Source organism: Vibrio aestuarianus (assembly GCF_012395185.1).
In the GTDB taxonomy this organism is placed as follows: Bacteria; Pseudomonadota; Gammaproteobacteria; order Enterobacterales; family Vibrionaceae; genus Vibrio; species Vibrio aestuarianus.
The window spans coordinates 1-46,888 of the sequence record NZ_JAAZTU010000031.1 but is presented as its reverse complement, the minus strand read 5'-3'; the positions used below and the strand labels follow the sequence as shown (position 1 = coordinate 46,888).

The window sequence follows — 46,888 nt, the reverse complement described above, 5'->3', positions numbered from 1 at the left end:
ATTCAATTCTATCTACCATTAATTTATTTGAGTTAAGTATCAAATAGGAGAGAAGTATGTCTGATAAAGTACAACATGACACTCAAAATCATCAGTATTTAGTGCATTTGGAAGGGGATTTTTTTGCCACTGTGCAATACCAACAGCAAGGTGAGGTTCTATTTATTACCTCAACCCGAGTACCTGATGAGCTGCAAGGTAAAGGGTATGGCAAAATTATGATGGAAAGTGTGTTACCACAAATAGAGGAAAGTGGTTATAAAGTAAAGCCTATTTGCAGTTACGTTGTTCATTACATAAATCGCCATGAACAATGGCAGCATTTATTGCATGACGAAGGTTAAAAAATAGCTCACCGATAAGGTGAGCTAAATAGTATCGTTAGCACTTGATGCGAGCCATATATAGAGTATTAATAAATTTTCCATCGCGAAAAGAGGCACATTTAGCTTCGCCTTCCACTTCAAAACCAAATTTTTTGTAACAACTAATCGCCTGCTGATTGTCAGCATTAACCTCAATCTGGACTCGTTTAACATTGAGCCAGTTGTCGGCCAGATCCAAGACCGTTTCAATCAATTTACTGCCAACACCAACGCTGTGAAAATCATCATGAACTCCAATGCCAAAAGTTGCACAATGCGCAGTGCGAGGACGTTGAGAATGCTCCATACCAATATTACCAACGACACGCCCATCAATCTCAGCTACAAAGCTATAAACACCAATTGGCATGTTTTCAAGGCGCTTTTGCCACATAGTGACGGATGGTTTTGGTAATTGTAGTGTTTCTCGTTGAGCTTTGGGTTGTGAGTAAATATCACACAAAGCGTGAGCGTCTCGTATTTCTGTTGGTCTGACAATAATTTCCATTCATTTATTCTCCATCTCTAGTTGCATCACCTAGAATCTATCTATAAATTCTGCAAATGAATAGTGTTTTATTATATAAGTTTTTGATTATATAAACGAATCGCTCAAAGATGATGATAATAAAGGAAGAATCATGCCCTTGCGAAAATACTCATTAAGCTCGCTATCTCTTGCATTACTGTTTACTCAACCCAGTTCGGTTATGGCTGAAATATCGGCCGCTCTTTCTCCTGAGATCCCCGTTTCTCACACATGGATGAGAGACGTCGCGATATCACCCGATGGACAGCAAATTGCCTTTACTTACGCCGGACAGATCTGGTTAGTATCGTCGCAAGGCGGTGATGCGTTTGCTTTAACCAACAGCGATACCTACAGTCAGACGCCAATTTGGTCTCCAGATAGTCAATCCATTGCTTTTACTTCTGATCGTTATGGCAAAGGTGACGTCTTCATCGTGCCTAGCATGGGTGGTAAAGCGTTGCGTTTAACTTACCACGCTAGTCTGGATGTGCCTTATGCTTTTTCAGCCGATGGTAAGCAAGTGTATTTTCGCTCAGCACGCTTAGGAGATAGCCAAGCTAATCTGATGGCAGGATATGGAGGAAATCAAGCGGATCAGCTTTATGCGGTATCGGCTCTAGGTGGGCGAGAGAAGCTCGTGTTACCTATTCCCGTCAGTTCACTCTCGGTCAGCAGTGATGGCCAACAGTTTTTATATACCGATTGGCCTTCTTATGAGCAAGAATGGCGTAAGCGTACAACGTCTGATGCGGCGCGAGATATTTGGCAATTTGATCTTACTACCGGCAAGCATACGCAATTAACTCACTTTGAAGGGGAGGACCGAAATGCGGTGTGGGCTGATACGCAGTCGATGTACTACCTATCTGAGCGATCTGGTTCTTTTAACGTTTGGAAAAAGGACCTACTCGATGGTGAGCCTGTTCAAATAACATATCACACAGATTTACCAACACGGTTTTTATCGGTGAGTAAACAAGGTGATTTAGCCTATGGTTTTAATGGTAAGGTTTGGGTGAAATCAGCACAGGAAACAGCACCATATCAAATAGACATTGCGATTCGGCGAGCCGATTTTTCTGATGGGCGACATTTTGTGAATTTGAATTCAGAGGCGACAGAAATAGCGGTGTCTCCAGTATCACCAGAAGTGGCGATTGTTGCACGTGGGGATATTTATGTGGTGTCAGCGCTATCTGGAACGACCAAACGGATTACTGATACGCCTGCCACAGAGCGCAATATTTCGTTTTCAGATGATGGTTATCGCATTATTTATTCCTCTGAACGAAATGGCAATTGGGATATTTTCCAAAGTTATGTGAATGACACTGGCAAAAGTTTCTCTACCTCATTAGATATCCAAGAGGAGATCTTATTTGATGGGGAAGAGGATGAGTTTCAACCGCTTTTGTCTCCGAATGAAAAGCGGATGCTGTACCGTGAAGGGCGAAATAACCTGAAAGTCTATGATATCGAGCAAGATCAAACCTACACATTGCTCGATAGCCAACAGTTTTATTCCTATTTCGATGGAGACATCAGTTATTCGTGGTCGCCAGATAGTGAATATATTGTCACGCGCAACCGTACTATCGCCAATAGTGATGTTCTATTAGTTAAGGTCGATGGTAGTGAAGAGCCGATTAATTTAAGCAACAGTGGTTTTTCTGATATACAACCTAAATTTAGCGATGACGGTCAAATTGTCTATTGGTTGAGCGATATCAACAGCTTGCGCCAAATTGATAATATGCCCGTACAGTATGATGTTTACGCACTGTTTTTAAATCAGAAATCTCAATTTAATGCTTTTAAGAATGAAGATCAAAAATGGATGGATGAAGAGGTTGCGGCGACTTTAGGAAGCGATGTTCAGCATGCACCTGTTGATCCCACTATCGTTGAAATAAACGGCTTAAAGCATCGCAAATTTCGTATAACACCTCATTCGCTATCGCCACTTTATTTTCATTTATCACCAGATAATAAATACTTGGTTGTTGCGCACTGGTCTGGTGAAGGTGTTGAGTTCAGTGAATTCAATGTTGAAACGGGTGAGGAGGTGTCACTGTTTACTCGTAGTGCTGATGATGTTAATGCCATTGATATGACTAAAGATGGCGAAAATATCCTTATCATTGGTTCTCAAGGTATTGAGCGTTTGAATGTCGTAAATAGCGAGACCAAAGTATTTGATTACAATGCCGATGCTAACTACGACTTTAGAGCTGAAATGAACTATATGTTTGATCATGTTGTTCGTTTAACACAAAGTAAATTTTATGATGCCAATTTGCATGGTATTAACTGGCAGCGGTATGCTCAAGAATATAAGAAGCAACTAGTAGGCATCACTAATTACCAAGATTTCGCCGAACTTCTGAGTGAATTAGTTGGTGAGCTGAATGCGTCACATACCGGTGCCTTTTTCTTTGCTGAACGATCTGGGTGGGAAATTCCTGCTTCTTTAGGTTTGTATTATGATGATCATTACCGTGGTAAGGGGATTCGTGTGAAAGCCGTGCTACCAGGTGGTCCTGCTGATACATACCAAACCTTGCTTAAATCTGGATCCATTATTTATGCGGTTGATGGCAAAGAAATCTTGCCTGAGCAGGACATTTATTCGCAACTCAATTTCAAACAAGGAAAGCTGACACGCCTAACGGTTTTATCTCCAGGTGAAAAAACCGCAAAAAGCATGAATATTGTGCCAATCAGTTTGCAGCAAGAAGGTCGATTAGCGTATGAGCTTTGGGTTGAACAACGTCGTCAGATGGTTGAAAGCTTGTCAAATGGCCGCTTAGGCTACGTACATATGGCGGCGATGGATGCGCAAAGCTTTGAGAAAATGCAAAACGATATGTTTGGTGTTGATAATAACAAAGAAGCACTCGTGGTTGATGTGCGTTTTAACCAGGGGGGATTTCTGGCCGATCAAATGATGATGATCTTGTCTGGTCAGCGCCATACGGTAGAGGAAACTCGTGACGGATACCAAGTTGCTTCTTACCCAACTAGACGTTGGGCTAAGCCTAGTATCATGTTAGCGGATGCAAACAGCTATTCGGAAGGATCTGTTGTGCCTCATTTTTATAAAAGTGAAGGGATAGGCCTGTTGGTCGGGGAAAGAGTTCCCGGAACAGGAACCGCTGTACTTTGGGCTCAGCAACAAGAGCCTAACTTGGTGTATGGCATTCCTCAATTAGGTTTAAAAGACGTTGATGGTCATTGGTTAGAAAATCAAGAGGTTGTGCCTGATGTTCTCGTCTATAAAGAGCCTGAATCGGTCACTAAAGGCGAGGATAAGCAGTTGAAAGTTGCAGTTGAAACCTTACTGAAACAGCTCGATGAGCAATCAACGGTTAATAATCCATAACAGTTAAGGCGAAATTCTAAGCTGTACATTAACCCCTTCCTACTTGAAGGTACAGCGGTGTTGGCTACATTCGTTTATCCCAATCGCACAGTTTATCTATGCTCATGGGATGAACTCACTGGCAACTTCAAGTGGTTTGGGTATAAACAACGTGTAATAGATCTGAAGCCCCTTTATTGGGGCTTCAATTTGTTTGGGTATGTGTTTTTAATGTCACGCTAACCAGTGCGTGATCGGTGCTGTAATGGTCTTGTTCAAAATTAGGGTTAATTAAATGTTGATCGATGACTTCGTAATGGCTGACGTAAGCTTTAGCACTGTGAACCGAGGGATTAAAATCGCTTGAAAGCAGGATATAGTCAAGTACCGAACCCATCTCCCCTGCATAATGAGTCGGCTTGCGGGGTAAGTCAGAGTGCTGGGCGTAGAGATTCCAACTGTCGTGAACTGTGAAAGCAGCCAACGCAGATTGGGTATCAGGCTGACGATATAGAGCATTTGATAGTAGACCGATAAATTCTTCGCTGGTTAGCGGTTTATTGAAATCTCCCATGATCACAAAAGGTCGAGTGTGCTGCCGCTTAGTTTCTACAACATATTGATGCAGCAAATTTGCTTCGTAACCACGTTGTACCGTGGATAACCACCGACCTAATGTCTCTTGTTGCCATCTATTAATCATACTTGGTGACTCAACCTCCCACTGAGTTGGACGCTGAGACTTAAAGTGTACGATATAGACATCAACAGCGCCGAGTTCAGGAAGTTCAATAGTAGCGTGCAGTGGGATGCGATTAAATGTAAAAGGCACAGTTTGGTTGGGTAATCTGCTTTCTACAGAGCAGACTTGTAGCAAAGGGTATTTTGAGGCGATGGCGACCACAGGGTGTGTGTAGATATAATCATCAACAATGTGCGGTGTGTCGATAGTGGCGAAATAAGGGTAGCCAATGGTGCTGACTTGGTTACGTAGCTCTTCGATGCTGAAAACCTCTTGGAACGCAATAACATCGGCATTGATGTGTTGAATTTTTTCACTAAACCATCGTTTTTTCTTTAGCCATTGTGCTTGGGTATAAATATTATCAAACTGATAAAAAGCATTTGGTGGCGTCAAATAGTTGAATAAATTAATAGTAGCGAAGCTAGTAGACATACCTATCCTTTATATTGCAGCTCAACATCAGTTTATAACGAAACGTAAACCTTGGGCAGTGCTAATCCCGTCATTGCCAAACTCGAATCAGCATGCGTATTATGTTGTTACATAAATGTAAGGAACCATCATGAATTCTAGTTCTTCTCAAGGGTGGCGTACGCCACAAAACTTCTTATTGATCATCTCGATAATTGTCCCAATAGCCTTCTCTAGCTGGATGGCATTGCTGAATAATTTTGTGGTGGAAAAAGCTAATTTTGATGGTTCCGATATTGGCCTATTACAAAGCGTACGAGAAATCCCCGGTTTTTTAGCTTTCACAGCGGTGTTTGTTTTACTCTTCATTCGAGAGCAACGTTTCATGTTGCTGTCATTGGCTATGCTAACTTTAGGCACGGCCATCACTGGTTTCTTTCCATCGTTGATAGGTTTGTTGATGACTACCTTATTAATGTCGACAGGTTTTCATTACTTTGAAACGCTTAAACAATCATTGTCGCTGCAATGGTTGAATAAGGATGAAGCACCTGAAATGCTTGGCAAGTTGATTTCGGTAGGAGCTTTGGCTTCACTCATTACTTATGGTGCGCTCTGGGTAATGCTAGAGATCTTCACACTTGATTTTAAATGGGTATATACCATCACTGGAGGCATTGCTTTTTGTCTGGTTGCCTTGATCGCGTTTGCCTTCCCAGAGTTTCAAGCGCAAGTGCCGCAAAATAAAAAATTGGTACTGCGTAAGCGCTATTGGCTCTACTACGCATTAACCTTTATGAGCGGTGCCCGTCGACAAATTTTCACCGTGTTCGCGGGTTTCTTAATGGTTGAAAAGTTTGGCTATTCAGCAGCCGATATTACGTTATTGTTTTTGATTAACTATTTGTTTAACTTTTTGTTTGCAAAGCGAATTGGAAAATTTATTGGCGTTGTCGGTGAACGCAAAGCATTACTGTTCGAATATGGCGGTTTAATCTGCGTCTTTATTGGTTATGGTTTAGTGCAAAATGCACATTGGGCTGCGGCACTGTACGTGATTGACCATCTTTTCTTTGCCTTAGCCCTCGCCATTAAAACTTATTTCCAAAAAATTGCTGATCCTGCCGATATGGCATCCACCGCAGGGGTTTCGTTTACTATTAACCATATTGCTGCCGTCGTTATTCCTGCAACATTTGGCCTTATATGGCTCGTTTCCCCTGCTAGTGTTTTTTATATTGGTGCGGCTATGGCAGCAGTTTCACTGATTTTATCACTCAATATCCCAATTAAGCCGGAAGAGGGCAATGAAGTTCGGATTTTACATTGGAGTGATAGATAGCCACAGTGCAGACAGAATAAAGTAAAAGGCAATAAAAAGGGTCGATATCGACCCTTTTTGATGTTTGCGAGGATGGTTAGTGATCCAGATACAAAAAGTTTTGCCAACTCTTCATTCGAATCAAAACCTTACGCATAATGGAAACGTGGGTGAAGCTGTCTGAATATACGGCAGCTTCGAAAGCAGTACCCAACGGTAGATTATATTCGCTTAGGTCATCGTTTATTTTTAGGGTGACGAGAACACGTCCATTAGTTCGTAGAGCATCTGTGCCTAGCAATGCGCCACGCGCCTGAATTTGGCTTTCGCCAATCGCAGGGAGTACGTCAACTACTTCGCCTTTGAATACTTTTCCTGGGAGTGCACGGAACAAAAACTCGGCTTCAAACCCTGGTTTTAGGCGTTGCAATGAATTTTGTCTAAATGCGGCGGTGTAGATTTTTTCCTCGCTGTGCACAAAGGTCATAACCGGTGCCAATGGTAGTGGTGTCGCCATTACACCGGGACGAAGCGCCAATTGAGTAACGTAACCGTTGGTTGGTGCACGTACAACGGTTTGTTCTAAGTCGAATTGTGCTTGTCGTAATTGAGCAATTAAGCGCGCTACGGCTGTATTCTCGCCACCAATTTCAGAGTCTAAGGCAATAGCAGCCTGTTCCACACGGGCTTGAGCAACATCGACAGCGGCTTCAGCGGCTTTATAGGCTTGGCGACGAGTGTCTAAATCTTGTTCGGTGAAAGCACCTTTGTCGTACCCTCGTTGATAGCGCGAGTATTCACGCTTGGCTTTGTCTCGATCAGCAATTGCTTGAGCTTTTGACGCTTCTGCTTCGATAACGTCTGATTCTAAACCGAGTGCACTTTGGCTTGCTTCTTTGATTTGAGCTTCAACTTTTGCTACTTCTGCTTCAAAAGGGATGGGATCAATTTTAAATAATACATCCCCTTTTAAGACGGGCGTGTTCGGTTGAACGGGAACTTCAATCACCTTGCCTCTCACACCTGAAACGACAGGCGTAGTCGAGAATACTTGGTTACCCATTTGTGTGAAGGGATGGTTGTAGTTCATGAGCAAAATAAGAGTACCAATCAGCACAACACCGCCAAGAACCGCTGTCGGTACCGTCCATTTATTCAATGGAATTTTGAAAACTTTAAAAATGGTGATACATAAAGCGGCGTAGGTCATTATCAGAAGTAAATCCATTATTTAGTCTCCTGATCTTGTGCTTGGTTTAGATTTTTCTGTGCTTTTAGCGTATTAACTTCTTCATTTAGCTTGCTGATTTGGTTTATTAATTCATCGACACGGTGATGTATGTCGTGTTGCTCTTCTTGCAGTTTAGCAAACCCCCAACCTCGGTCCTTACGCCATAAAGTGGCCCAAATCCAAAGAAATGGCCAAATGGTGTGTAAGGTAAATAAACTAACCCAGCCTGACACATGGATAGCGTCCTGATGTGGATGGTCGCGTTCTTTAGCGATTTCATAGGGGATATCATGAATCACTATAATTCCGTAAAAAATCACTAAGGCGACAAAGACGAGCAAACCGAGGGCAAAATAGTCTAAAAACATAAGATATCCTTGAATTTAAATAAGTTCATTCCATGAATGGTCAGATAAAACTTACTTTAGTATAAACAAATAATTGGACCTGTATGCATATGGTTATTCGGTACATACTTGATTGCGCCCATTGGCCTTGGCACGGTATAAGGCTTTGTCTGCACGGTAGAAAGTGCGCTGCGTATTTTCCCCTTCACGATGTAATGTAATACCAATACTAACAGTTAAGCCCCGTTCACCTAAAATATCATGCCAGCCAAATTGATATATCCGCTCTCGGTAATTTTCTGCGTGCATTTCGGCTTGATCGAGCGACGTATCCTCTAAAATGACAAGGAATTCCTCGCCACCAAAACGTACACAGGATGACCCTCTGAATTTGAAGTAACTTTTTAATTCATGTGACACACTGACAATCGCTTTATCACCCACTAAGTGACTCAGTTCATCATTGATTGATTTAAAGTGGTCAATATCAATTACAAGAAAAGCGAACGATTTTTCATGCAGTAACAGGTCTTTCAATTTTACGTCTAACCAGCGGCGGTTGTGCAAGCCAGTGAGAGGATCGGTAAAGACATCTTGCTGTAATTGCGCCACTGTATTTTTTTGGCTTTCTGTGGTTTCCTTTAATTCTCGGTTTTCAATCTCAGATAGAATCAGTTTCAGTTGAAGTTCAAAGCGCGATAAACGGCGCAACTGGTTAGCTCCGAGTTCACCGATAGGAATATTCTTCATAAGATCCGTTTCGATGCGAAAACTTTTTTTCTCATATGACAGGGCGGCTTGATATAGCTCTTGGTGTTCGCAAATTGCGCTAAATGCCTGATATAACTGTTTTGCTATCACCGGTGAGGTATGACGTTGTAGGCGTTTATCCGTGCTTGCTAGTAGCATCTCGGCAATATGAGATTTGCCAATTCTCGCCAAGCAGTTTGCTGTCTCAATTCGGATCATATTCGACAACCAAGTTGAATTGACATTGCCTGCGCTGTATTGCACGCTCGCCAGTGTCATCAAGGCCTTATCGACTTGATTTTGGTGAAGATACAATTTCGCTTGGTAAAGCAATATTTGGCCTGTGAGGATCTTATCGCTGACTAGAATGCTGAGCTCTTCACACTCTTTGATTAGATCGTTGGCGGCTGAAAGCCGGTTTAGGTTGATGTAACACGCCAACATATAGAGCTTATAGCGAAGCCTTAAGGAACGGCTAGAAATGGCGTGATCAATACTGTCGACTTTTTGATAGTAACGCAGTGCGCGGCTGTGTTCACCATAAGCATCACAAAGGTTGCCCATCCCTAGTATTGCCATTACGTATTCATCAATATAGCCGTTATCGACAGCAATATTTGATGATGATACATACTCACTGAGAGCAGCAGTATAGTCACCACTGTCCACTAAACGCTCACTTAAGCTGTTTTTAACCGATAAAATAATATGCGCATCTTTAGGTAGTTCAAGTAACTCAAGGGCTTTTTTTAGCTCTTCAATACTTGCCATGGGTTGGTGTAGTTCGGCGCGATAGTCGGCACTGATAATATAGCTTAAGGCTTTTTCTTTTGGCGTGGTGGCAACGTGTTGACGTACATGATTCCAGAAAATAATGGCCTCTTCTCCGGATACAGATGTTGCATCTAAGCCAGTATCTTGAATTTTATTGAGTAGTTCTTCCATGTGACCATTCCTGAGGTTGGCTTTCTTCGAGTTGTTCTAGTGTGAATGGGAAACTCAATATGTCTTGGAACATCACTTTAGGCAGTGGGCCGGTTAATCCTTTTCTCATCCAAGGATAAATTTCTATCATTTTGGCAAGTACATGAAAAACATTGAGTGCTGTGTCGCCTTTGTCGGCGAGTAATAGACCTAACCGTTCACTGCTCAAGCGTGACACCAAGTCTTTCTTGTTACACAGCGAATGAGCAATTTCAGTACAAACATCAAGATACAGTGGGTCATTATGCACTATCACGATAATGGAATGGTTGGAATGTTTCAGCTCAGTTTTAAATAACATCAACTGTTCCCACCAATATGTTTCTGAAACTACGTTTGATAGGTGTTTTTCGGGGTCGTATTCATGTTGACCGCGAATACGATTAATGAGTTTGCGCGCTCGCTGTTCGAGTTGCCGTTTGGAGGCTCTGGCTTTGTCTAAACCAACCCGTGAGGTTTGCTCGCGCAGCATGTCAATAGAGAAGTGGCGATACTTTTTAAACGCGGCCAGTGAGGCTTTAAAATCACCACGTTGTTCTGCAACTAAAGATTGTTGGTAGCATATTTGTGAAAGCAATTCACCGTGATCAAAAGAAGAGGCTGACACTTCGGCTTGGATAAGAAGTTCTGTGGCTTGCTCGGGGTTTTTCCTAAGCAGTTCAAGGCGTGCTCTGCTGATAAACGAGTGAGCTTTCATCCACACCAGATTATGTTGTACGGCCAGTTCGTGCGCCTTGTAGGTGGCGTTTTCAGCATCTTCAATTCGCTCAAGACCAAGCATCGCTAGTCCACGAAAATCCCAGACTTCTGCTTGCCATGTTTTGTTCGAATTCCCTTTTAGAACTTCTTCGGCGCCATCAAGCACCGTTAACATATCAACATATTGGTTGAGTAAGTAGAGATCCCAAGCCTATAAAATTCGCGCTTTACCCTCAAGCCAGCCAATGCGCGCATTGTTCGCCACTTTTACGGCTAATTCATGAGTTGAACAGGCAAGCTTATATTCATTGGTGATGCGCCAGACATTACCCAGCCCAATCAAGCACTCAATTTGGATCTCAATTTCATCCACTAACGCTGATTGTTCTAGAGCGTTAATCCAATATTGTTGAGCGGTGTAGTACTTAGCTTGCCCCCATAAATTGAGGGCGTGAAGGTGAAGAATTTCAGGCAGGTGGTCATCAGTATCAAGGCTATTCTGCCTAACCAGCGCTTCTTTGATGTACTTTAAACCATTGCGATAGTCCATGGCATTCCAAGCGCAACGTGACATCACGATAAGAGATTGGATAACGCCTTCGGGAAAAATGATCTGTTGAGCACGCAATAAACATTGCTCCGCAACAATCAATACCTTCTCAGGCTCAGCTTCAATGCGGGCTTTAAGCTGTTCTAATTCTATCTCGAGAAGATACTGACTCTTATCCAAACTGGCTGATCCTTAAGAGTAAAAAGCTTTAATCACAGTTTCATTATATGAAGCTGTCACCAAATCGCACTATTTACTTATCGCAAATCTGTTACTTTAGCTACCGGCTCAGCAATAATTGGTGCTACTTCACAGTCTGTGATGGACAAATTTATGATAGCAGCTCTTTTAATGTGAGTGGATGTTTAGTCAGCCCCAGATTCTGTGCGGCAGTAAATCCATGTTTATCTTGGTAGCACAGATTGTGCCAAGCTCGGAATATATCCAGCATGGGTTGTAAGCCTCCGGGGCGAAGTTTACGCCTAGGCTCATTGATAAAGGTTTCGAACAGCAATTGGAATCGTTGCTGATAAAATTCAGTTTGTTTAATGGAAGCCCTAGATAGCCAAGCTTCTGGCTCGGGGGTGTCTCCGGCCAAATAGCAGACGCCTTTGGAGGCTGATGATTGATTGGTTATTGCCCAGCGGTCTCGCCACCACCCCATATGCACAATATCGATTTTGCCAAAGGGTATCCCATTCTGCCATTGGTGATCTTCTTCAACATACATTAAGTCAATATTTTGACGCTTTATTCTCGACAGACAAACACTCAATGCCGCAGATCGCAACACAGGATCTTGAGGCATATAAATAGATACGCGTTTATCTATGGCACACATGTCTAAAATGTGCAGAAAATGAGCATATGAAGTGTAGGGAGGGCGGATCAGTGCTCCTTTGGATGGATAGTTAAACACTGTCAAGTTTCCCATAGGGTCTTCGACATTGCCGCGTGCTAAAATAGTTTGATATTTTTGATCAATACGTTCTCGCAATAGTGGAGAAGGTTGCGGCGTCGGCATGTTAGCTTCAGATGAGTGCTCTCGAGATACAAACCGAGCTGGGTATTCATAAGGGTTGTGATCAAGCGAGCCCTCGGGCTCTTCTTTCGCTGAATAATTGACATGTTGGCAAAGGATATAACCGGAGTTTGCCTCGCCAGTGGCAAACCATAGCACCCCATTATTGCTATTCGGTTGCAACGGGATGTAGTGAGATGCTAGCTCATAGTGGGTCGCATGGTTAACCCAGCGCGCATCGATCATCGCCAGTTTTCGACGACAACGGCTCGCAATGTGATCAACATGGTCGTAGAAGGTTTTGGGGTTAATAGCCAGCTTGCGGCAGATTTCACGAACCGAATAGCTCATGAAAAGTAAACCGAGTAGTGTCTCTTGGAAAGCCAGTTTTTTATTGGCTCCTGACCATTTATCGACGAAGGTTGAATGACACTCTTTGCAACGATAACGTTGGCGGTCACCACTGTAGCCAAAGGCATGGTAGAGATGTTTATGGGTATGAACTGATAGGCCTGTATTGACACAGTCAGGGTTACGGCAGGCAGGCAAACCATCGCTATGAAGTTGTCTTAAACGGTGTAACTCATTTAACACTTCACGATTGTTAAGTAAGGGGGGGAAAGCTCCACATTCACGACAAACCATCGTTGGACGTTTCGGGTTCACGTGTTGCAGGACATACCGTTCTGCTGCGCTCAAGCCAAAGTTGTCACACGCCAATGTTTTACAAAAGTTGAGTTGTAAACCATCTGCGTCCTTGGGTAGTTGGTCGTTAGACACGATCGCCCCCTCGGGGTAATTTAGGGCTGCCAAGTTGTCTTGGCAGCACAATACTGCAAATTAAATTAGATATTGATGGCGGTCTCTAGAGCGACTTTCATCATATCGTTGAATGAAGTTTGACGATCTTCTGAGCTTAATTTTTCACCACGAATGATATGGTCAGAAACCGTTAGAATGGTCAGTGCCTTTGCACCAAGATCAGCGGCTACGCCATAGATACCAGCTGCTTCCATATCAACGCCCAAAATGCCAAGTTTGTTCATTTTCTCGAACAAATCACCTTCAGGTGTGTAGAACAAATCAGCAGAGAATACGTTGCCAACTTTGACTGGAACCTTTTGCTCACGTGCTTGGTTTACTGCTGCTTCAAGAAGGCCATAGTCAGCAATCGCTGCAAAATCGTGGTTATTGAAACGGATACGGTTTACTTTTGAATCGGTAGAAGCACCCATGCCAATCACGATGTCCATCAGGTTGACGTCATCACGAACCGCGCCACAGCTACCAACACGAATAATGTTTTTTACACCATATTCAGAGATAAGCTCATGAACGTAAATAGAGCATGATGGAATACCCATACCATGGCCCATTACCGATACTTTTTTACCTTTATAAGTTCCTGTGTAACCAAACATATTACGTACATCACAGACTTGTTTAGCGTCATCTAGAAATGTTTCAGCGATGTATTTTGCACGTAGTGGATCGCCCGGCATTAGGACTGTTTCAGCGAAATCACCAGCTTGTGCATTAATGTGTGGGGTTGCCATAGTTATTACTCCAAGGTTTCTGAGTTAGTGCTCATCAGTGGTAATCAATGATATTACCAATTCTGTTGAATTTGTCATTTTTCGTTGAGGCAATACTAGCCTTACAAAATAAGGCTCCTTGAGAACTTGGTCACAAAATGGGTTCTTATCATCTTATCTAACTCCATTGATAACCAAAAATGTTGAAAGTGCTAAGGCAATCGATTTGAGTAAACGTTTTCTTTATTTGTACAATATTTTTTTTTGTATAGTTTAGTTTTGTTGTGCTATAAGTTATACAAGAAATGTTTTTGTATACCTATTATCTATGAGGGTGGCTATGAGTAATTCAGAAATTCGTATCGGTATCAGTGCTTGTGTACTTGGCGAGAATGTACGTTTTGATTCCGGTCACAAAGCAAGCGTATTTGTCACGCAAGAGCTGTCGAGTTATTTCTCTTTTGTACCAGTATGTCCAGAAGTGGGGATTGGCTTGAGTGTCCCGCGACCAACGATTCGTCTTGTCTCTAATGAAGAACGGGTTGCTTTGGTTGAAACCAAAGACGCGAGCAAAGACTATACCCAAAGTATGTATGAATTTTCAGAGCGAAAAGTTGATGAGCTTGAACCGATGAATTTATGTGGTTATATCGTCTGTGCAAAATCGCCGACTTGCGGTATGGAACGAGTAAAAGTGTACAAACATCAACGGGCTGACAAAGAAGGGGTTGGGCTATATACCGAGACTTTAATGCGCAAGATGCCGTGGTTACCCGTTGAAGAAGATGGACGCTTACATGACCCCGTGTTGAGAGAGAATTTCATCACTCGTGTTTATTGTTTGCATGACTTTTATCAATCGATGGGTGAACAGGCTACACCCGGCAAGGTTGTCGCATTTCATTCTCGCTACAAGCTCACTTTAATGGCGCATCACCCTGAGTCATACAAAGAGTTAGGTCGTTTAGTGGCCAATATTAAACAGTACCAACCTCAAGACTTTATTAATGAATACCGCTTGGGTTTGATGGAAGCGCTCAAAAACAGAGCCAGCCGCAAAAATAACACCAATGTTCTTATGCACCTTCAAGGTTATTTCAAACGCTCTTTAACTAAAGAACAAAAGGCGGAATTGGCACAAGTAATTGATGATTACCGCACGGGTCTGTTGCCGTTGTTAGCGCCGCTGACTTTACTCAAGCATTACCTGAAAATGTACCCAGATGGATATCTAGAGCAGCAGCATTACTTTGAACCTTATCCGCAACAATTAAGACTACGTTATGGACTGTAAACGATGACAGCAAAACTTTACGCAATTAGAGAAGTTGCCGATATTACAGGGGTTAAGCCCGTTACGTTACGAGCGTGGCAGCGGCGCTATCACCTCATTCAGCCGAAACGAACTGAAAAAGGGCATCGCCTTTATTCTGAGGAGAACATCGCGACCATCCGAGTTATTCAAGGTTGGCTTGCGAAAGGCGTTTCTATTGGCAAAGTCAGTGCACTGCTTGAAGGAAGTGAAAATCTTCACCAAGATCTGCCGAGCGAGCAAGTTGAGCTACAAGAACAAGAAACCCTTCTGCAGGCATTAGTAGAACTCAATAAAGGTAAAGCCGAATCGACTATTGCGACGGTATTAAAAGAGTACCCGCTGGATATTGTTGAACAGCAGTTTGTATTCCCAATGATCGATGCGCTTGAACGAGTAAAAGGCCCATTACGTACCTTACATAAAGGGTTGTTTCAATCACTAATGATCAGCAAATTAAGTTCAATTATTGAGTCAGAAAATAAAGCGGCGACTAAAGGTAAGTGCTTGTGTGTCAGTCTTGATCCTATGTCCAGTATTTTGGCTTGGTTGTGGTTTGTGAGTAAGTCTGAAGCGGGCTATAACGTGACGGTGTTAGACGGTGTTGAAGACATCACCGCTCTGGTTGGTCATGAGGCTTTACCTTCTTACCAACACATTGCAGTTTTTGCAAATCGCTCTTTGCCTGATCACCAAATCAACGCGTTAGAAAAATTACAGCAGCAGTTAGCTAATAAGCTATCTCTGTCTGAAGTGATCTGTCGTTTACACACTTCCCTTACGTAAAAGTTCAAGGATGTAGCATGAAACTAATATGGTTGCGGCGTGATTTGCGTGCCGTTGATAATACAGCGTTGAACTATGCCATCAATTCAGGTGAGCCTGTGATTGCAGTATTTGTCGCGACACCAACGCAGTGGCAAAAACATCATATGGCCCCTATGCAGGCAGATTTTATCTACCGCCGTTTATTTGAACTTCAACGCGAACTGGAAGTACTGAACATTCCGTTGCTTTATCGTGAAGTGGGCAACTATACGCAGGCGTCGCAAACTGTGGTTGATCTCGCACAGCAGCTAAACGTTGATGAGGTTGTGGTCAATCGAGATTACGAAATCAACGAATTGGCACGTGATTTAAGCGCGAGAACGTTATGCGGGCAAAGCGATATTAATTGGAGTGAATTTGATGATAAGTGCATTCTGGCTCCGCGTAGTGTTATTAATAAACAAGGCGAGCACTTCAAAGTATTTACTCCTTTTAAGCGTGCTTGGTTATCACAGGTGACAATTCCCCAAATTGTTTCAGCTAAGCCGGCTGCGCGTCATGCCAACCCAAAGCAATATGCCAAGGAGTTGTGGGGAGATCAGTGCGTATTTTCTTTTACGCGTATTAGCAGTGAGCACTGGGCTGTGGATTTTGATTCCATACGTGGGCAATTAAGACAATTTTGTCGTGATAGAGTCGAGAATTATCAGCAAGAGCGTGATTTCCCTGCTAGGGAGTCGACGAGTTCTCTTTCTCCCTACCTCGCGATTGGTGCTCTTTCTGCACGTCAATGTATGGCGAGATTATACGCTGAGTCGTACAGCGGCGTATTATCTGAAGGTGCTCAAACCTGGCTTAGTGAACTGGTATGGCGTGAATTTTATCAACATCTCATTGTGTTCAGACCGGATTTGTGTAAAAGCAAAGATTTCGTAGTGTGGGGATCCCAGCTTGAATGGTGGGATAATCCCGCAGCATTTGAACGTTGGAAGTTGGGGCAAACTGGATTTCCAATCGTTGACGCAGCGATGCGCCAACTAAACCAAACTGGCTGGATGCACAACCGATTAAGAATGGTTGTTGCAAGCTTTTTAACCAAGGATTTACACATTGATTGGCGACTGGGTGAGCGCTACTTTATGCAAATGCTTGTTGATGGCGATTATGCAGCAAACAATGGTGGCTGGCAGTGGTGTGCTTCAACGGGATGCGATGGCCAACCTTACTTTCGGATTTTTAATCCAACCAGTCAAGGTGAGCGATTTGATCCACAAGGAACGTTTATTCGTCACTGGGTGCCAGAACTTGCGTCGTTGAGCAATCAGCTTATTCATACTCCGTGGAAGTCACCTGCTGTCAACTCATTGTCATATCCAGCGCCAATGGTTGATCACAAAGTAGAAAGAGAGATAACCTTGAGACTTTATAAAGAAGCTAAGGATAACTGATCACCATGTTACGTAAGCTACTTATGTTTTGTTGCTGTTGGGGGTTAAACTCTGCGCTATTTGCTGCGTCTTACGACTTTCCTGCCGATGGCAGCAGTTTAGTTGGGCGCACTCAATACCATGTGGTTGAGAAAGGTGAAACGTTAGCTGAAATTGCCAAACAATACGATATTGGCTTTTTGTCTTTAATGGCTGCGAATAAAGGGGTTGATCCTTTCTTGCCACAGCAAGATTTTGTGTTAACCATTCCGTCACAAATTATTCTGCCACATGTCCCTTACGAAGGGATAGTGATCAACTTAGCTGAACTGCGTTTGTATTATTTTGAGCCTGACATTCGCAAGGTACACATTTTCCCTGTCGGTATTGGTCGAATTGGCCGTGATACGCCAGAGATGGAAACCTCTATTAGTCAAAAACGCCCAAACCCAACATGGACGCCACCTCAATCGATACGCAAAGAATATCAAGAAAAAGGTATAGAGCTTCCTGCTGTAGTACCAGCTGGTCCCGATAATCCCCTAGGTGAGTATGCACTACGTTTGGCATATGGTGCTGGTGACTACCTCATTCACGGCACCAATAAAGATTTTGGTATCGGTTTGCGGGTGAGTTCAGGGTGCATCCGTATGGATCCAAAGGATATTGAATGGCTTTTTAATCAAGTGCAACGTGGTGAAAAAGTTCGAGTGATTGACGAACCAATAAAGGTGGCGTTAGAGCCCGATCGCAGTGTTTTTCTTGAAGCTCATGAACCATTAACCCGTAGCAATGGCAGTAAAAAGGCGTTAGTTATCCCACAAGAACTCAGTTGGTGGTTAGAGGAGTTTGGTCAGTCCGATGCAAAGGCAAGAGCAGTAATACTGGCACAAAATGGCGTGCCGGTTGAGATTGTAGCGCCAGATTTCTTTGAGGTTATCTATTAAAATATAGCGGCGGTGTTGGCTACGTTCGCTCACTCCAACCACATAGTTTATCTCTGCTCATGGGGATGTACTCACTTGCTGTCTACCTGCAACTTTAAGTTGTTTGGGGTAGTAATAAGGCCTGCTTTGAAACAGGCCTTTTGATAACAATGTAATCACTTAGTCGACGTGATTATTTAGTGTATGACTGAGCAATGTTATCGATACGCTCATTAGCACGAGCCGCTTCTTCTTGCGCCGCTGCGGAAGCATCAGCAGCTTGGTTTACTTTAGAAGCGAGCATAGATTGTTCGCTCTGTAGTGCTGAGATTTGGTCACTTAGCTCACTAACTTTGTTAGTAAGTTCGTCCATTTTAGCCATTTCTTCTTCAGGGCCAGATGCACAACCAGCAAGTAGAAGTACAGAAGACGCTGCCGCTGCAATTAACATTTTGTTCATTATGAACTCCTTGTTTGTAAGATAATTACCTATAACGCCCTATACTTTTCTAAAACATCATATAGTGACGTATTCAATTGTAGACGCAATTTTAACGTTCACACACTAGATGAACGTCAAAATAATCCAAGAATTTCAATTTGGTGCTGGTTAATGAAAGCAATGTCTCATAATTAAGAGCGTTTTATCTATTTGATTGGCATTTAAATTATTGGAGCACCCTTGCAACGGTTGCTGATTGAGTATCGTTGCTACGTTATCGGATGCTGATTATTTTTATGTGATCTCTATCTATTTAAGCACCTTTCGCGCTATCATATTGCGTTTTCATTTTGACCTCTTGCCCACAATATTGCGGCAATCATACAATTTTTGGAGAATCCTTTGCAGTTTAAAGATTTAGGCTTAGATAATCGTTTGTTGAAGACACTTAAACATTATGACTTTAAGCAGGCGACAGGGATCCAACAAAAAGCGATACCAGTCGCTATTATGGGTAAAGACTTGTTGGCATCCTCTAAGACTGGTTCAGGCAAAACGTTAGCTTTCGTTTTACCTATGCTGCATAAATCTCTGAAGACCAAAGCACTGTCTGCCAAAGATCCTAGAGCGCTTATTCTTGCACCTACTCGTGAGTTAGCCAAACAAGTTTACGGTGAACTGCGTACCATGTTGAGTGGTTTAAGCTATGAAGCTGCGTTAATTGTTGGTGGTGAAAACTTCAATGATCAAGTTAAAGCTTTGCGCCGTTATCCACGCTTTATCGTTGCGACTCCAGGACGCTTAGCTGACCACCTAGAGCATCGTTCTTTGCGTTTGGATGGTTTGGATACGCTGATCTTAGATGAAGCTGACCGCATGCTTGATCTCGGTTTTTCACCTGAGTTACGACGCATTCACAATGCGGCCAACCACCGTCGTCGCCAGACATTAATGTTCTCTGCAACACTAGATCATGGCCAAGTTAATGATTTCGGTACTGAACTTCTCAAAGAGCCGAAGCGTATTTCAATTGGTGTTGCCAATGAAGAGCATAAAGATATCACCCAAAAGTTTTATCTGTGTGATCACTTAGATCATAAAGAAGCGTTGCTAGAGCGAGCGTTAGAAGAAGCGGAGTACCGTCAGGTGATTATCTTCACCGCGACGCGTGCTGACACCGATCGTCTAACTGAAAAACTGAACGAACAGAAACTGAAAGCCATCGCTTTAAGTGGTAACTTGAATCAAACGCAACGTAATACCATCATGAGCCAGTTTGAACGTGCTGTGTTCAAAATTTTGGTGACAACAGATGTGGCTTCGCGCGGGTTAGATATTGCTAACGTGACTCATGTTATCAACTTTGATATGCCAAAACACACAGAGGAATACGTGCACCGTGTTGGTCGTACGGGGCGTGCGGGCAATAAAGGTGATGCTATTTCATTAGTGGGTCCTAAAGATTGGGATAGCTTCAAACGTGTCGAAGCATTCTTACAACAAGATATTGAATTTTCAGTGTTTGAAGGACTTAAAGGTAAATTTACAGGTTTAAAACCGCGTAAACCTGCTTTCAAGAAAAATCATTCTGCGAAGAGTAAAACTGCGAAACCAAAAGCGAAGCAAACAGACAAGAAGCCGATTAAACGTGATAAAACATTTTATCAAAATGTGGCGGTCGGTGATGCGGTATTTGTACCGAAAAAGAAAGTGGCACCTAAAGTCGACGATGAGTAATTTGCCGTCAGCAATGTTTAAAAAACCGCCGTTGTGGCGGTTTTTTTGTATTTTATGAATATGTTAGGTATCTGCATCATTGATTATTTATCGCGGTGTTGTACTTGTTTTTTATGAGTTCTCTATCGTTGGTTTTGTTTTATCTTTTTGTTTTATCTTTTTGTTTTATAATAATTATTTTTTTCGTGGACTGATTGTAATCAGTCGAAACGCTCAATGTTATCCTTACCTTTAAGGAAATATTTCACTCTGTCATCTAGTTTTCAACTAAGTGAAACACAACTGTCATATTTAAGTCCTAAAGTGAGCTTCGTTCAAGACACAACGGCAATAAAGCCTCTTAAGGAAATTTGTGATGAAAAAGACAGTAATCGGTGCAATCGCTCTTCTAGGTGCATTAGCAGTTAACCCAGTTTTCGCAAAAGAAACAATTTCTGCAGTTGGTTCTAGTAGCGTTACTCCACTGATGGAAGTTTTCTCTGAAACATACATGAAGAAAAACTCGGACGTATTTATTGAAGTTCAAGGCCCTGGTTCTTCTGCAGGTATCAAAGCGGCAAAAAATGGCAGTGCTGACATCGGCATGTCTTCACGTAGCCTAAAAGAGTCAGAAAAAGATGCGTCACTGGTTGAAGAAGTTGTCGCTCGTGACGGTATCGCCGTCGTTGTTCACCCAAGCAACAAAGTGAAAGGCCTGACCGCAGAGCAAGTTTCTGAGATTTACAAAGGTGAAATCAGCAACTGGAAACAAGTTGGTGGTGAAGACAAGCCTATTGTCGCAATTACTCGTGATACGGCATCGGGTACTCGTGGTGCTTTCGAAGACATTATGTCACTGAAGAAAAAAATCTCAGGTAAAACTGTTTCGGCCATTTCTCAACGCGCACAAGTTGCCAATGGTAACGGTGGTTTGAAAACCATGGTGGCATCTAACCCTTACGCTATTGGCTACATCTCTTTAGGCACGGTAGATGGTTCCGTTCATGCGCTAGCGGTTGATGGAACACCGGCCTCTGTAGAAAATGTGAAGAACGGCTCTTATAAAGTCGCTCGTCCCTTCCTTGTGCTGTACAAAAAAGGCCAACCCTCTGCAGAAACACAAAAATTCTTAGATTGGATGCTTACAGCAGAAGCTCAGCAGTTGGTTGAAGGCCACCATTACATTTCAATCAACTAATTAAACTATATTTCTAAGTTTGCTCAGCCCGCTGATTAGGGCTGGGCCTTTTCTATCCACTTCGATTAGTCGAGTAGTGAGATTGATAATATGACCATCGCAACTAATAGTGAAAAGCTTATGAACAGAGTCTCTGCGCAAGCATCAAAACGCACATTACGTGCGAAAAAGCGTGTTGACTGGAAGGAACGAATCTTCCACGGCTTATTTTTAACCAGTGCCATTATCGGTATTGTTTCTCTTGCCATCATTGCTTATTTTATTTTCCGCGAAAGTATTCCAGCTTTCCAAGAAGTGGGTGTTACAGGCATTGTCCTCGGACAAGATTGGCTACCGCCAGCCCTCTATGGTGTAGCAACGATGATTGTTGCTTCAGTGGTATCAACGTTCGGCGCAGTTATTGTTGGTGTGCCGGTTGGTGTCCTGACCGCTATTTTTATCGCGGAGGTCGCTCCCAAGCGTCTTGCTGATATTATTCGTCCTGCGGTTGAATTATTAGCTGGTATTCCATCAGTGGTTTACGGCTTCTTTGGCCTTGTCATTATCGTTCCACTGATCCAAAACGTATTTCAAGTTCCTGCAGGTAATACTATTTTGGCCGGTATTATCGTACTCGGTGTGATGATTTTACCTACGGTGATTACGGTCTCTGAAACCTCTATTCGAGCGGTACCAAGAGCGTATAAAGAGGGGTCATTAGCCTTAGGTGCCTCAAGTATTTTTACTATATTTAAGTTACTCGTTCCGGCTGCTCGTTCAGGCATTATGACGGGTGTCATTTTAGGGATTGGTCGTGCTTTAGGTGAAACGATGGCGATTATTATGGTGATGGGTAACGCACCAGCGATGCCGGAAGGTATTTTAGATTCGGCTCGCACGCTAACTGCAAATATTGCGATTGAAATGTCATACGCCAGTGGTGTGCATGCCAATGCGTTATACGCAACGGGGGTAGTGTTACTGGTTTTCATCATGATGCTTAATGCAGCACTACTCTACTTAAACCGTGAGAAAGCGAGATAATGACGATGGATACAGTAAAACTAAAACGCGCTCGCCAGTTAAAAGACAACCTACTGCAATTTTGTATCTGGATGGCGGCTGCACTAACCGTCGGTTTTTTATTTTGGATCATTTGGTACATTCTTTCAAACGGGTTACAGCATGTAGACTGGAACTTTATATCGGATGATTACACGCGTACTGGTGAAGAACACGGTATTTTCCCGATGATCGTCTCAACCATATACATGGTTATTGCATCGATTTCCGTTGCCGCGCCACTGGGTATAATGACGGCAATTTATCTGACGGAATACGCTAAAGTTGGCAGCCGTCTTGTTAAAGTTATCCGCTTTTGTACCGAGTCTCTTGCGGGGATTCCATCTATTATCTTTGGTTTGTTCGGGATGACATTCTTTGTGGTTATCTTGGGTTTAGGGTTCTCAATTTTGTCGGGTGCGCTAACGCTGAGTATTTTGATCTTGCCAGTGATCATCCGTACCACCGAAGAAGCTCTAATGGCGGTACCGCAAACCTTTCGTGAAGGCTCATATGGGCTTGGAGCATCTAAGATTTACACCATCTGGCGTCTTATTTTGCCAAGTGCAATGCCAGGTATTCTAACTTCCGTCATCCTGAGTATTGGTCGTGTGATTGGTGAGTCTGCCCCTGTATTTCTAACCGCTGGTATGGTGGCTCGTGTTCCTGATTCATTGCTAGATTCAGGACGTACTTTAACGGTTCACCTTTATAAGCTGACGACTGAGCTATTCACCATAGAAGAATGGAACCAAGCCTACGGGACAGCAACAGTATTGATAGTGGTCGTGTTATTGATCAACACGGTAACGAAGCTGATCGCCAAGCGATTTAACACTGCTTCTTATTAAACAACGTGCTTAACACGATTAACCGAATTTAGAGACAGCATAATGAACAAATTTAATATTGAAAATTTAGATCTTTTTTACGGTGAAAACCAAGCACTGAAAGCGATTAATTTGCCAATCCCTACACGTCAAGTCACCGCTTTGATTGGTCCTTCAGGTTGTGGTAAATCAACACTATTGCGCTGTTTGAACCGCATGAACGACTTAATTGAAGGCGTCAAAATCACCGGTAAGTTGGCAATGGATGGTCAAGATATCTACGGTAATATTGATGTATCTGATCTGCGTATCAAAGTTGGTATGGTCTTCCAGAAGCCAAATCCATTCCCGATGAGTATCTATGAAAATGTTGCTTATGGCCTTCGTGCTCAAGGAATCAAAGATAAAAAGCATATTGATGATGTTGTTGAGCGTTCGCTGCGTGGCGCTGCATTATGGGATGAAGTGAAAGACCGATTAAAGTCTCACGCTTTTGGCCTCTCTGGTGGTCAACAGCAGCGTTTGTGTATAGCTCGTACGATTGCGATGGAACCAGATGTTATTTTAATGGATGAACCTACTTCAGCGCTGGATCCGATTGCGACGCATAAAATTGAAGAATTAATGGAAGAGTTAAAGAAAAATTACACGATTGTTATTGTCACTCACTCTATGCAGCAAGCGCGTCGTATTTCAGACCGCACCGCTTTTTTCCTCATGGGAGAATTAGTTGAACACAATGACACACAAGTAATTTTCAATAATCCACAAGATGATAGAACCATGGGTTACGTTAATGGTGACTTTGGTTAATCGTCTATTAAAGAACTCATTATAACTATAAAGCGATGGTAACTTTGCCCCTCATATTGAGGGGCTTTTTTGTAGAAACTTCATTGCATACATATTTTTGTCTGCAATATGTATTAACTGGTTAATATTGCTTGAATCTTTAGGGAAAGAAGCAATACCAATGCTGGTAGAAAGCCTACCCACAGTACCATTTTCAAGGAAAAAATCTTCGTGGAAGCACTCTTTGATATGACGCTGCATGATGCTCAATTCAGTCTCGTCTACGCTGTTGATAACGATAGCAAACTCATCGCCTCCCATGCGGAATACGGAATACTCGAAAGTGGGGAGCGAATATTCCAAGCGAAAAGCGACTTGCTGCAACACGCTGTCACCTACTTTATGGCCATTTTGATCGTTGATTTCTTTGAAGCCATTTAAATCAAGCAGAAAGAGAGAAAAGGGCTGTTGTGATGAAATATGATTCAGCGCTTCAAACATGGCTAAGCGATTAGCAAGTCCAGTTAAAGGGTCGGTTAACGCTTGTTTTCTATGCGCTAAAGCCTCTTTATGAAAAATATAGCTGACCAAGCCAATACAACCGAATGTCAAAAACATCAGTAAAAACTGAATTTGGGTTAGCAAGCGGGCCTGTGCTTTTTGTTCCTGATAAAGGGGGCTTTGTAGCCGAAAACTTTCGTTTACATAGCCAATAATTCGGTCATAAATGGCTCTGGCGCGTATTTCAAATTGGGCTAATGTTGGTTGGTCTTTAGCGGCTAATAGGTAGCTTTCTAAGATTTTAAAATCATCAAAATTGCTTTTAAAAAAGTGTTGTCCGCCATCTAAATTAATGAAACTGTCGCCTTCATTACTATTTAAGATTAAGTCAAAGCGGCTCCAAGTCAGCTCATACTGCAACCAAATATGATCCATTTTTTCTTTTGACTCTAAAGCGTAAGGCGCTGAAGCGATCAGCTCTGAATATTCTTTAGTCAGTTGGAAAAGATACCATGTTGTGTAATTTTTCTGTTCAGTATAAGAGCTGGCTAAAGTCCGAGTGGTCGAAAGTATGTACAAATTGGCAATGATTAAGGCCGCGGACAACACGATTAGCAGTGTTTTTGCCCGAGATAAGAAGGGATGTAAAATTTTATCATTTTCAGAGTTCATCATTTGCCGATAATCGTTATTTTTTCGAGTTGCCAAACCATATGTGTGTAATAGACCTCATTGTTGATTTGTGGATATTTATCCAAATTATAGACTAACCAAAACGGTCCCTTATTTCTGACTTTCATTTCGTAACCATTCATATAGTAAGCAATAATGGGCTCATAGCGGCTTAAGTCTTCAATTGATATATTGGCTGCATAGTCGTTGATCGCGAAAAATGAAACTGAAGATACATGTCCGACTTTCAGGTAGTTCAGTAAATCAACAATTTTAAAACCGGTAAAAGTATTGGCTTGTGGGTACCAAGGTAACTGAGTCGTAAAGGTATCTTTAGGTAAAGCTTCTGCAAGTTCTGAGAGTGAGTATGTCACCACCTGTTTATTCGGCAGTGTGATTGTTAAGTGCGAAGCGTGAGCCAAAAAGCTAAAACACAAAAGTGGTAGGGTGGCTATCCATTTCATCATCAATGACCTAATTTATATTATCTTTATTATTGCTATATCCTCTAAAAGTATAAGGTGAGATTTTAATCAATGACATCACTTTTTATTTATATTTTTGTTAATTCAATGAGTTCAAACTTTAGTTTAGATCAAAAAAATCCCCACATAAGTGAGGATTTTTCGATGGATGTACTGCAACTCAATCTAGATTAAAAAATCAGATGCGCGACACCAGCAATGACCGGTAAGGTAATAAGCGTGCGTAGAATGAAGATAATAAACAATTCCAATACGTTGACAGGAATGCGGCTACCAAGCATTAATGCACCTACTTCAGACATGTAGATCAACTGGGTAACAGACATTGCCGCGATAACAAAGCGTGTCATTTCATTATCGATAGAAGAAGCCAAAATCGCAGGGATAAACATATCGGCAAAACCTACGACAATCGTTTGTGATGCTTGAACCGCTTCTGGTACGCCTAATAATTCTAAGAATGGGATAAATGGTTGTCCTAAAATAGAGAATACAGAGGTGTACTCAGCAATGACTAGCGCGATAGTTCCTAAGCCCATAACAACTGGAAGTACACCAAAAACCATGTCCATTGCGTTACGAATGCCTTCGCCAAATACAGACTTGGCTGATTTTACTTGGCTTGCTTTCGCTAAGGCTAGTTCCATACCCCATGAAAATGATGTGTGCCCACAGGGAACTGCATCGGCGTCTTTTTCTGGTTTGCTACCGTCAATATAAGTGTCTTTTTTCAAACTAAGTGGCGGCAGGCGAGGAATGATGATGGCTGCAACGAAACCAGCTAAACAGATCGTGCCATAAAAAGGTAAGAATAGGTGTTCCAGTTTTACCTGAGCAATTACAACCAGACTAAAAGTGATAGACACCGCTGAGAAGGTGGTACCAACAATGGCAGCTTCACGTTGGGTATAGAATTTATTTTCGTATTGTTTACTGGTTAGCAAAATACCGACACTACCATCACCTAACCAAGAGGCCATACAGTCGATCGCACTGCGTCCTGGTAAGTTGAATATTGGACGCATTACTTTACTCAGCAAGCTACCAAACAGTTCTAATAAGCCGAAATTAAGTAGCAAAGGTAATAGTAAACCGGCAAAAATGAAGACTGAAAATAGTGTCGGCAATAGGCCTTCGAGTACCAGACCACCAGTGTTTTCTTCCCAGATTGCTTCAGGACCAATTTGGAAATAAGTCATAACCACCGCAATACCGCCGAACACGCGTACCGCCAGCCACAGTAAGGATGGGTTAAATAGGCTATCTAGGAAGGCACTTTTGGTTATAAATGTCGGTTTGAAAAGTTTGCATACAATCGATGCTACAGACATAAAGGCGATGATGATAGTAACCAATGGCACTAAATAGTCACCCAAAATAGCTTGAATAGACTTCGCTAGGACTGCGACAGGAATAGTTAGGTCACCCTCGTAGCTGATAGGTGCCATAAATAGAAATAGACCAATCAAAGAAGGGATGAAGAACATCCAAAAGTTGCCTTGCTTATTTTGCGTTGGCGATTCTAAAGTTTGAGCATTATCTTGCATTATGTTTCTCGTGTTACCGCTAGTCAATTTATGCCAACTCCCTGGCATATTAATTCACTAAACATCCCTATTTAAGCATTGTCAGCAAGAGTATCTAGCTTTGTTTTTCTTTGCAATACTATTCATTGTATTGGGCTAAATATTCATTATTTTAATGTTGTTGCATAGCTAGGGATTGGTTGTTTGTTTTGTAAATGTTACATTGTTTGATTAATTGTTGCTATTGGTTTTGGGTTTAATCACGCTTTTTATAAATAGATAAAACCAATAAACCAGTGCTAGAGCAAAGGCAAAGTAGGCGGGGATCAATAGTGCATTTAAGCTATAGACAGTATAGAAACGAGCGCCGAGTAGCCCTCCGAGTAAGAAGCCAAAAACAATAAACAAGAACAATTTTGCTTTTCTGTAATCGAAAGGTTGGCCGCGAAAACGCGCACCAATCATGATACCCAGGTCAGTAATAATCCCTGTCATATGTGTAGTGCGTACAATCGCACCGCTGAAGGTGGTGATCATCGCATTCTGTAAGCCACATGCTGCGGAAGCAAAATAATGACCCGCTAATGAACCATGGTTCAATGCATAAAGTGCGGCAAAGAGCAATGAGCCCTCAATGCATAAGGCGACACCATAGCGTCGGCCTAATTTTAATGCGGTACTTTCAATAAAAACACCACTGAGTGTGGCGCCCATCATAAAGCTGACAACGATCATTAATAAATGAAGAGATTGGTCATTAAAAGTTTCAAGCCCAGTACCAAGTAGTGTGATGGTTCCGGATAAATGTGAGATAGATTGATGCTGAAAACCGAGTAAACCAATGGCGTTGACTGTCCCTGCAAGTGCTGCGAGTAAAAAAGCTCCATATTCTACCCAGCGTGGAAGTTTTGAAATCAAGGTAACGCCCTCAAGTTGAAGTGGCGTAGTATAACGTGAGGGCGTTAAATTCAGCAGTAAAAATCTAAATTTGATGTTGATCTTTTAAAGCGAACTAAAGAGCAAGCAATGACAGAGATACCGACAATCAGTCAGAAGCGACGGATAACCAGCCTCAATGAATAGTGCTATAGCAGTGTGGTGAATCAACAGAAAGTTATCCTTTAATGAATAAAAAATTAATCAGATTGCAATTCGGTATTGTAGATGTGAGTCTATTTTCTTATGATTCCTCTTTGTAGGATGTTTTTTATACTGAGATGGAGTTTGAGATGATCAATAAACGTTTTTTTAAAACAAAACAGGAAGTCGAAGTGACTTTCGAAGTGGATGCGGCTGATGTGTCGTCGACAGTCGCTATTGTGGCGGATTTTCTTGATTGGCAACCAGAGCCGATGAAGAAAGTGGCGAAAAGTAACTGTTTTAAATTCAAAACACGTTTGCCTAAAGATGCCGAGTTTCAATTTCGTTATCTGTTAGATGACCAAAAATGGGTGAATGATCCTCAGGCTGATCAATATATTGCTAATGGTTTTGGAGAGGACAACAGCCTAGTATCGACATATCAATAAGTTATCATTTTTGTTGCGATGGCATTTAAGTAATAACAAATAAGTAAGTAGTTGCTTACGCGTCAATGTATACTTAATCGAAGGCACCTCGGTGCCTTTTTTAATCACTGAATGCAATGTGATAGGTGACTTTTACAGCAGAAAGTCTTAATCTTGGAGCACTTTTGGCTTAATCAACAGGGTAGATAGTGCTTCCTCGTTCTCTTCTTATGCGATTTTCTGAGCTTTCAATGCGCAAGAAAACCTCAGTGGTAGGTTTGCCCATTATAGCTGCTTCCATCGCGATTTCTTCTTCTATTTCGGATACTTCACAGCAACGTAGTATTGAGCTGTCAATCCCAGAAACCCAAATTGTCAGATCGATTTTGTCGGATGCGGTAGACGTAAAAAACCTACCAGATTACGAATATGAGATTCGCTCCGGTGATAATTTAAGTACCATATTCAATCAACTCGGTTTCAAATATCAAGATTTGATGAAAATCATGGAAACCGATTTAAACTACTTAGCACTAGATACCCTCAAACCTGGGAATATTCTAAGGTTTTGGAAAGCGCAAAATGGAGTTGCTCTTTCCAAAATGGAGTTGGAATTTAGTTTGGTTGAACGTGCGGTGTATTCACGTCTCGATGACGGTAGCTACGAGTTTAAGAATGTTACCCTTCCTGGTGTTTGGAAAGAATTTGCCATGGTCGGTGAAATTCAAGGTAGTTTTTCTCAGTCGGTCAATTCGCTAGGGTTAGGTAGTGCTGAGATTGAACAGATGGTTTCTCTGTTAAAAGATAAGCTGAATTTTACGCGGGATCTGCGAGCTGGTGACAAATTTGAAGTTGTTCAATCTCGTCAGTTTGTTGATGATAAGCTAACGGGTAATAATGAAATTCAAGCGGTCAAGATTTTCACTCGTGGTAAGAATGTCACGGCTTACTTGCACCGCGATGGTCAGTATTACGATGAAAATGGGGACAGTCTACAGCGCGCGTTTCAGCGTTACCCAACGAAAAACCACCGAATAACCTCTAATTTTGATGCACATCGCTTACATCCTGTAACCAAGCGTGTTTCACCGCATAACGGTACCGATTTTGGTGTTCCCGTTGGTACTCCGGTATTTTCTACGGGTGATGGTACGGTGATCATGACTCGTAAACACCCCTATGCCGGAAATTATGTGGTTATCCAGCACGGTACTACTTACAAAACGCGTTACCTTCATCTGAGCAAAATTTTAGTTCGCAAAGGGCAAAAAATAACGCGTGGTCAGAAAATTGGTTTGTCTGGAAAGTCAGGACGCGTTACAGGTCCTCATCTTCACTATGAGTTGATGGTGCGTGATCGTGCTGTCAATGCGATGACAGCGAATATCCCGATGGCTAATTCGGTCCCTAAGAAAGAAATGGCGGGTTTCATAGCGAGACGCAATGAATTAGATGAGATGTTGTTAAAGCAAGAACGTAGATACGCAGCGAATGATACATCAGTAAACGTCGGCTCTTAATCTACGGTTTGCATCCATAAAACCTCTTATCGAATACGTGAGAGGTTTTTTTATGCCCGGCGTGCTTGTTTGATATTGTCCCAGTGGCTGACGATGGAATGCGGTGTCTCTGGCCGAGAAAAATAATAACCCTGAATTTGATCACACCCCATCGCATACAGTTTTTCGAGCGCTTCTTGGCTTTCAACCCCCTCAGCAATCAAATCAACTTGCAGCTGATTAGCGAGCTGTACAATAAGCCAGACCACTCGTTCTGAAGTTTCATTGCACAACATATTTCTAATGAACGTTGCATCAATTTTAATACAATCAATAGGGTAGCTATGGATATAGTTGAGGCTTGAGTAACCCGTACCAAAGTCGTCTAGAGCGATGGTAAAGCCGACAAACCTTAATTTATCTAAGATATCCAGTACTTCGCTAGTTTGAGAAAGCAGCACGGTTTCAGTGAGCTCGATAGTAAATTCATTTGGCTCAAAACCAAATTGAGCAATAGTTTTCATTAGGTGGTCGATATAACGGTTTGAATTTGACAATTCATAAGCGGAGCAATTAAGGCCAAGTTTTACCTTATAACCGAGACCTTTTTCAAGCTCGAGTTTTGCGATACAAGCGAGTTCAACAATTTTTTTACCGAGATCAACAATAAGCCCTGATTGCTCGGCAGCTTCAATAAACTCTAAAGGAGAAATGGAACCAAGTGTTTCACTATTCCAGCGAGCAAGGACTTCAAAATAGTCCCACTCATCATGTGCTCGCCTGACAATGGGCTGTGTAACAACGAATATTTCACTATCACAACCGGGCGCTTTATCCAGTTCATAGCGTAAGGCATCAATGATCTGTGTGCGGCGGTGATATTGTACACTGAGAACACTGTCGTAGCACCTGATGTGTTCTCCTCGCACTTGTTTACAATCTTTCAGTGCCAAGCTTGCATTTAATATCAATTGATCTGAACTGATATTTTCTTGGTGTTTTTTGGCAATACCAATACTAAGGCTCATCTTTATCCGATGTGATGTATCGACGTAGCCGCTTTCAATGCTGCTTATTATGTTTCGACAAATGGCCAGTGGGTCTTTGGAGAAGGTAATGAAGGCAAATTCATCACCAGCAATACGAAAGGCTAAATTTTTTTCAGGAATATGTTCTAGTATTGTATTTGCAACAAATTTAATGACTTGGTCACCGATGTAATGTCCATATAAATCATTGATAGATTTAAAGTTATCAATATCTAAGTACGCTAAAGTAAACGGTTCATTGACGGTTTCGATCAAACGCTCTAATTTGTCTGAGAGATAACTGCGGTTCATTAAGTTTGTTAGGTTATCGTGAGATACTTCGTGGCTGAGCTGGTTAACAAGGCTATCTGAACGTTCACTGAGCCACTTATTACGTAGGCTGTGTACCACCATACTGGCAATAATGCTGTGATACTTTACGATAGGGTGTTCATCGTCAACTGGCGAGCAGAAAGTAGACACTAGGATGCCTAACACTTCTCCATTTTTAGCACGTAGTGGGATACCGATGTAAGACTCAATATGATTTTCACGAAGAAAATTATCATCGGGGAAAATTTTAGCCACTTGTGAAGGGTATAAGCAGTATTCTTGCTTCGATTTACCCACTTGTTCGCAAGGAGTGTTCTTCAGTTGATAGCATGTATCGTTGATAAGCCGGTTTTCACAGGCATAAGATAAGGTATGGGCTTTGTGATGCAGTTTATCCAGTTCGATAATGCATGTACAAAAACTTTGAAAATGGGTATGCAGTACCAAAGTTGCTCTATCGAATAGCTCGTTATTATCAAGTGCCAATAGCTCGTTTATGGTATCCAGACTAACTGCATCTCTAGCCAATGATGTCTTAGTCATAATGTTGCACTCAGTTTATTTTAATAATATGCACTTAGTTACTATGGTGCAGGTTAGTCTATTTTTCCAGCAACTTTGTTTACGACTTTAGGTGTAGAAAGTGAAAGTGGCGTTCATTCAACCGCTTAGACAAAATAATTTTTTGTGACTAATGGGTTGCAAAATATTGGCTATAGAGTGAGTTGAGGAGGCAGTTTTTCTTTTAAATAATTGAGGAATAACTGAGTCCTAGTATGTTGATAGTCAAGCTTTGGGTAATAAGCATAAACTGTGGCTTGATCGACGGTCACATCAGGTAATATCCTAACTAAACTTCCTGATTTAAGGTCTTCTTTGATCATCACATTGTTGGTTACAATGACTCCCATACCATTTTTACCTGCATAAAACAGCGCTTCTGGATTGGTCGTTGCGAAATTGCCTGACAAAGAAAGACGTTGGCCGGTGGATGTTTTCAGTTCCCGCGACGTATATTCTCCCCATATCAGAATGTTATGTTGTTCGAGTTGATCCGCATTTTTGGGCATTCCATATTTTTCAATATATTGAGGGGAGGCATAAAATCCTGCTTTATGCTCAAACAGTGGAGTAGCCTTAAAACTGAGTGAGTTGAGCTGATCGATTTCACGACTGATGAATAAATCTAAATGTAATTCAGGAAGTTGCCCAGGTGTGGTGGTGGTAAGTTGAATGCGAATGTCTGGGTAGCGTTGTAGGAATTCATCCAAATATTGCATGAGAAACTTAGAGCCGACCGAAAGCGTTGCGCCAATTTTTAATAAGCCTGCGGGGGTTTGATTGACCGACCGGGTTTCATCGACCACAGACTGCCAACTGTCTAACTGGGCTTTAGCGCGTTGATAAAATAATGCACCAGCTTCAGTTTGAGTGACGGAACGTGTGGTTCGTTTAAGCAGTTGTACGCCAATCCTTTCTTCTAACAAATGTACACGTTTGCTGACGGCAGAGCTGGTGGTATTAAGTTTACGAGCGGCGCCGTTAAAACTGCCATCTTCCACCACTCTAATATAAGTTTTAACACTTTGTATCCAATCCATGTTTACCTTATTAATTCCAAGGGGGAACTAATCCATTTCCTGAAAGCTAAATTATCATGTATGAGTTGCCAATATATACTGAAAACCTTTCGTAATACCACTTTTGCCACTGATAAAGGCCAACTCACTTACCTATGAATAGCGCTAGCAGCACATCATTTAAGAAAACCCCCATGTTACTTGCGATGATGATCATTGCGACGGGACAAGTCGGGGTGAGTATTTATTTGCCTTCATTGCCACTCATCAGTCGAGATTTGATGGTAGATCAAGCTGCAGTGCAACTATTGGTGACCTTGTTTTTGCTTGGGTTTGGTGCCTCTCAACTCTTTTACGGACCGTTATCTGATGCAGTAGGAAGGCGGCCTACTTTCATTTTAGGGCAAGGTATTTACCTAGTTGGCACTGTGCTCTGTGTTTGCTTTTCTGATAACTTCACTATGTTAGAAGCCGGACGTTTATTACAAGGTCTTGGGGCTGGTAGTGCTTCAGTTCTTGGGCGTAGCGTATTACGAGATAGTTACGACGGCTCACAACTGACCAAGGCGTTGTCTTATATCGCGATCACCGCTTCAGTGATGCCGATCATCGCCCCAGTGATGGGCGGATGGATAGCATTTCACTTAAGTTGGCATGCCGTTTTTGTCTTCGTGTTGGCTTATATTTGCGCTATTTTTATTTTAGGGTTGTGGGTACTACCTGAAACATTACCGTATTCTAAGCGTCGATTTGAACCGAGCAAAATTTGCCATAATTATTTGCTATTGATTAAAAACCCACAGGTATTGAGTAGTGCCAGCTACAACTGGATTAGTTATTTATCGAGCTTAGTAACGTTATCTGTTTTACCTTTCTTGTTACAGAATCAACTTGGCTTAACGGCTGCTGAGTATGGCACTGTGATGATTGTTCCCTCGGCTGGGTTGATGATCGGCAGTGTTTTGGTTAATTTACTTAATGGTCGTTTTTCTTCTCGGCAATTACTGATGTTAGCGATAATACTGATGTCATTTGCTGGAGCGTGGTTGTTAGCCACACCGTTGAGTGTATTTAATTTAGTTTGGGCGTTTACTTGGTTGACCATTGCCCAAGGTATTTCTTTTCCTTTATCAACCAGCATGCTGCTTGCTCCACATAAAACGCAAGCAGGCTCGGTTTCTGCTTTGTCGGGCTCAGTTCAAATGTGTTTGGCTGGGTTACTCGGTGGGCATCTTGTTAAAGTTTGGGTGACTAATCAGCCAGCTTTAGGCATCTTCTATTTGGCCACGGGGTCGTTGATGTTACTGGTTCTATTGTCATCCCAGCGTCACTTGCAAACCGAGTTCGCCTAATTTTTCTAGGCTTACTCATCCATATTGATCTGGTTTAGATATATAATCTCCAATACGTTAACCGATGGAAATGAGAATGCATCAAGAAGAATTTCAGGCACTAGTCAAAGAACTGTGTGAACAGAAAACGTTACCTCAAGCATTAGAAGTACTAAAAACCAATGAAGATCAAGAGATTGCTGAGGCTGCACAGTCATTAACTGGGCAATTTGCTTTGGCGGAAGTTGATGGTGAACAACGAATTTACCATGTGATCATTCAAGAAAATGAGCAAGGTGAAGAGGAAGAGTTTGTTGAGCACATCATGAATGAAGGTGACGATGTGATCAAATTTATTGCGTGGTTTTTTGATGCGATGTTTGAGGTCAAACAAAAAGAGACTTATTTGTCGGCTGGCAAGACTTACAAGCAACCCAAACGTAGTTGATTGAAATTTAATTACTTAAAAGTGTGATATTTGTCTTGTTTTATTGGTTTTTATAGCTACAATCTGCCTCAGTTAAGTAATTAAATTACATTTGAGGTGGTTCATGGGTTATGAATTAGGTGGAGCTTACGTTGGACAAATCATTGCTAAAAAAGCAATGTATGACTCAATGAATGGTAAGCCACAAGCAAAGAAAAAGTCTTTCATTAAGGCGTTGGTTAAGAAGTTTAGCCACAAATAAACGATGACGAATTAAAAGCCCCAGCCTATCACTAGGCTGGGGCTTTACTTTATCTATTCAATGTAAACTGAGACTGTTGAGATACTAATGATTGTCTAGGGTAGTGTTATCGATTAGCGGTTACCTTTCCAAGGTCGAGCACATTATCAGGCACGGTATCCAATTTTTTTTCTTTCAGCCAACTTTCCAACTTATCGCACCCACCAATATAACGATCATCCAACCAGATCTGTGGGACAGTCACAGGCGTTTTAGGACCAATAATTGCTTTGACTTCAGGGATCATTCGATACAAAGCGGCACTTTCTTTAACGACATCATGGTAGGTATATTCAATACCAGCCTCATCGAGCAACTTTTTCGCTTTAATACAGTATGGGCATGTTGCTTTACCATAAACAATATTGCCTTTTAAATTATCACGCTGAGCCCACACGTTGATCACAGCTTGAACTAAGACTCCACGATTCAAAGCTTCACCCTGGCTAACAACTTTTCCCTCTATCACTAGAATCGGTGCATGCCATGCCCCTAATTTGAGCGGCTCCCACCAGTGAGAAAGCCAATCTTTCACTTCAAGTTCAACAGCAACATCCACCAATTCGTTGTTAAAGGTGTCAGTTAGAATATCTTTGGTTAGCGTGCACTCTCCACAAGGGATATTGACTTTAAATGGTCCCCAACTGCCAGCCCAACGGTATAACGTGATTTTAATGGGTTCCGCCATTGTATTTTCCTCAACAATCTTCGCTTAAAGAATAGGAAAGGCTTATCACACCTTTTATTTCAGCGTGATGATTTTTTTGTTTCCCAGCGAGTAATAAAGGCGACCGAAGCAATGATGATAGCTGCGCCTAGCCATAAACGTCCTGGTGGTGCCCAACCAAATACAACCCAGCCAGCCAGCACATTTAATGGTAATTTTGCGTGATCAAACGGTTGAACAAAAGAAGCGTCGGCCACGGCATAGGCTTTGACAATAGCCCATTGAGCTAATGCTGTCATTGCACCGGCGAAAAGTAATATTAGCCATAATGTATTGCCTTCTGGAGTTTGCCATTCCGGTAGTGCTAATAAAAGGTTAAAGGGTGTTATAAGCACTAACAAGTAAACGACCATGGTTGAAGGTGAATCTTCAGAAGATAGTTTTTTTACCATTAATGAGTAACAAGCCCAGAAAAAAGCAGCCCCCACAGGGAGTAGTGAAGCCCAATTAAAATTATCAGCCCAAGGCTCTAGAATGATCATCGCGCCAATAAAACCAGTTAGTGTTGCTCCCCAACGAGCCATCCCCACTTTTTCTTTTAAAAAGAGCCCAGAGCCAATGGTGGCGAAGAGTGGTGATGTCATTAATAGGGCAATACCTTGCCAAATAGGTACAGGATAGGCGAGGGCCCATAACCAAAGCTGAATACCGATAACGGATAAAAACACACGGAAAATATGTAACCCCAAATGTTGGGTACGGAGTGAACGACGAATGCCGAGTGTTGATAAATAAGGCAAGATCACTACCAGTGCAATAGCGTATTGGATGAGTGCAACAGTGGTGGATGACAGACCATAATTGATACTGGCGACTTGAGCGAGGCTATTAACTATCGCAAAAGCGAGTCCGGCAAGCAGCATCCAGCTTGCTCCTTGGAGTGGGTGATGGTGTTTTAGGCTCATATAAATCGTACAGACATGAAAAGTGGTTGAATCATACTGATTTATCATGATTAAACCAATCAAGGATTTCTCTTTGTTATTTGAGGCTATAGCGTTAGTTGCTTAGAAATTGAATGATCTGGTTTATAAATGGGAGAGGTGTTTGTATCAAAAAAAACCTCCCATAGGGAGGTCAAAGAACATGAATTTGCCAGTGTTCTGCCTAACACTGAAAAGAAGCACAAACGCTGCCGTGCATTTGTATTTTATAGATAGCAGATGGCGTGCCAGTTTTTAACTATATGAAAAATAATAATATTGTTTTTTATCCGTCTCGAAGAGTGAACTAAGGTAGTGCGATATGTGTTGTTGTGGTGCAAGAAGGGATAGCCGCGATTGGCTCGCTTTGAGTTGAAGATCTTACTTTTTATATTTGAATCATCAAATTTATTTCCTAGTTAGGAATATCGGTTAAACTCTGCGCTCATCTCATTCATATCAAGGAAGATTGTATGTATTCAGTCCGTTTGGGTGACCAACGAATCTCCCCTTCAAAAGTACTGTGTATTGGTCGTAATTATGTTGAGCACATTAAAGAGCTCAACAACGCTATACCAGAGCAAATGGTAGTATTTAACAAGCCGAATACTAGCATTACCACCACCTTGACTTCTTTCCATCAAGAATCACTGCATTATGAAACGGAAATTTGTTTTTTAGTTGAAAACGGAAAGTATTCAGCGGTTGGTTTGGGTTTGGATCTCACAAAGCGCGAATTGCAATCAAAGCTTAAAGCGAAAGGATTGCCGTGGGAGAGAGCAAAAGCGTTTGATGGCTCAGCAGTATTCAGTCGATTTGTCCCGCTTGATGGTATCGACATCAATAGCTTGCAGTTAGAGCTATTCATCAACTGCGTTCGAGTGCAGTGCGGTGGTGTCAATCAGATGCTCTATTCACCGTCTACCATTTTAGAAGAGCTAAAATCCTATACTTCGTTGCGCGATGGCGATGTGATCATGACCGGGACTCCTCAAGGTGTAGGGGAAGTACACTGCGGTGATGTATTTTTAGGACGTTTAAAATCCGCTCAAGAAACTCTTATAGAAATTGAATGGTTAGCTGAATAATGGTGCGAGTGGAGATTCCAACTAAGTCTTATTTAGGCGTTAACCACGACTATTAATGAGTGAAAATTATCAAATTAAGTACCAGAAATACCACCATGCTAGCGACCGTGGTTAGAAGCACATTCTTGGTTTTCCAAGCAATCAATCCCGCGAGTGCTGCTGCCCATAAATAAGGATTGTGCGCATTAATCCATAAATCGGTCTCTGGCATAAATACGATGGGCGCCCATATGGCAGTCAATACCGCAGGGCTTGAATAGCTAAGTAAACGTTGAATAGCAGGACTGAGTCGCAGTGGCAGCTTGGGCTCTAAAAACAGGTAGCGACTGGTAAATACAAGCGCGGTCATCGCAAGAATAGAAAGCATAATCATGATTATTTCCCTCTGCGAGGTTCAAGCGCAAGTTCAGTTACATAACCCGCGCACATAGCTCCAATACTGGCAAACATAAGGCTGCCGTTCACGTTGCACATTTTTAATGCAACAGAAAGTATCAAAGCGGTTAGCACTGCCATGAACACTGGTAAGGTTTTCACGTTGGGGATCACAATGGCAATGAAGGTTGCAGCAACCGCAAATTCTAATCCAAGTTCGTTTAAGGAGGGAATATAGCTGCCTGCAATAATACCGGCTAGGGTGGCTAGGTTCCAAATGAGGTAAAAGCTAAGTCCTGCTCCTAATGCGTACCAGCGGTTAAACTGCTTTTCGTCATGCTGCCCGCAAATCGCGAACAGTTCATCAGTAAGCAAAAAACCTAAAATTATGCGCCAGCGCATAGGGAGTAGGCTAATTTTGCTGCGCATCGATACGCTGTACAAAAAATGGCGAGACGTTATGAAAAATGTGGTGATTAGCATGGTGAACAACCCAGCCCCCGCTTTGAACATGCCGGTAGCCACTAACTGCGCAGAGCCTGCAAACAAAATCGCAGACAAGGCTTGGCTTTCAAATGGAGATAAGCCAGTTTCTATAGCAAATGAGCCGGCAAGTAATCCCCATGGTAAGACGGCAATACTTAGTGGCAGCATGGCAAGTGTCCCTTGCCAGAAACAATATCCCTTAGAGGTTGGGTGTTGATTATCCAAAATCACGGTACTCATCAAAAATCCTTATTCATACTAGTGAACATATCAAGCTACGAAATTTGATCAAGTGATTGTATTACATGATGAATCTACGAGGATAGAAAACAGCGCTGTAGTGTTACTCTTCGTTCAGTTTGTGTGAAATAATAATCTAACAATGTCGTTTAAAGTGGTTTTTGGTGGTGGTAATAATGAAATTGTTGCTATAAAATCCGCCGCTTCTTGTTTTTAATAAAATCTCATCATGATCGATATTTCCATCTTGCCTGTTTATCTTACGGCAGTGATTGCCCTATTGCTGCTTCCTGGACCAGATATGTTGCTGATCGCCAGTTCAAGTATGAGCTACGGGCGACGTGTAGGCATTTTTGCAAGTTTAGGTAATGCTACTTCGGGCATCATTCTGACGCTACTTGCCGCGTTGGGGGTATCTGCGTTAATCGCCATGAGTCCTTTAGCGTTAAACGTATTGCATTTTTTAGGTGGTGCGTACCTGCTAAAAATGGGCTGGGATTGCTTGCGTGCAACCCCGGCAGATATGCCTGATCTTGATAACGACCATAAAATGGCGGCTCAGTTCTACCAACGTGCTTTGGTTAGTAACTTACTCAACCCCAAGGCACTGGTATTCTTTGTCATGTTTTTACCGCAGTTTGTCTCAAGCAATATTGGTGCAACCTCGGGTGAACAAATGTTCGCGTTAGGACTGTTACTGAATATTCTTGGCTTGACGTTTAATTTTTTATTGGTCACATTGGCCGGAACGTTTGGACGTTCCTTGCTAGAAAATGAGAAGTTTCGAACTAATCAGCACAAGTTCATGGGCGTTGTTTTTGTGTTACTTGCTTGTTGGATGCTCAGCTCTTTTATCGCTAAGTAGTCAAATTGCCAGTGAAAGCGGCATAACCGCTTTCACTACTGCGCAATATCAATGGTTTTTTACAAACTGCGTTGATGCTCGGCAATCAACATTGCCATTTGTTCATCTGCCTTTCGCTGAGCAGAGGCGAAATCTTCATCTCCTTCAAAAGTGCCGACCACTTCGTAGTAACATTTTAGTTTCGGCTCAGTTCCAGAAGGGCGAACGATCACTCGCGCCCCACCTTCTAGATGATAGGTGAGCACATCGCTAGCGGGTAAGTTGATCACTTCGTTTACTCCGCTGCTGATATAGCGAATCGATGATTTTAGATCTTCAATTACCAACACTTTGCGCCCTGCAATTTCTGTCGGAGGTTGTGCGCGAAGTTTATCCCCCACCGGCGGCGAATTCGGATCTAATTTGATGCTACGCTGTGCATTGACGTACAAACCATGTTGGCGATAGATCGCTTCTAATTGATCCCAAATGGTCTTGCCTTGGCTGTAGAGCTCTGCGGCTAATTGAGCAAAAGCGACCAATGCAGACAGGCCATCTTTATCCCAAACAGTACTACCGATGGTGTAGCCTAAGGCTTCCTCATAAGCGAATAAGAATTGATGATCATCATTTTGTTCTTGCATGGCCACATTGGTTAACCATTTAAAACCCGTCAGCGTTTGGAAGTATTTCGCCCCCATTGATTGAGCGATTTCTCCAAGTAAACTGGATGAAACAATGGTGTTACCGACTAATTGTTTTTTAGCTTCACTTTTCGATAATAAGTAGTACCCAAATAAGATGCCAACTTGGTCACCAGTCAACATTTGATAAGTGCCATCGGCTTTTCTTACGCTAACGGCAAATCGGTCAGCATCAGGGTCGTTAGCACAAGCGAGCTCGGCACATTGCGCATGAGCAAGCGCGGTAACCATATCCATTGCCCCTAATTCTTCAGGGTTAGGGAAGTTGACGGTCGGGAATCGGCCATCAGGTTCACGCTGTTCTTTTACACTACTGACGCGAGTGAAACCTGCATCATGGAGTAACGTTTCTGCCATTTCAGCTCCGACCCCATGCATTGCTGTGTAAGTGATGGCGATGCTTTTTGGATCAGAATGATGGTTAAGTAGTGGATTTTGGTTGATTGTCTGGCGATACGTTTGGTAATAATCGTCAGTCAGCCATTCCAGTCGCCCTTTTTTATGAGCGTCTTCTAGGGGCATTAGAGAAACCGCTCGCGTTGCTGCTAGGTCAATTTCCGAGGCAATACCGCCATCATGAGGTGGAATAATTTGCGCGCCATTTTCCCAATATACTTTGAACCCATTGTATTCTGGCGGGTTGTGGCTGGCAGTCACAACCACGGCAGCGGCTGCGTTAAAATGTTTAACGCCAAATGCCACTACGGGGGTAGGGGCGACTTTATAAGTAAGGTAAACCTTAATGCCCAATGCGGTCAGTACAGAAGCGGTATCATGCGCAAATTGTTGTGAATCTGGTCGTCCGTCATAACCGATCACTACCCCGCGATTTTTCGCATCAGCTATTTTTTGAATTAAGTAGTGCCCTAAGCCCGTTGCGGTTTCTTGAATGACAAGGCGGTTCATGCGATTAGGCCCACATCCCACTTTGCCACGTAAACCTGCGGTACCAAATTCAAGGCGTGATTGAAAGCGCTCTTTAATGGCATCAAGTTGCTGCTCATCAATTAATGATTGAAGCTCTTTACGCGTTTTAGGATCGGGATCTTTTTCTAACCACTCGGCAACGTATTCCATCATGATTCTTACCTGCTTAATGTCGATTGATATAGATTTTAACTGATATTCATTCTCAATTATGGGGGCGCAATCGCTAAATATTCAAGAATTAAATGTCAGTTGCCGATCTTTAACGCATCAAAGGTGGCGCAAACTGTGTCTCTCAAGGCGCTTAAATAGCAATGACAGGGTTAGACATATGGCTAGGTAAAAGCTACCCACCAGCAACCAAATTTCAAAAATCAACCCTGATGAATTGGCCATTTCAGTGCCAACAAACGTCATTTCTTGGATAGAAATAAGCGAGACAATAGAAGAATCTTTCACCAGCGAAATAGCTTGTCCTGCTAATGCTGGCGTAATGGCACTGAGCACTTGCGGAGCAATGATATAGCGATATTTGACCCAAGGAGAAAGTCCGAGAGAATGCGACGCTTCCCATTGACCTTGCGCAATACCTGCCAGTCCGGAACGGACTACTTCAGCAATGTAAGCCGAAGAGAGTAGGCCAATACATAAAATGCCAGAAAGTAAGTTTTCCCATAAATGAGCAGGGCCAAACAGTAGTTGTTGAATGGTATTAATTTGCCCATGGTGATCACGCAGTAAAGTGTCTAACCCAAGCAAAGGGATCAACTGGTTTGAGATGAAAAAGTAGAAGATAAAGACAAATACTAATGGTGGGATATTACGCACCAACTGCACAAAGGCATTAGCGGGCAGTTTAAACAAAGGATTATTTGCGTGACGAGCCACACCGAGTAGCGTGCCAAGTACTAGGGCAAGCAACATGCCCCAAATGCTCAAGCGTAAAGTAGCAGCAAGCCCTTGAAAGAAGTAGGGCGTACTGCCGTCTGCTTTTGGTGTGAATATCAGAGCAAAAGCATCGTTCCAGCGCCAGTGGTAGTTCACACCAACATCTGCGCGGTAGGTCAACCACAGCGCGAAGCAGGTAAATAACACCAGTAATAAGTAATCTAGCTTATCGAGCGATAGGCGTGACACCTTGGGTGGGCTCATCGTTTTAGTGGTCAATGCTGTCGTTGTATTCACATTTGTTCCCTAGCATCATTGCCCTGAAGCAATTTGCTTTTGCCAATCTAGCGTTGAGAACCAATATTCATAACGCTCACTGAGCCAACCATCGGCAGTGCGCGCTTCAATCCATTGATCAAAAAAGACTCTTTTATCGTTTTCACCCAGACGAACAGCAAAAGCTTCATTGCCTTTTGATAAACGTTCGCTAAAAGGAATAAACAGTTTATCACTGTGTTTGACCGTTTCATGTTCTGGTTTAGGGCTAGAGGCAATCACTGCGTGAGCATTACCATTGAGCACTTCTTGGAACGCTTGCGCATCGTCATCGAATTGCAGAACTTTTGCTTTGGGAAAGGTTTCACGTGCGACTTGCACTGTAAACGCGCCGCGGCGAGCCGCAATTTTCACTTTGCGAGAGTTAAAGTCATCAAAAGTTGAAAAGCCAGTCGCGAGTGCTTTGCTTGCCGCAAGTTGTACCCCTGAGTGAGAATAAGGGGCGCTAAATAGTACGCTTTTTGAACGTTCAGGTGTGACAGACATACCACCAATGATTACATCAAATTTTTTGGCCAAAAGTGCGGGGATAATTCCATCCCACGCTGTCGGTACAAATTCAACTTTCCAACCTGAGTCCGCAGCTAAGCGTTTAGCGACATCAATTTCAAAACCGATCAACTCACCTTGCTTATCGCGCATTGCCCAAGGTACAAACGTCGACATGCCCACACGTAGCGTGCCTCGTTCGTTGATTTTATCTAGGTTAGGCGTGTCACTTGCGGTCGCTGGTAGTGAGACGGCCAATCCCAATAGTGCACTGAATGCAATACTCAAAAAGCCTCGTTTTCGCCAGCTTATTTTTCCATATGGTTGCATGTTATTTCCCTTCTTCTGGTTCATTTTTGAGAGCGCCACTGAGCGCCCAGTTTATGTTCTAGCCAAGCTGAAAGCCCCGATAAAGAAAGCGTTAACAGCAAATAAATACCCGCGACGGTAAACCAAATTTCAAATGGCATAGCGGTTTCAGACACGATGTTTCTACCTTGTGTGGTGAGGTCGAAAATCGCCATTACACTGACTATTGAAGAGTTTTTAATTAACGACACTACTTCATTGGTCAACGGAGGTAATGTACGTTGAAGCAGTTGCGGGAGGATCACATCGTAGTAAGTATAAAAGCGCGATAACCCGAGTGATTGAGACGCCTCAAACTGACCTTTGGCAATACTGTTTAATCCACCACGAAACACTTCAGCGGTGTACGCGCCTTGAAACAAGGACAAAGCAACAACAGCAGTGGAAAAGCGATCCAGCCCAATCACGGGACCAAACACAAAGTAAAGCAGATAAATTTGAACCAGCAAAGGTGTGTTACGGATAAGCTCGATATAACCATTCGCTAATAGCCGTCCAACGATAGAGTTTGAAAGCTTTAATAGTGCTGTCGCAAGCCCAATCACCAGTGTTAAAAACAGACTGATGGCAGAGATTTGTAAGGTAACCACTAAGCCCTCGATAAGCTCTGCAGGCCACCATTCACCATCTTCATAAAATGCAATGTAGTCAGGAACACGCTCCCACTGCCATTGGTAGCCCATCGCTTGAGCCCCAGAGTTGAGTAACCACATCATACCTAACAACAGTAGTACCATTTGTGCAGCAGCAGACAGCACAGGTTTGATCATGACTTTTATCATCAGTGACTGAGGATTTGTTTGAGAAACTGTTGTGTTCTAGGGTGTTTAGGTTGGCTAAACAGCACCTCTGGTGTCGCAATTTCCAAGATTTCTCCTTCATCCATAAAGATAACGCGATCTGCCACTTTGCGCGCAAAGCCCATTTCATGAGTCACGCACATCATGGTGATACCATCTTGAGCGAGATCGATCATGACATCCAACACTTCTTGAATGGTTTCAGGATCAAGCGCAGAAGTGGGTTCGTCAAACAGTAAAATCTCTGGCTGCATGCACAGTGAGCGAGCAATAGCGACGCGTTGTTGTTGGCCGCCAGACAGTTGCACCGGGTACTTATCGGCTTGCTCAACAATATTGACGCGCTCTAGAAAATGCAGTGCGCGTTCCCTTGCTGCGGATTTTGAGAGTTTCAAGGTGCGAATAGGAGCAAGTGTCAAGTTTTCGATAACAGTTAAATGCGGAAACAGATTGAAATGTTGAAAAACCATACCGATTTTCCCTGCTGATAATGAAGCGTTTGATTGAGCTGAGCGCAGTGTAATACTGCCCTCAGTAATGGCTTCTAGCCGGTTTACAGTCCGGATTAACGTTGATTTTCCAGAGCCGGAGGGACCACAAACGACTAATATTTCACCACGTTGGACTTGCAGCGTAATATCTTTTAAAGCGTGAAAATCGTTATACCATTTATTGACGTTACTAAATTCGATCACGTTCATTGTTGAACTTCTATTTTTATTTGTTATTCATCTACCTTAGCAATATCAACAAGATATTGCACTCTTGAGACAGCATAAAGCAAAAAATCTGACAACAGTATTCCATGTAACGAATTTTTTACATGATGCTTGTTTTGTAAAAAATATAATAATATTGCCTTTTGATGAAAATAATGATTGAAGTTGAGGTTTTTAGTGGATAAGTTACAAGGGAAGGCCGAAAGCAAGGCTGCAAATTAGATTCGCCATCGCTGTTCATATGGCAGGCAGTAGAAAGAATAGAAAGGAAGAAGTAAGCAATGTTCCAGACCGATGATGTAAAAATTAAAAGAGTTAAAGAGTTATTACCCCCTGTTGCCGTTTTAGAAAAGTTTCCAGCGACAGAAATTGCTTCTTCAACCACATTTCAAGCACGTGAAGCGATCCATAACATTCTGCAAGATAAAGATGATCGCCTATTGGTTATTATTGGTCCATGTTCAATTCATGACCCTGAGGCGGCGGTTGAATATGGTAAGCGACTGAAAGTATTGCGTGACGAGTTGGGTGATCGCCTTGAAATCGTGATGCGCGTATATTTTGAAAAGCCACGTACCACGGTGGGTTGGAAAGGTTTAATTAACGACCCTTACCTAAATGATACCTATAAAATCAATGATGGTTTACGCATGGGGCGTAAATTGTTGCTTGATTTAACGGATATGGGCATGCCAACAGCCAGTGAATTTTTGGATATGATTACCCCTCAATATGTGGCCGACCTTATCAGTTGGGGCGCTATTGGTGCTCGTACAACAGAATCTCAGGTTCACCGAGAGCTAGCTTCTGGACTTTCTTGCCCAGTTGGCTTTAAAAATGGTACGGATGGCAATATAAAAATCGCTTCCGATGCGATCCGCTCTGCCAGTGCTTCACACCATTTTTTGTCAGTGACGAAGTTTGGCCACTCTGCCATTATTCAAACTGCGGGTAATCCAGATTGCCACATTATTTTGCGTGGTGGTAAAGAGCCAAATTATAGTGCACAACACGTAGGTGTGATTAAGCAAGAGCTTGAAGCGTCGGGTTTACCACAAAAAGTGATGATCGATTTCAGCCACGCAAACAGCTCGAAAGACTACAATCGTCAAATGGTGGTGGCACAAGATGTGAGTGACCAGCTTGCTAATGGTGAACACGCTATTTTTGGGGTGATGATTGAATCTCATCTTGTGGAAGGTCGTCAAGATTTAGTCGATGGTTGTGCTGCAACGTACGGGCAATCGATTACTGATGCATGTATTGGTTGGGATGATACAGAAGCCGTTCTTCGTCAGTTAGCTGATGCAGTTCGAGCACGTCGCTCACGATAATTACTAACCATTCTATATTAATGAGGCTCCCATTATTGGGAGCCTTTTATATTTATCTTTTATGATTTTTCTAGGGTTGTAAATAAAGTCCATTAAATTATTTTTGTTTGAACGATTGCTTTTATTTTATCCTTGGTATAAAAA

General features: G+C 42.4%; 43 protein-coding genes and 1 pseudogene. 20 read left to right on the top strand and 24 right to left on the bottom strand.

Annotated features, from left to right (window positions below; all coding sequences use genetic code 11):
• The first annotated feature begins 56 nt into the window (after nt 1–56).
• Nucleotides 57–344: a GNAT family N-acetyltransferase gene (locus HGG78_RS14450; RefSeq protein WP_172533305.1), complete on the top strand. Its 288-nt coding sequence runs from the start codon at nt 57–59 to the stop codon at nt 342–344.
• A gap of 37 nt (nt 345–381) precedes the next feature.
• On the opposite strand, the gene HGG78_RS14445 is transcribed toward HGG78_RS14450, so the two are convergent.
• On the bottom strand, nt 382–873 hold the full coding sequence (locus tag HGG78_RS14445; RefSeq protein WP_053311643.1) for a GNAT family N-acetyltransferase: 492 nt from the start codon (nt 871–873) through the stop codon (nt 382–384).
• 133 nt (nt 874–1,006) lie between these two features.
• Between HGG78_RS14445 and HGG78_RS14440 the strand changes: the two genes are divergently transcribed.
• On the top strand, nt 1,007–4,279 hold the full coding sequence (locus HGG78_RS14440; RefSeq protein ID WP_172533304.1) for a S41 family peptidase: 3,273 nt from the start codon (nt 1,007–1,009) through the stop codon (nt 4,277–4,279).
• A gap of 184 nt (nt 4,280–4,463) precedes the next feature.
• Here the strand turns inward: HGG78_RS14440 and HGG78_RS14435 are convergent, their stop codons facing one another.
• Nucleotides 4,464–5,435, bottom strand: coding sequence for an endonuclease/exonuclease/phosphatase family protein (locus tag HGG78_RS14435; RefSeq protein WP_053311645.1), 972 nt, complete (start codon nt 5,433–5,435; stop codon nt 4,464–4,466).
• A 130-nt stretch (nt 5,436–5,565) separates the two neighbouring features.
• Between HGG78_RS14435 and HGG78_RS14430 the strand changes: the two genes are divergently transcribed.
• A complete protein-coding gene (locus HGG78_RS14430; RefSeq protein WP_172533303.1) occupies nt 5,566–6,756 on the top strand; it encodes an MFS transporter in 1,191 nt (396 codons plus the stop codon).
• Between the two features lie 76 nt (nt 6,757–6,832).
• Here HGG78_RS14430 and HGG78_RS14425 read toward each other — a convergent pair whose 3' ends face one another.
• The 6 genes and pseudogenes from HGG78_RS14425 to deoD all read right to left on the bottom strand — a co-directional run bounded on the left by HGG78_RS14425 (nt 6,833) and on the right by deoD (nt 13,873).
• Nucleotides 6,833–7,963 (bottom strand): HlyD family secretion protein, encoded by a 1,131-nt coding sequence (locus HGG78_RS14425; RefSeq protein WP_172533302.1) that lies wholly within the window; start codon nt 7,961–7,963, stop codon nt 6,833–6,835.
• Nucleotides 7,963–8,334 (bottom strand): DUF3302 domain-containing protein, encoded by a 372-nt coding sequence (locus tag HGG78_RS14420; RefSeq protein WP_053311648.1) that lies wholly within the window; start codon nt 8,332–8,334, stop codon nt 7,963–7,965. The genes HGG78_RS14425 and HGG78_RS14420 overlap by 1 nt, the downstream gene beginning before the upstream one ends.
• Nucleotides 8,335–8,427: 93 nt before the next feature.
• Nucleotides 8,428–10,008: a diguanylate cyclase gene (locus tag HGG78_RS14415; protein ID WP_172533301.1), complete on the bottom strand. Its 1,581-nt coding sequence runs from the start codon at nt 10,006–10,008 to the stop codon at nt 8,428–8,430.
• A pseudogene (locus HGG78_RS14410) lies at nt 9,989–11,476 on the bottom strand (hypothetical protein). The gene HGG78_RS14415 and the pseudogene HGG78_RS14410 overlap by 20 nt, the downstream one beginning before the upstream one ends.
• 151 nt (nt 11,477–11,627) lie before the next feature.
• Nucleotides 11,628–13,097 carry an IS1 family transposase gene (locus tag HGG78_RS14405; protein WP_172533300.1) on the bottom strand — a complete coding sequence of 490 codons (1,470 nt, stop codon included), beginning with the start codon at nt 13,095–13,097 and terminating at the stop codon, nt 11,628–11,630.
• 65 nt (nt 13,098–13,162) lie between these two features.
• A complete protein-coding gene (gene deoD, locus HGG78_RS14400; RefSeq protein WP_053311652.1) occupies nt 13,163–13,873 on the bottom strand; it encodes a purine-nucleoside phosphorylase in 711 nt (236 codons plus the stop codon).
• A 319-nt stretch (nt 13,874–14,192) separates the two neighbouring features.
• On the opposite strand from deoD, the gene HGG78_RS14395 reads away from it, so the two are divergent.
• The 4 genes from HGG78_RS14395 to HGG78_RS14380 are packed head-to-tail and all read left to right on the top strand — an operon-like array spanning nt 14,193 to nt 18,306.
• Entirely contained in the window at nt 14,193–15,146 is a 954-nt protein-coding gene (locus HGG78_RS14395; protein WP_053311653.1) for a YbgA family protein, read from the top strand.
• Between the two features lie 3 nt (nt 15,147–15,149).
• Entirely contained in the window at nt 15,150–15,950 is an 801-nt protein-coding gene (locus tag HGG78_RS14390) for a MerR family transcriptional regulator (protein WP_053311654.1), read from the top strand.
• 17 nt (nt 15,951–15,967) lie between these two features.
• A complete protein-coding gene (phrB, locus tag HGG78_RS14385; protein ID WP_172533299.1) occupies nt 15,968–17,380 on the top strand; it encodes a deoxyribodipyrimidine photo-lyase in 1,413 nt (470 codons plus the stop codon).
• A gap of 5 nt (nt 17,381–17,385) precedes the next feature.
• Entirely contained in the window at nt 17,386–18,306 is a 921-nt protein-coding gene (locus HGG78_RS14380) for a L,D-transpeptidase family protein (RefSeq protein WP_172533298.1), read from the top strand.
• A gap of 172 nt (nt 18,307–18,478) precedes the next feature.
• On the opposite strand, the gene HGG78_RS14375 is transcribed toward HGG78_RS14380, so the two are convergent.
• The gene (locus HGG78_RS14375; RefSeq protein WP_053311657.1) at nt 18,479–18,745 is read right to left on the bottom strand and encodes an Lpp/OprI family alanine-zipper lipoprotein; all 267 of its coding nucleotides are present in this window, start codon (nt 18,743–18,745) and stop codon (nt 18,479–18,481) included.
• 372 nt (nt 18,746–19,117) lie between these two features.
• Here HGG78_RS14375 and HGG78_RS14370 point away from each other — a divergent pair, with 372 nt between their 5' ends.
• The 5 genes from HGG78_RS14370 to pstB all read left to right on the top strand — a co-directional run bounded on the left by HGG78_RS14370 (nt 19,118) and on the right by pstB (nt 24,325).
• Complete coding sequence (locus tag HGG78_RS14370) at nt 19,118–20,464, top strand: DEAD/DEAH box helicase (protein ID WP_172533297.1); 1,347 nt, start codon at nt 19,118–19,120, stop codon at nt 20,462–20,464.
• A gap of 355 nt (nt 20,465–20,819) precedes the next feature.
• Entirely contained in the window at nt 20,820–21,641 is an 822-nt protein-coding gene (locus HGG78_RS14365) for a phosphate ABC transporter substrate-binding protein (RefSeq protein WP_168524439.1), read from the top strand.
• Between the two features lie 90 nt (nt 21,642–21,731).
• A complete protein-coding gene (pstC, locus tag HGG78_RS14360) occupies nt 21,732–22,664 on the top strand; it encodes a phosphate ABC transporter permease subunit PstC (protein ID WP_053311660.1) in 933 nt (310 codons plus the stop codon).
• A gap of 5 nt (nt 22,665–22,669) precedes the next feature.
• Entirely contained in the window at nt 22,670–23,533 is an 864-nt protein-coding gene (gene pstA / locus HGG78_RS14355) for a phosphate ABC transporter permease PstA (protein ID WP_053311734.1), read from the top strand.
• Between the two features lie 42 nt (nt 23,534–23,575).
• Nucleotides 23,576–24,325 (top strand): phosphate ABC transporter ATP-binding protein PstB, encoded by a 750-nt coding sequence (pstB, locus tag HGG78_RS14350; protein WP_053311661.1) that lies wholly within the window; start codon nt 23,576–23,578, stop codon nt 24,323–24,325.
• A gap of 51 nt (nt 24,326–24,376) precedes the next feature.
• Here pstB and HGG78_RS14345 read toward each other — a convergent pair whose 3' ends face one another.
• The 4 genes from HGG78_RS14345 to HGG78_RS14330 form a co-directional block, all read right to left on the bottom strand.
• Nucleotides 24,377–25,477, bottom strand: coding sequence for a GGDEF domain-containing protein (locus tag HGG78_RS14345; RefSeq protein WP_053311735.1), 1,101 nt, complete (start codon nt 25,475–25,477; stop codon nt 24,377–24,379).
• Complete coding sequence (locus HGG78_RS14340; RefSeq protein WP_171375549.1) at nt 25,477–25,941, bottom strand: putative pterin-binding protein; 465 nt, start codon at nt 25,939–25,941, stop codon at nt 25,477–25,479. Before HGG78_RS14340 ends, HGG78_RS14345 begins: the two co-directional genes overlap by 1 nt.
• A gap of 191 nt (nt 25,942–26,132) precedes the next feature.
• Nucleotides 26,133–27,509: a YjiH family protein gene (locus HGG78_RS14335; RefSeq protein WP_053311663.1), complete on the bottom strand. Its 1,377-nt coding sequence runs from the start codon at nt 27,507–27,509 to the stop codon at nt 26,133–26,135.
• A gap of 210 nt (nt 27,510–27,719) precedes the next feature.
• Nucleotides 27,720–28,406, bottom strand: coding sequence for a YoaK family protein (locus tag HGG78_RS14330; RefSeq protein WP_171980654.1), 687 nt, complete (start codon nt 28,404–28,406; stop codon nt 27,720–27,722).
• A 311-nt stretch (nt 28,407–28,717) separates the two neighbouring features.
• On the opposite strand from HGG78_RS14330, the gene HGG78_RS14325 reads away from it, so the two are divergent.
• Together HGG78_RS14325 and HGG78_RS14320 are read left to right on the top strand one after the other, a co-directional pair.
• Entirely contained in the window at nt 28,718–29,017 is a 300-nt protein-coding gene (locus HGG78_RS14325; RefSeq protein WP_053311665.1) for an isoamylase early set domain-containing protein, read from the top strand.
• Between the two features lie 188 nt (nt 29,018–29,205).
• On the top strand, nt 29,206–30,516 hold the full coding sequence (locus tag HGG78_RS14320; protein WP_172533296.1) for a peptidoglycan DD-metalloendopeptidase family protein: 1,311 nt from the start codon (nt 29,206–29,208) through the stop codon (nt 30,514–30,516).
• Between the two features lie 50 nt (nt 30,517–30,566).
• On the opposite strand, the gene HGG78_RS14315 is transcribed toward HGG78_RS14320, so the two are convergent.
• Together HGG78_RS14315 and HGG78_RS14310 are read right to left on the bottom strand one after the other, a co-directional pair.
• Nucleotides 30,567–32,399: a putative bifunctional diguanylate cyclase/phosphodiesterase gene (locus HGG78_RS14315; protein WP_172533295.1), complete on the bottom strand. Its 1,833-nt coding sequence runs from the start codon at nt 32,397–32,399 to the stop codon at nt 30,567–30,569.
• Between the two features lie 170 nt (nt 32,400–32,569).
• Complete coding sequence (locus HGG78_RS14310) at nt 32,570–33,457, bottom strand: LysR family transcriptional regulator (protein WP_172533294.1); 888 nt, start codon at nt 33,455–33,457, stop codon at nt 32,570–32,572.
• A gap of 134 nt (nt 33,458–33,591) precedes the next feature.
• On the opposite strand from HGG78_RS14310, the gene HGG78_RS14305 reads away from it, so the two are divergent.
• The 3 genes from HGG78_RS14305 (at nt 33,592) to HGG78_RS14295 (ending at nt 35,456) form a co-directional block, all read left to right on the top strand.
• Nucleotides 33,592–34,788, top strand: a complete 1,197-nt coding sequence (locus tag HGG78_RS14305; RefSeq protein WP_171980649.1) for a multidrug effflux MFS transporter — start codon at nt 33,592–33,594, stop codon at nt 34,786–34,788.
• A 76-nt stretch (nt 34,789–34,864) separates the two neighbouring features.
• Entirely contained in the window at nt 34,865–35,215 is a 351-nt protein-coding gene (locus HGG78_RS14300) for a hypothetical protein (protein ID WP_053311670.1), read from the top strand.
• A 103-nt stretch (nt 35,216–35,318) separates the two neighbouring features.
• A complete protein-coding gene (locus HGG78_RS14295) occupies nt 35,319–35,456 on the top strand; it encodes a hypothetical protein (protein ID WP_168524445.1) in 138 nt (45 codons plus the stop codon).
• A gap of 106 nt (nt 35,457–35,562) precedes the next feature.
• Here HGG78_RS14295 and HGG78_RS14290 read toward each other — a convergent pair whose 3' ends face one another.
• Both HGG78_RS14290 and HGG78_RS14285 read right to left on the bottom strand, forming a co-directional pair.
• Entirely contained in the window at nt 35,563–36,183 is a 621-nt protein-coding gene (locus tag HGG78_RS14290; RefSeq protein WP_172533293.1) for a glutaredoxin, read from the bottom strand.
• A gap of 59 nt (nt 36,184–36,242) precedes the next feature.
• The gene (locus HGG78_RS14285) at nt 36,243–37,127 is read right to left on the bottom strand and encodes a DMT family transporter (RefSeq protein WP_053311736.1); all 885 of its coding nucleotides are present in this window, start codon (nt 37,125–37,127) and stop codon (nt 36,243–36,245) included.
• 491 nt (nt 37,128–37,618) lie between these two features.
• On the opposite strand from HGG78_RS14285, the gene HGG78_RS14280 reads away from it, so the two are divergent.
• On the top strand, nt 37,619–38,233 hold the full coding sequence (locus HGG78_RS14280) for a fumarylacetoacetate hydrolase family protein (protein WP_172533292.1): 615 nt from the start codon (nt 37,619–37,621) through the stop codon (nt 38,231–38,233).
• Between the two features lie 52 nt (nt 38,234–38,285).
• Here the strand turns inward: HGG78_RS14280 and HGG78_RS14275 are convergent, their stop codons facing one another.
• Nucleotides 38,286–38,606 (bottom strand): AzlD domain-containing protein, encoded by a 321-nt coding sequence (locus HGG78_RS14275; protein WP_053311673.1) that lies wholly within the window; start codon nt 38,604–38,606, stop codon nt 38,286–38,288.
• A gap of 2 nt (nt 38,607–38,608) precedes the next feature.
• A complete protein-coding gene (locus HGG78_RS14270) occupies nt 38,609–39,334 on the bottom strand; it encodes an AzlC family ABC transporter permease (protein WP_172533291.1) in 726 nt (241 codons plus the stop codon).
• A gap of 229 nt (nt 39,335–39,563) precedes the next feature.
• Here HGG78_RS14270 and HGG78_RS14265 point away from each other — a divergent pair, with 229 nt between their 5' ends.
• Nucleotides 39,564–40,199, top strand: a complete 636-nt coding sequence (locus tag HGG78_RS14265) for a LysE family translocator (protein WP_172533290.1) — start codon at nt 39,564–39,566, stop codon at nt 40,197–40,199.
• A gap of 59 nt (nt 40,200–40,258) precedes the next feature.
• Here HGG78_RS14265 and HGG78_RS14260 read toward each other — a convergent pair whose 3' ends face one another.
• The 5 genes from HGG78_RS14260 to HGG78_RS14240 all read right to left on the bottom strand — a co-directional run bounded on the left by HGG78_RS14260 (nt 40,259) and on the right by HGG78_RS14240 (nt 45,392).
• Nucleotides 40,259–41,962, bottom strand: coding sequence for a phospho-sugar mutase (locus tag HGG78_RS14260; RefSeq protein WP_172533289.1), 1,704 nt, complete (start codon nt 41,960–41,962; stop codon nt 40,259–40,261).
• A gap of 117 nt (nt 41,963–42,079) precedes the next feature.
• Nucleotides 42,080–42,961, bottom strand: a complete 882-nt coding sequence (locus HGG78_RS14255; RefSeq protein ID WP_172533306.1) for an amino acid ABC transporter permease — start codon at nt 42,959–42,961, stop codon at nt 42,080–42,082.
• A 48-nt stretch (nt 42,962–43,009) separates the two neighbouring features.
• On the bottom strand, nt 43,010–43,852 hold the full coding sequence (locus HGG78_RS14250) for a transporter substrate-binding domain-containing protein (protein ID WP_172533288.1): 843 nt from the start codon (nt 43,850–43,852) through the stop codon (nt 43,010–43,012).
• A 20-nt stretch (nt 43,853–43,872) separates the two neighbouring features.
• Nucleotides 43,873–44,673 carry an amino acid ABC transporter permease gene (locus HGG78_RS14245; protein ID WP_053311678.1) on the bottom strand — a complete coding sequence of 267 codons (801 nt, stop codon included), beginning with the start codon at nt 44,671–44,673 and terminating at the stop codon, nt 43,873–43,875.
• The gene (locus HGG78_RS14240) at nt 44,673–45,392 is read right to left on the bottom strand and encodes an amino acid ABC transporter ATP-binding protein (protein ID WP_172533287.1); all 720 of its coding nucleotides are present in this window, start codon (nt 45,390–45,392) and stop codon (nt 44,673–44,675) included. The genes HGG78_RS14245 and HGG78_RS14240 overlap by 1 nt, the downstream gene beginning before the upstream one ends.
• A gap of 299 nt (nt 45,393–45,691) precedes the next feature.
• Here HGG78_RS14240 and aroG point away from each other — a divergent pair, with 299 nt between their 5' ends.
• Nucleotides 45,692–46,744: a 3-deoxy-7-phosphoheptulonate synthase AroG gene (gene aroG / locus HGG78_RS14235; RefSeq protein ID WP_053311680.1), complete on the top strand. Its 1,053-nt coding sequence runs from the start codon at nt 45,692–45,694 to the stop codon at nt 46,742–46,744.
• Nucleotides 46,745–46,888: the final 144 nt, after the last annotated feature.

Bases quoted from the DNA above. Each gene is read 5' to 3' on its own strand.
- HGG78_RS14395 (WP_053311653.1), top strand. From the start codon at position 14,193: ATGAGTAATTCAGAAATTCGTATCGGTATCAGTGCTTGTGTACTTGGC.
- HGG78_RS14365 (WP_168524439.1), top strand. From the start codon at position 20,820: ATGAAAAAGACAGTAATCGGTGCAATCGCTCTTCTAGGTGCATTAGCA.
- HGG78_RS14325 (WP_053311665.1), top strand. From the start codon at position 28,718: ATGATCAATAAACGTTTTTTTAAAACAAAACAGGAAGTCGAAGTGACT.
- pstC (WP_053311660.1), top strand. From the start codon at position 21,732: ATGACCATCGCAACTAATAGTGAAAAGCTTATGAACAGAGTCTCTGCG.
- HGG78_RS14315 (WP_172533295.1), bottom strand. From the start codon at position 32,399: ATGACTAAGACATCATTGGCTAGAGATGCAGTTAGTCTGGATACCATA.
- HGG78_RS14270 (WP_172533291.1), bottom strand. From the start codon at position 39,334: ATGAGTACCGTGATTTTGGATAATCAACACCCAACCTCTAAGGGATAT.
- HGG78_RS14295 (WP_168524445.1), top strand. From the start codon at position 35,319: ATGGGTTATGAATTAGGTGGAGCTTACGTTGGACAAATCATTGCTAAA.
- HGG78_RS14285 (WP_053311736.1), bottom strand. From the start codon at position 37,127: ATGAGCCTAAAACACCATCACCCACTCCAAGGAGCAAGCTGGATGCTG.
- HGG78_RS14430 (WP_172533303.1), top strand. From the start codon at position 5,566: ATGAATTCTAGTTCTTCTCAAGGGTGGCGTACGCCACAAAACTTCTTA.
- HGG78_RS14280 (WP_172533292.1), top strand. From the start codon at position 37,619: ATGTATTCAGTCCGTTTGGGTGACCAACGAATCTCCCCTTCAAAAGTA.
- HGG78_RS14265 (WP_172533290.1), top strand. From the start codon at position 39,564: ATGATCGATATTTCCATCTTGCCTGTTTATCTTACGGCAGTGATTGCC.
- HGG78_RS14345 (WP_053311735.1), bottom strand. From the start codon at position 25,477: ATGAACTCTGAAAATGATAAAATTTTACATCCCTTCTTATCTCGGGCA.
- HGG78_RS14250 (WP_172533288.1), bottom strand. From the start codon at position 43,852: ATGCAACCATATGGAAAAATAAGCTGGCGAAAACGAGGCTTTTTGAGT.
- aroG (WP_053311680.1), top strand. From the start codon at position 45,692: ATGTTCCAGACCGATGATGTAAAAATTAAAAGAGTTAAAGAGTTATTA.
- HGG78_RS14275 (WP_053311673.1), bottom strand. From the start codon at position 38,606: ATGATTATGCTTTCTATTCTTGCGATGACCGCGCTTGTATTTACCAGT.
- HGG78_RS14375 (WP_053311657.1), bottom strand. From the start codon at position 18,745: ATGAACAAAATGTTAATTGCAGCGGCAGCGTCTTCTGTACTTCTACTT.
- pstB (WP_053311661.1), top strand. From the start codon at position 23,576: ATGAACAAATTTAATATTGAAAATTTAGATCTTTTTTACGGTGAAAAC.
- pstA (WP_053311734.1), top strand. From the start codon at position 22,670: ATGGATACAGTAAAACTAAAACGCGCTCGCCAGTTAAAAGACAACCTA.
- HGG78_RS14440 (WP_172533304.1), top strand. From the start codon at position 1,007: ATGCCCTTGCGAAAATACTCATTAAGCTCGCTATCTCTTGCATTACTG.
- HGG78_RS14310 (WP_172533294.1), bottom strand. From the start codon at position 33,457: ATGGATTGGATACAAAGTGTTAAAACTTATATTAGAGTGGTGGAAGAT.
- HGG78_RS14240 (WP_172533287.1), bottom strand. From the start codon at position 45,392: ATGAACGTGATCGAATTTAGTAACGTCAATAAATGGTATAACGATTTT.
- HGG78_RS14335 (WP_053311663.1), bottom strand. From the start codon at position 27,509: ATGCAAGATAATGCTCAAACTTTAGAATCGCCAACGCAAAATAAGCAA.
- HGG78_RS14450 (WP_172533305.1), top strand. From the start codon at position 57: ATGTCTGATAAAGTACAACATGACACTCAAAATCATCAGTATTTAGTG.
- HGG78_RS14415 (WP_172533301.1), bottom strand. From the start codon at position 10,008: ATGGAAGAACTACTCAATAAAATTCAAGATACTGGCTTAGATGCAACA.
- phrB (WP_172533299.1), top strand. From the start codon at position 15,968: ATGAAACTAATATGGTTGCGGCGTGATTTGCGTGCCGTTGATAATACA.
- deoD (WP_053311652.1), bottom strand. From the start codon at position 13,873: ATGGCAACCCCACACATTAATGCACAAGCTGGTGATTTCGCTGAAACA.
- HGG78_RS14420 (WP_053311648.1), bottom strand. From the start codon at position 8,334: ATGTTTTTAGACTATTTTGCCCTCGGTTTGCTCGTCTTTGTCGCCTTA.
- HGG78_RS14435 (WP_053311645.1), bottom strand. From the start codon at position 5,435: ATGTCTACTAGCTTCGCTACTATTAATTTATTCAACTATTTGACGCCA.
- HGG78_RS14390 (WP_053311654.1), top strand. From the start codon at position 15,150: ATGACAGCAAAACTTTACGCAATTAGAGAAGTTGCCGATATTACAGGG.
- HGG78_RS14300 (WP_053311670.1), top strand. From the start codon at position 34,865: ATGCATCAAGAAGAATTTCAGGCACTAGTCAAAGAACTGTGTGAACAG.
- HGG78_RS14445 (WP_053311643.1), bottom strand. From the start codon at position 873: ATGGAAATTATTGTCAGACCAACAGAAATACGAGACGCTCACGCTTTG.
- HGG78_RS14380 (WP_172533298.1), top strand. From the start codon at position 17,386: ATGTTACGTAAGCTACTTATGTTTTGTTGCTGTTGGGGGTTAAACTCT.
- HGG78_RS14340 (WP_171375549.1), bottom strand. From the start codon at position 25,941: ATGAAATGGATAGCCACCCTACCACTTTTGTGTTTTAGCTTTTTGGCT.
- HGG78_RS14290 (WP_172533293.1), bottom strand. From the start codon at position 36,183: ATGGCGGAACCCATTAAAATCACGTTATACCGTTGGGCTGGCAGTTGG.
- HGG78_RS14245 (WP_053311678.1), bottom strand. From the start codon at position 44,673: ATGATAAAAGTCATGATCAAACCTGTGCTGTCTGCTGCTGCACAAATG.
- HGG78_RS14425 (WP_172533302.1), bottom strand. From the start codon at position 7,963: ATGGATTTACTTCTGATAATGACCTACGCCGCTTTATGTATCACCATT.
- HGG78_RS14305 (WP_171980649.1), top strand. From the start codon at position 33,592: ATGAATAGCGCTAGCAGCACATCATTTAAGAAAACCCCCATGTTACTT.
- HGG78_RS14255 (WP_172533306.1), bottom strand. From the start codon at position 42,961: ATGAGCCCACCCAAGGTGTCACGCCTATCGCTCGATAAGCTAGATTAC.
- HGG78_RS14260 (WP_172533289.1), bottom strand. From the start codon at position 41,962: ATGATGGAATACGTTGCCGAGTGGTTAGAAAAAGATCCCGATCCTAAA.